The following is a 48,373-nucleotide window of genomic DNA, read 5'->3' as shown; positions in this document are numbered from 1 at the left end:
CCCTACGGCTAAGCCGCAGAAACCGGCTAAAGGGTGTTTTTTGGGGGCTCGGCTCAGCCCGTCAGGACGCCCTCCCCAAACGATCGAAGGCCCGGCCGTCAGTGGCCGGGCCTTCGGAGCACTCCCCTCGAGTACCTGGACGCATCCCCATACGTCCGTGATGTCCGCTCGATCCCCACCGAGCCGACGTGATCAAGCTTACATAAATAATAATTCCTCCGCATGCATATTTTCACGATACGGACATTATTTTTGGAAATTCGCCTTTTTCGCAGGCCAGACGGCTGTTCTTCAGGCCCTCTCATGCTTTCCACAGACCCGCGCACGTTTCCTGATAACAAGACCCGTGACCGTGTCAGTGCAAGCCGTTAGGGTGGACTCGTGCGAATTGTGAATTGGAATGTCAACTCGATCCGAGCCCGAACCGAGCGCATCGGGGCTTTTCTTGACCGCTCAGACGTCGACGTCTTGGCGATTCAAGAACTCAAGTGCCGCGACAGCCAGTTCCCGGAAGACATCTTCTCGTCCCGCGGCTACGAAGTCGCCTACCACGGCCTCAACCAGTGGAACGGCGTTGCCATCGCCAGCCGCGTTGGTCTCGACAATGTCGAAATCGGCTTTGCGGGCATGCCCGAATTCAACGACGCTCTCGAAGCCCGCGCACTGTCGGCCGACACCGGCGGGGTGCGCGTCTATTCGCTCTACGTGCCCAACGGGAGGGAACTCGACCACCCGCACTACCACTACAAGCTCGATTGGCTGGGCCACCTGCGCGATGTCGCAGCGAACCGGCTTGCCGCAGACCCCGACGACCGCTTCGTCATGGTCGGCGACTTCAACGTCGCCCCGCTCGACGAAGACGTCTGGGACATGGAGGCATTTGACGGCCTGACGCACGTGTCCGAACCCGAACGCGAAGCGTTCCGCAGCCTCACCGACGCGGGCCTGCAGGAAACCACCCGGCAGTTCACCCCCGGCCCCGGCGTCTACACCTACTGGGACTACCAGCGCCTGCGCTTCCCCAAGAGGGAGGGCATGCGCATCGACTTCCAACTGGCCTCACCGGCCCTTGCCGCCACCGCTGTCGACGCCCACATCGACCGCGAAGAACGCAAGGGCAAAGGAGCATCTGACCACGCGCCCGTTTGGGTGGACTACCGCATCTGACAGGGAGTTCTCATGCCAGCACAGCCGCCGACCAACCCGCCCCCAGGACCCTACGGACATAGGCCGCAGCCTCCACAACACGGTGGTGGCGGGCAGCCCCCGCAGTACGGCGGCAACCAGCAGTCCCCATACCAGAGCGGCAGTGGGCAGCCGCAGCACCAGAGCGGCGCCCCGCAGGCGTCACCCTACGGTGACGGGCAACCCCCGCAGTACGGCGGCGGCCAGCAGCCTCCCTACCCCGGCGGACCACAGCCTTCGCCCTTCGGGGCCCCTCCACCTCCGCCTAAAAAGAAGAACACGGGGCTGATCATCGGGCTCGTCGGCGGTGGATTGGTCCTGGTGCTCATCATCGTCGGCGCGCTGGGGCTCGGCCTCTTCGGCTTCTTCGCCTTCAAGAAGGACCCGGTAGCAGAACCCGCACCCGGCACCTCGTCACCTGACAGCAAACCGGCACCTCTGCCGGAGAACACAGGAGACCCCAACGACCCGGGATCGCAGGACGATGGTGACGCGCCTCCCCCGGGCAGCGATATCGCAACCAGCCTGGGAAAGCTCAAAGCCGGTGACTGCGTAATCAACCTTTCCACTGCCGGCCCACCAGCCACCGTGCCCTGCAGTGAACCCCACGTTCACCAGATCTTCTCGGTCGGCCGAACCTCCGACCAGTCGGATACCTATCCCGGCTACAGCACACTGAGCAAGGACGGCGAAAGCTACTGCAAGTCCGCGCGCTTCGAACTCGACACCGATCGCGCTGTCGCGGACGACCTCAAAATGGTCTTCTTCACCCCCAATGCAACGGGCTGGAAGGACCCCGACAACAGGCACATCGTCTGTGCGGTCCAGCGCAAGGACGGCTCAAAGATGTCCGAGGACTACAGCAAGACCGCCTAAGCAGCTTCTGAAACACAGGAAACGAGGGGCGCGGAGAATTTCTCCGCGCCCCTCGCGTGTGAACAGCCCGCGTCAGTCGGCGTGCTCAACCGGAACGATCGACAGACCACCAGATTCGGCGGTGTCGACGCGCACGGTGTCGCCATCGCGCACTTCGCCGGCCAGGATCTCCTTGGCCAGGCCATCGCCGATCGTGCGCTGCACCAGACGGCGCAGCGGGCGAGCGCCGAACGCCGGATCGTAGCCTTCCTGCGCCAAGTAGTCCGAAGCAGCCGGCGTGATGTCCAGAACAATGCGGCGGTCGCTCAGACGCTTCTGCATCGCATCGATCTGCAGATCCACAATCCGAGCGAGGTCCTCGCGGCTGAGAGCGTCGAACATGACAACGTCATCCAGACGGTTGAGGAACTCCGGCTTGAACGCGGTGCGCACCACATCCATGACCGACTCTTCCTTCGTCTTGGCATCGAGAGTCTGGTCCACCATGAACTGGCTTCCCAGGTTCGACGTCAGGATGAGCACCGTATTGCGGAAGTCAACGGTTCGGCCCTGACCGTCGGTCAGCCGACCGTCGTCCAGCACCTGCAGCAGAATGTCGAAGACATCCGGGTGAGCCTTCTCGACCTCGTCAAGCAGGACCACCGAGTATGGCCGGCGGCGGACCGCCTCGGTCAGCTGACCACCCGTTTCGTAGCCGACATAGCCCGGAGGCGCACCGACCAGACGAGCCACCGAGTGCTTTTCGCCGTATTCGGACATGTCGATCCTGATCATGGCGCGCTCGTCATCGAACAGGAAGTCAGCCAGGGACTTGGCCAGTTCCGTCTTGCCGACACCGGTCGGACCCAAGAACAGGAACGAACCCGTGGGACGGTTGGGGTCGGAAACCCCGGCGCGCGCACGGCGGATAGCGTCCGACACGGTCTCAACGGCCTTCTTCTGGCCGATGAGCCGCTTGCCGATGTGCTCTTCGGCGTGCAGCAGCTTCTCGCGTTCACCTTCCAGCAGACGGCCGGCGGGAATGCCCGTCCACGACGACACGACTTCGGCGATGTCGTCGGCCGTAACCTGCTCGCCCACCATCTGCTTGGTCTGGCCGGCTGCCGATTCGGCTTCTTCTGCCGCTGCGATCTCCTTTTCGACCTGCGGGATTTCGCCGTACAGCAGGCGCGAAGCCGTTTCGAGGTCCGTGTCGCGGCGCGCGATCTCAGCCTGGCTGCGCAGATCGTCGAGTTTCTGCCGCAGTTCGCCCAGGCGGTTCAGACCCGCACGCTGTGATTCCCACGCAGCGGTCAGACCGGACAGGGTTTCCTGCTTGTCTGCAAGGTCTTCACGCAGAGCGGCCAGGCGCTCCTTCGAGGCTTCGTCGGTTTCGGCCGACAGGGCCATTTCCTCCATTTTGAGGCGGTCGACATCGCGCTGCAGCTGGTCGATCTCGACGGGTGCCGAATCGATTTCCATGCGCAGGCGGCTGGCGGCCTCGTCAACGAGGTCAATCGCCTTGTCCGGCAGCTGCCTGTCGGTGATGTAGCGGTTCGACAGCGAGGCGGCGGCCACGAGAGCCGAGTCTGCGATCGTCACCTTGTGGTGAGCTTCGTAGCGTTCCTTCAGACCGCGCAGAATCGCAATCGAGTCCTCAACGCTGGGCTCACCGACGAACACCTGCTGGAACCTGCGCTCCAAGGCAGGGTCCGTTTCGATGTTCTCGCGGTACTCATCGAGCGTCGTCGCACCCACCAGCCGCAGTTCGCCGCGGGCCAGCATGGGCTTGAGCATATTGCCCGCATCCATTGCGGAGTCCCCCGTGGCACCTGCGCCGACGAGCGTGTGGATTTCGTCGATGAAGGTCACAATCTGGCCTTCGGAGTTCTTGATCTCCTCAAGAACGGCCTTCATGCGCTCTTCGAACTCGCCGCGGTACTTGGCACCGGCGACCATGGCCGACAGGTCGAGGCTGACCAGCTGCTTGCCGCGCAGGCTTTCGGGGACGTCGCCTGCGACCATGCGCTGCGCAAGGCCTTCGACGACAGCCGTCTTGCCCACACCGGCTTCACCGATGAGCACCGGGTTGTTCTTGGTGCGGCGCGACAGCACCTGGATGACCCGACGGATCTCAGAGTCACGGCCGATGACGGGGTCGAGTTTGCCGTCGCGGGCCTGCTGGGTCAGATCAAGACCGTACTTTTCCAGCGCCTGGAAGGTGTCTTCCGGGTTTTCGCTGGTGACCTTGCGACCACCGCGAACCTCCGGAAGAGCGGCCAGCAGCGCATCGCGGGAAATGCCTTCGGCACTGAGCAGCCGACCGGCTTCACCGGAATCAGCTGCAATACCCAGAAGGAGGTGTTCGGTCGACACGTACTGGTCACCGAGTGCCTGCATTTCCTTTTCAGCACTGCTGATGACCGACAGGCCGGCGCGCGAAAGCTGCGGCTGGCTGACGGAGGATCCGCTGGCAGACGGCAGACCGGCGACGATGGCCTGGGCACGGCTGCGAATCTCCTGGGGGCGTCCACCCAGGTGAGTGATGAGGGCACCGGCAATGCTGTCGTCACCCTCGAGCAGAGCAGCGAGGAGGTGTGCAGGCTCAACCTGCGAGTTTCCGCGCTCCGCGGCGTCCTTGATCGCGGTGGAAAGAGCCACCTGCGACCGTGACGTGAATTTGGTGTCCATGGGGACACCTCCCTTCGTGCAAAACTACGTTCATACAGGTAACTTCAATAAGGTTGAGTCTATTCCACTCAACTCATAATTTCTGACATATTCTTTCCGCACCGGCACGGACTTTGGCAGACTGAACACATGTCTGAAGAACTGGTCACGCTCGAATACGACGGCCCCGTTGCCTTCGTAACCCTCAACAGCCCCGGAAACCGCAACTCCATGTCGCGGAAGATGATGCACGAACTCATCGACGCCTTCCGCACGGTCGGCAAGGACACCGACGTACGCGCCGTTGTGCTGGCATCCACTGGCAAGGTGTTCTCCGCCGGGCACGATCTGCGCGAAGTCCAGGGCAGCGACCACGCAACACAGCAGAACATCTTCGACACCTGCACCCTGCTCATGCGCATCATCCAGTCGATTCCCCAGCCTGTCATCGCCGAAGTGCAGGGCCTGGCCACCGCTGCGGGCTGTCAGCTGGTGGCCACGTGCGACCTCGCGGTGGCTTCCGAAAGCGCCTCCTTCGCCACACCCGGTGTGACCATCGGCCTGTTCTGTTCGACCCCGATGGTGGCGCTGTCACGCGCGGTCAACCGCAAGACGGCCATGCGAATGCTCCTGACCGGCGAGCCGATCAAAGCAGAAGAGGCATTCCAGCGCGGCCTTGTTTCGCACACCGCACCGGCCTACGCCCTGCGCGAGCGCACACTCGAGGTGGCCCGCGCGGTCGCCCAGTCCTCATCGACCACGGTCTCGATCGGCAAGCGCGCCTTCTACGAGCAGATCTCACTGAGCGCAACCGAGGCCTATTCGCGCATGGGCCGGGTTATGGCGGACAACGCCGTCCTCAATGACGCCCAGGAGGGCATCACCGCTTTTCTCGAAAAGCGGTCCCCCGAATGGAGCCACGACCATTCCGAGGCCGAGGGGCTCGTCAGCAAGAACATCGACCGCAACTAGGCGACACTCGCGGCTTCCCGGCCAAAGCGGTCTAAGCGCGTTAACCTACGCGTATGACCGTTCTTGTCACCGGCGCTTCCGGATGCATTGGGCGCGCCGTCATCTCCGCACTGCGCGAAGCCGGCTACACCACGGTGAGCGCTGGGACGTCTGCACCGCTCGATGATTCCGTCGAGCACGTCGAATGGGACATCCGCGTGCCCGCTGATAACCGTTTCGCCGGGCGTGACTTCACCGCTGTCGTCCACGCTGCCGGAGTGAGCGGCGCCCACCTGTCGAGGGACGATGCCCACGGCGCCAATGTCACGGGGACCCGCAATGTTCTCGATGCCTTCCCCAAGGCGCGTTTCATCTACCTGTCATGCGCCGATGTCTACGATCCCCGCCGCGGCTACAAGGACCTGTACGAAGAGCGCGGCCCCGCGGAACTCGACTGCTTCACCACCGAGTACGAACGCTCCAAGGTCGAAGCCGAAAACGTCGTCACCCGCCTGCGCCCGGACGCCCTCATTCTGCGCCCCGCCCCCGTCTACGGACCCGGCGACAGGCGCAATTTCCCCTTCATTCAGTCGCTTGCCAGCAAGAAGGGACTCGTCGAACTTCCGGGAGGCGGCCGCCAGAAAACAGCGCTGGCCAGTTCAGACAATGTGGCCGCCGCCGTGCTCGCAGGTCTCAAGCACCCCGAGGCCTACGGCCCGATCAATGTGGCCGACCCCGAACCCTATGTTCTGCGTGACGCCATCAACACGTTCATGGCACGCGCGGGGCTCGTGCCGTTCCGCTTTGACGAGCGCGCCGCCGACCTCGCCCTGACAACCGCGTGGATGCGCGAAAAGACCGGCCGCAAGCCAAAAGACGGACTCGACCGCTTTGCCGTGCGCAAGATCTCCCAGTCCCGCTCGCTGAACCTGGGGAGGCTGCGCAGACTCCTGGGAGTTGAGCCGGTTCAGGGGCTTGCCCGCAGGGACAGCTGAATCGCACCCAGCCACAGCCCACCCACCGCACCAGCCCAGCCCTCAGAACAAACCCGGGCAGGCACCTCGTGCCCTGCCACCTCGTGCCCGGTGCTTCAAACCCCCACCCGGGGCACATTGATGCAGGTCACACCGCACGTCGTATCATGAGGCGAACCAATCGTCTGGCGCTGCGGCCGTAAGAGCCCGGCGCTCTTCCCCGGAAGGACATCGTGGCTGAACTCAAAAAGTCGCTCGGTCTTTTCCAGCTTCTGGCGTTCGGCGTAGCCGGCGTCATCGGAACAAGCTGGATCTACACCAACTCGAAACTCATGGACGCCTACGGCGCCGGCGGTATGGTCTTCGGCCTGCTGCTCGGCGTTCTGCTGGCCTCCTTTGTTGCTCTGGCATATTCAGAGCTGACATCCGCATTCCCCCGCGCCGGCGGTGAGGTCGTCTTCTCCTACACCACGATGGGCCGCGGGCCGGCCTTCTTCACCGGCTGGATGCTGTTGGGTGCCTACGTGTCGTCCCTGGCGTTCTACGTCACCGCCTTCGGTTTCCTGCTGAGCAACTTCGTGCCGGCAATGAAGACGATGCCGCTTTACACCATCAACGGCGAAACCGTGTACCTGCCGGTTCTGGCGGTCGGCGTCATCCTCACCCTTCTCATGTTTGCGCTCAACTGGTTCGGCGTTGAGATCGGCGGGCGCGTGCAGATGTTCATGTTCGCAGCGATTGTGCTGATCGGCGCAGCACTGATCGTTGTGGGCTTCGCCAGCGGCTCGCCGTCGAACTTCTTCCCTGCCTACGCCGAAGGTGCTGCCCCGGTTTCTGACACTCTGCGCTTCATCATTCCGGGTATGACCTTCCTGGCGGGCTTCGGCCTTGTTGCCGTCCTTGCCGAAGACGCAAAGATCTCACCCAAGCGGGTGGGCCGTGCGGTGGTCCTCACCGTCATCACCGCGGGCCTGTTCTACACCGCGGTTCTTGCCGCAACCGCGTGGGTTATGCCGTGGCAGGACGTCGCGAAGATGGACCTGGGCACCGTGTCGGCGTTCACTGAGGCCGGCTTCCCCGTTCTGGGCACCGGTGCCTACGCAATCGCGTTCCTGGGCCTGCTCACCAGCTTCCTCGGCCTGTTCGTAGCCAGTTCGCGCATCATCGTGGCCATGGCCCGCGGCCAGCTGCTCCCGCCGAGCCTCGCCGTCATCAACCCCAAGCGGCAGACTCCCGGCCGCGCTCTCATCGTGACGACCGTTGTCACTCTGGCTCTGGGCTGGCTTGGTCCGGGCGCCGTCGTGTGGTTCCTCGACACTGGCGGCGTGTACCTGGGTGTTGTGTGGTTCATGGTGGTGATCGCCAAGTACCTGCTGCCGCGCAAGTACCCGAATGCGGTTCGCCGTTCCAAGCTGTCGTTCCTGCCCGCGCTCGGTGGTCTGGGCGCTATCGGCGTCATCGTGTGGGCGCTGGTTCCCGGAACATCGTCGTCGCTGGTGTGGCCGGCGGAGTACATCATTCTGGGCGCGTGGATGCTCCTGGGCATTGTCATGTACGTCTTTGCCGCCAACCGTCGCACGATCGGCTACGACGAAGGCCTGCACGAAATCCTCGGTGATTCCTATGCCAACCTCCACATTGACGACGCATCGACCGAAACCGCGAAGAAGGAGCTGTGAAAGTGCTGTCGCAGACCGCACGCGAAGCCATTGTCGACACCATCCGCCAGGAGACCACCCGGGTGCCGGAAACGGCGTTCGGGATCATTTCAGACGGTCAGCTTCACGAGGTGGAGGGCCGGGACCGGATCTTCCGGGTCGCCTCGATCACGAAGTCGTTCACGGCGGCTGCCCTGACCGGTTTGGTCAGGGGTCTCATTCCGGGAAAGCCGGTGAGGATGGACGATCCTGTTCTCGACTGGGTGCCTGAACTCGCCGAGGCGGGGTGGGCTGAGGACGTCGTCATTGACGATCTGCTGCGCATGTCATCGGGTCTGCCGACGGACGATCCCTGGGCAGACCGCCAGGAATCGATGTCTCAAGAGGATTTCCTGCGGCTGCTCGGGGAACCAGTCATCCGCGACTTCCCGGCGGGCACGGCCTACCGCTATGCCAACCTGGGCTATGCGGTCGCCGGACTCATCATCGAGCGCGCCGCGCAGAAGCCGTTCGCACAGCTCATCGACGAGGTCTTCCTCACTCCCCTGGGCATGACGTCCTCAGGTTTCGATGTTCGCAAACTCGATGCGGATCGGCTGGTCACGGGATACCGGCGCAACCGCGATGGCGAGCTCGAACCGCAGGACATTTCTCTGCCCGGCGCGTTTTCGGCCATCGGCGGACTCGCTTCGACCGTGGGCGACCTCGCCGTGTGGGTGCAGGCGCAGATCGACGCTGTCAGCCCTGGTGGCGACGATTCGGCTTTCCGTGCAATAGCGGCAGCCACGGGCGAAGACACTCCCCGGCGGGTGCGCCTGTGGCGGCGAGTGCTGGCCGACCAGCAGCAGCCGGTGCGGGCCATGGAAATCACGCACGGGACATCTGACGCCGCCCACGGTGGCCCTGAGCTCTTCGCGGTCAGCGGCGGCTACGGACTGGGCCTGCGCTGCTATTTCGACACCCGGTTCGGCAGCTTCGCCGGGCATTCCGGCGGCTACCCCGGTTTCGGTCTGCACATGCGGTGGCACGCGGCCACCCGCACGGGAGTCATCCTGTTCACCGCGCTGACCGGCTACCCTACGGAAGCCGTCACAGCCAAGGCTCTCGAAGCCGGGCTCGCAGTTCAGCGCCACGAGGGCCCCTCCAGCCCCGTGTGGCCGCGCGCAGAGGCACCAACCGCGACCCCCACGAGGCCGGGAGCAGGGATGGTTTTCCCCGTTCGCTCTGTCAGCGCATTCGGCCCCAGCGATCGCGCTCTGGAGCTGGTCCGCATTGCTGAGAACATGATCCGCACCGGCGACGACAGTGCGGCTGACGGGGTTTTCTCCATGAATGTCGACCTCGACCAGCCGCGCCAGGAGCGCCTGGCCGCGTGGGCTGCCGCCCGCGAGCACACGGGAGAAGTCGAAAAGGAGCCCAACGAGCCTCACTTCACAGGCGCCTCGTCGGCGAAGTGGACCGTGACCGGAACGCTCGGAAGCCGCACCGTGACGATGACGCTCAACCCCTACGAGCAGATCCAGGGGCTGAGCATCAAGCTGCACTGACAGACCGGCTTCAGACCGGAGGGAGCACACAGAAAGGGGCCGCGGGAAAACTCCCGCGGCCCCTTTCCGTCGCTTCTGACAGCGAGTGTCTTACTGAACGTTCGGCAGGATGAGGCCGTCCCACTTTTCGTTGATGAAGTCAGCCATGTCCTGCGAGGTCAGGATCTTGTGGAGCTTCTGAATGCGCTCGTCATCCTTGAGCTCGGGACGAGTGGCAAGCACGTTGTAGTACTTCGAACCCTCTTCCTCGGTCGCGATGATGGTGTCCTTCGTCAGCTTCGCCGGGATGGCGTAGGACGAGGTGACAAAGGCGGCGTCATCGTCTACAAGCGTGCGCGGAAGGCTCGCGTTGTCGACTTCCTGGAACTTGAAGTTCTTCTTGTTCTCGGTGATGCCGTCGGGCTTGGTTGCTCCGTCCTCAATCTTGATCGCGCCGGCTTCCTGCAGCAGTTCAAGGGCGCGGCCTTCGTTCGTCGGGTCGTTCGGGATCGACACGACAGCACCATCAGGGAGTTCGTCGAGCGACTTGTACTTCTTCGAGTGGAAGGCAGCCGCCGGCAGGTAGATTTCGCCAACCGATTCGAGGTCACCGCCGGCTTCCTCGTTGTAGGTGTCGAGGAAGTCCTGGTGCTGGAACAGGTTCGCATCAATCGAACCGTCCGACAGCGCCGGGTTGGGGGTGTTGTAGTCGTTGAACTCAACGAACTCGACGTTGATGCCTTCCTTTTCGGCGAGTTCGTCAGCCACGTGGGTGAGCATTTCACCGGCCGGGACGGCCAGAGCGCCGACCTTCAGCGGGGTGTCCAGCGATGCGTCTTCTGACTTCTGTGCACCGCCGCCGCAGGCGGACAGTGTGAGGCTGAGAGCAGCGACTGCGGCGATGATGCCGCGGCGAGCCGATACCTTCATGTTTCTCCTTAGGTGGGTTTTTCTGTGTGTTTGTCTGCACGCCGTCAGATCTGACGGCTGAAGAAGCCGCGGTGGCGGGGCTTGGCCCGCCCGTACCGCTTGGCGATGAAGCTCAGGGCCGTCTGGATAATCTGCACCAGGACGAACAGGATGATGATGACTGCGACCATGTGAATCGGCGAGTACATCTGGTGTCCGTACGTGATCGCAACCTGGCCCAAACCACCGCCGCCCACGGTGCCGACCATCGCCGAGAAGTTGATGATCGAGGTCAGGGTCGTCGCTGTGCCCAGAATGATCGACGGTGTCGCTTCGGGCATGATGACGCGGCGAATCGTCAGCCACCGGGACGCGCCGAGGGATTCAGCAGCTTCCAACAGGCCGGGATCGACTTCGCGCACCGCGATTTCGACCATGCGGGCGAAGAACGGGATGGCCACCAGCGTCAGCGGAACCGTTGCAGCTTCCGTGCCGATGAACGTCGCCCGGCCGGTCAACACCTGCATGACGAAGCGCGTTGTGGGAATGAGCGCGATCATGAGCACGATGAACGGCACGGAGCGGCCGACGTTGACGACGAATCCGAGCACCCAGTTGATGATTGCGCCCAGCCAGCGCTGGCCGAACGGTGCAGCGAGGAAGCCGTCCTTTTCGGTTGCGACGAGCACAATGCCCAACGGCAGCCCCACCAGGAGGGTGAAGAACATTGCCACCGACCCCATGAACAGGGTTTCCTGGGTGCCCTTCCACAGAACGCTGAACAGCTGAGGCCAGAAGTCGGGGTTGTTGATGTCGGTCATGCCGCACCTCCCTGTTCCTGCGCACGCCAGGCCACGAGTCCGCGCGAACGGAAGTTCTCGACGACCGCCTGGGCCTGCCGAACATCACCGGGCACCGCCAGGCGGGTGCGGCCCACCTGCTTGCCGTCAACGGTTTCCAGCGCAGCGCCGAGGATCGATACGTCGATGTCGAGTTCACGAGCGAGTTTGACGACCGCGCCGTCGGTGGCTTCGCTTCCGAAGTAGGTTACGTCGACGATTTCGTGTCCCGGGACCGGCGCGTAGGCACCAACGGGGAACAGTTCGTCTGCGATCCGGCTGCCGGGCGAGCTGATGAGCTCCGGCAGAGTTCCGGTTTCCTGCACAGCACCGTCTTCCATGAGCGCAGCAGAATCGCAGATGCGCTTGACCACGTCCATCTGGTGGGTGATGAGGAGGACGGTCAGGTCGAGTTCGACGCTGAGCTTTTTGATGAGGTCGAGAATCGACCGGGTGGTTTCAGGGTCGAGCGCGCTGGTGGCCTCGTCGCTGAGCAGCACCTTGGGCTGAGCTGCCAGCGCCCGGGCGATGCCGACGCGCTGGCGCTGTCCGCCGGACAGCTGGCGTGGGTAGTGGTCTGCGCGGTGAGACAGGCCCACGAGCTCAAGGACCTCACCAACGCGCTGGCGACGCTTGGCGCGCGGCTGACCGACGGCTTCGAGCGCGAAGTCGACGTTGTCGGCCACGGTGCGGTTGCCCACGAGGTTGAAGTGCTGGAAGACCATCCCGATGTCGTGGCGTGCTTCCGAAAGCCTGCGCCCGCGCAGGGAGCTGATGGGGTGATCCCCGACTGTCACGGTCCCGCTGTCAGGACGTTCAAGCGCATTGACGCAGCGCAGAAGAGTGGACTTACCAGCGCCGGACTGGCCGACAACACCGAAAATGCTGCCCTGCTCAACGTGCAGGGAAACATCGCGCAGCGCGTGAACCGCGGATTCCCCGCTGCCATAGGTGCGACTGACACCGTCGATTGTGATCATGAAACCTCCGGCGACGATTGTGGGCCACCGGATGAGGCCTCATGAAATCATGTGACGGTTTAAGACAGCGCTGTGGCGGAGATTACACGCGCGTGTTTGGCCTGCTCAGCTGAGGTAGGAGCGGATTCCTTCAACCCACGCGTCAGCCGCCTCGAAGCAGTCTGCGGTCATTCGCGGATCCACCGGCTCGACCGAGGACTCCGCCGCTGGATAGGACCCAAGGAACTGCACACGCCTGGCAAGCCTGTGCACACCGGCGAGCGCCTCCGAAATCCGCGGTTCAGCCACGTGCCCCACGAGGTCGAGCGAGAACTGGTACAGGCCCAGCCCGTCGCCGGTCGGCCGCGATTCAATGCGGGCGAGGTTGACTCCGCGAGTAGAGAACTGTTCGAGCAGTTCAAGCAGCGACCCCGCACGGTCTGATGCCAGTGCTGCGACGATCGTGGTCTTGTCTGCCCCCGTGGCAGGAGGCATTGCGGCGGGTTTGCGCACCAGAACGAAACGAGTGACGGTGTCATGGCGATCGCCGATGTCATCGGCGAGGACCTCAAGCCCGTACCGCTGGGCGGCAAGAGCCGGGCATACGGCCGCCTGATAGTCACTGCCGTCTTCGGCGGCGGTCTGTGCGGCGGCAGCGGTGCTCGAAGCCGGCACGTAGGTTGCACCGGGCAGGTGCCCAGCCACCCAGCCGCGTGTCTGTGCTTCCGCGTGGGGGTGCGTGCCGAAGGCAGTGATGTCGCTCAGCTGCGTTCCGGGGCGCGCCGCGAGCACAAAGCGGACGTCGATGAGGGTTTCGGCAACAATCTGCAGCTCCCCGTGCCGGGTGAGCGCATCAAGCGTTGCGGGCACCCCGCCTTCGACCGAGTTCTCCATGGGCACAACTGCCCCCGAAAGGTCGCCGGCGGCCACCGCCGCGAGCGCTTCGTCCACACTGTGTGCGGGGATGCGCTGCGCGTCGGCAAAACCGCGATCGGCGATCAGGCGCAGGAGCGCGGCTTCCGTGAAGGTTGCCGCTGGGCCCAGGAACCCGAAGCGCAGGGTGTCTGTCATCGGATGGTCAGCTGTCGCGACACGACTCCGGCACGTGCACGGCGCTCATCAGCGCTGAGCGGTTCCGTGTTCTTCAGCGCCTGGGCCAGGATTTCGGCGAATTCGCCGAGGACAGCGTCGACGTCGTCGGCGGTAACATCGGCGCCGACTTCCCACACCGGGATGACGATGCCCTGGGTGCGGAAGGTGCCCAGGTAGCGGCCGATGCCGCCGAGGGTGTTCTTGCCGTCCGCGTGCAGGCGAGCCAGGGCGTCCATGACGGTGTCTTCGTTTTCGCCGATCGCCCAGCGGACGTAGCGGCCGTCACCCATTTCGGTCCAGTAGGCGCCCTCAGCTTCGACGAGCTTGTCAGTGGGGCTGATGAGGTTGTTGGCCTGTTCGATGGCCGCCTGGGTGTCTTCGTCACCGTCAAGCGAACCGTCCTGCGGAAGCCAGTAGTCGAAGGTTTCGTGGACGCGAACCTTGAACGGAGCGTCAAGGTCGAGAATGTCCTGCAGGCGCGGACCCTGGCCGGGACTGCTGGTCGCAGCAACGAAGCTGCCGGGTTCCATGTCTTTGACTTCCAGCAGTGCCGCTGCAAGGTCACGTGAGGGGTCGGGGCTGGACACTGCCACCTGGAGGCCGCCGAAGATGACACCGTCGTGGCGCTTGTGCGCCTGCCAGGCGGAAGGAAGGAGTGAGGCGATGACGACTTCGTCGCCGCCGAATTCGTCTTTCAGCTTGGCCGTGGCGGTTGCCGCCGGCACGAGCTCCTTGAGGCTGACGATGTCGACCTCAAACGGCAGACCCTCGTAGGGGCGGGGCACAAAGGCTGCGGCCTGGGCTTTTGCGAGGCGCTTGGCAATGACGTCTTTTGATGACTTCCTGGACTTCTTTCCCATGCCGCACAGTCTACGTGTGCACTGGCGCTGCTTATACCACTGGGCGCTCAGAACCTGAGGGGCAGGCCCCGCCTCAGTGCACGCGGCTCACGCCGTAATCTCGAAGCATGCTGTACCCCGGACTGCAGGCAGATAAGGTCGCCGCGCGACACCGCCGCTATGCGGAGGCGCTCATGGCGGCCAGCTTCACCTTCGAGCTGCTCACACCCGAACTCAGCGATGACGTCGAAGCACTCATCACGGGTCTTGCACCAACGCCCGACCCGGACTCGAAGACGCTCGTTCCGTTTCACGTGGGAGACCAGGACGCCGGTCTTGTAGCGCTCAACGAAGAAGGCGAAATCGTCGCCGCCCTCGTTGTCACAGCGGTTGACTTCAGCTCCGGCAACCAGCAGGAGCAGAGCCCCACAGCGCTTTTCATCCGCGGCCTGGCAACCGATCCGGACTTCCGGGGCAAAGGCCTGGGCACCGTTCTTCTGGGCATGGCCCCGCAGATCCTCAAACAGGCGGGCCTGCCCACCCGCTGCCGTCTGATCACGCAGATCCCGCAGGAGCGCGCCACGTTCTTCCACCGCGCCGGTTTCCAGGTGTGGGAGCACGGTACGGAAACCCCGCAGTCCGTGACCGACATGATGGAAACCCTCCTGCCGAAGGTCGCCGACGAACCCTGCCTGACCTTCCGTGAAGTAGCCTGAGCAGACCCGGGCAGCTGGCACCTCGTGATTTCCAGCAGACCCACCCGACCTGCACCCAGGAGGACGCATGACCGCGATCACCCCGTACCGCACTGAGATCAAGCAGGAATGGATCGACTACAACGGGCACCTGTCAGAGGCCTACTACGTGCTCATCTGCGGTTTTGCCACGGATCAGCTCATGATCGACATCGGGTTGGATGAGGAGTACCGCAAGAGCACCGGATGTTCGCTCTACACGGTTGAGACCCACCTGCGGTATCTGCGGGAAATCGGCTTGGGCGCGGAAGTCGAGGTACGTCCGCGCGTGGTCGGCGCCGCCGGCAAGAAGCTGCACATCGCCTACGAAATGTTCCACGGCGATGACCTCCTGTTCACAGAGGAAGTCATGTGCCTGCACGTCGACCAGAAGGCCGGACGCGCTGCCGACTTCCCCGACGAGGTGCTCGAGCGCCTGCAGCCGCTGATCGAAGAATCGCCCGCCTGGCTGGGCCGTTCAATCTCGATGTGAGGCTCCAGCGCTGATCTTTGATACGCACATCGCGCCTGAAAGCAGCGCCCGTCGGACGGAAACGGCCGGCGGGCGCTTTTCGTGCAGTGACTTCCGAATGGCCGGAAGCCTCACCCGCGAAGCCGCCTATCGTGTTACCGTGATTTTCGCCAAGGTAACTCAGATAATGTGAAAGCAGGCGAATGATGGCGACCAAAAACGGCACAGAGCTCTTTGGCCGTCGTATCAGCCGTCGCCGCCTACTCGGAACAGCAACAGCCGTCGGTGCGGCCGGCATGCTCAGTGCCTGCGGCGTGAATACGACTCCTGAGTTCGATCTGTCGAAACCCGTTAAGGGCGGCAGACTGCGGGTGGGGCTGACGGGAGGAACATCAGCCGACACCGTGGATGCACACATCTCTGTCAACACCACCGACATCTGCCGCCAGCAGAATATGTACGAGGGCCTCATCGCCCGCGGCCACGACTACGAAGTCGAATACCGCCTGGCCACATCGGTAGAGCCCAACGAAGACGCAACCGTGTGGACGGCCAAGCTGCGCGAGGGCGTGAAGTTCTCCGACGGTCGCGAAATGACTGCCGAAGACGTCATCGCCTCCTATGACCGCATTCGCGACCCCGACGACCCGAAGACGAACGCGGCCGTGCTCTCAACGCTCGACACAATGCACGCCAAGGGCAAATACGAAGTCGAGTTCCGCTTCAGCGCACCCAACAGCGTCTTCGACGACCCCATGTCGCACTACGCCACATCGATCGTCCCGGCCGACTACGACCCGAAGAAGCCCGTCGGCACGGGTCCGTTCATGCTCAAGTCCTTCGAACCGGCACTGTCGACCGTGCTGGAGCGGAATCCGCACTACTGGGACGGAACACCCCACCTGGACGAAATCGAACTGCTGAACTTCAACGACACTGACGCCGTCATCAACGCCCTGCTGTCCAACCAGGTGGACTGTGTGGCACAGATTCCCGTGTCGCTGGTCGAGGTCATCGAAGCTGACGAGCGCATGAAGATCCTCAACTCCGAGACCGGCATGTGGCTTCCCTTCACCATGCGGGTGGACAAGGCGCCGTTTGACGACAAGCGCGTTCGCCAAGCCTTCCGCTTGGCTATTGACCGCGAGCAGATGGTCAACCAGGTGCTCTCCGGCTACGGCCAGGTGGGCAACGACATGTTCGGCGTCTACGACCCCGACTACCCCAAGCAGTTCCCTCAGCGGCGCCGCGACGTCGAGAAGGCCAAGAAGCTGCTAGCTGAGGCCGGGCATCCCGACGGCCTCACGGTTGAGCTGGTCACCGCGCCCATCCAGTCCGGCACTGTCGAAGCCGCCCAGGTCTTCGCCCAACAGGCCCGCGACGCCGGCATTAACATCAAAATCCGCCGGGTGGACACCACCACGTTCTTCGGCGACAACTACCTGAAGTGGGATTTCGCGCAGTCGTTCTGGTACACCCGCAACTTCGCCCCGCAGGCGGATCAGTGCCTCATGGACAATTCCCCGTTCAACGAAACCAACTGGGCCAGCGAAAAGACAAACGACATCGTCAAGCGAATCCAAGCCGAAACCGATCCCGAAAAGCGCAAGAAGATCATCCAGGAGGGCCAGAAGCAGCAGTACGACGAAGGCGGATACATCATCTGGGGCTTCGCCAACCAGGTCGACGCCTACCAGAAATACGTCGGCGGCCTGAAGGAAGACGCCACCGGCATCCCGCTTTCCGGCTTCCGGTTCCGCGACGTGTGGATTGCGCAGGCATAGGCGACACCATGGCACAGCTCATCTTCAAACGACTGCTCATCAGCATTTTCGTGCTGCTGGCGATCTCCGTCATCATCTTCGCAGCCACCCTGCTCCTGCCGGGTGACCCCGCCCGGGCCATCCTCGGCCAGCAGGCCACACCGGAAAGGCTCGCCGCGCTGCGCGAGCAGATGGACCTCGACAAGCCGGCCGTCGTCCGGTACTTCCTGTGGCTGGGAGGCCTCTTCACCGGAGACTTCGGCACGTCAGCGGCCACCGGCGGTCCGGTTTCACAGCTGCTGGCTCCGCGCATCGGCAATTCGATCATCCTCATGCTGCTGGCAGCCGTCGTGTCCGTCCCGGTCGGCCTGTTCTTCGGCATTGTGTCGGCCATTCACCGCGGCAAGCGCCGCGATTCGGCCATCACGTGGGTCACGCTGATCCTCGCGGCCATGCCGGAGTTCGTTGTCGGTGTCGGCCTCATCACCATTTTTGCAACGACAGTCTTCCCCATTCTGCCGGCAGTGACGATGTCTCCACCGGGAACACCGGTCTGGAAGCTGCCGCTGCAGCTGATCCTGCCCACACTCACCCTGGCCCTGGTCGTCGCACCGTATATCGCCCGCATGATGCGAACGACGATGGCGGAGGTGCTCGACTCCGGCTACGTCGAAATGGCCAGGCTCAAGGGCGTTCCCGAACGCACCGTCATCCTGCGCCACGCAGTACCCCACGCCATCGGCCCAGTCGCGCAGGTCATCGCCATCCAACTGGCCTGGCTGGCCGGCGGCGTTGTGGTCGTCGAGTTCCTCTTCCGCTACCCCGGCATCGGACAGGCACTCATCGACGCGGTCACCTACCGCGACGTCCAAGTGGTTCAGGCCATCACCCTGCTCGTGGCAATCGTGTACATCGTGGTCAACCTGTTGGCTGACATCGTCGGCATCGTCACCAACCCGAAGCTGAGGAAGTGATCATGTCAGATCAGCAGAGCCTCACGCCGGCAGACGAAGGCGTCAAAGAATCCCTCAGCCGTCCCCCGCACGTCCTCAAGCGCATCTGGGCGCAGCGCGAGGGCAAGATCGGCGTGATCATCACCGTCACCGTCGTGGCGCTGGCACTCCTCGGACCGCTGCTGGCAGCGCCCATCACGGGCGTGACCCCGTACGAGTTCGTCGGCAAGCCCTTCTCGAACCACGGCCTGTTCGGCACTGACAACCTCGGCCGCTCGGTCGGATCGCGCTTCCTTGCGGGCGGCCTGCTGCTGCTCGTCTACTCCGTTCTGGCAACGGCGCTCGGCATGGTCGTCGGCGCCGTGTTCGGCATGCTCGCCGCCTACGCCGGCGGGGCCGTCGATTCGCTCATCATGCGCATCAACGACGTGTTCCTCGCCGTACCGCAGCTGGTCTTCGCCCTGCTGGCCGTGACGATCGCCGGGCCGAAGGGCTGGGTGCTCGTGCTCGTCATCGGCCTGACCCACGCTCCCCGCATCGCCCGTGTTGCCCGTTCGGCCACTCTGAGCGTCATCAGCGAGGACTACATTCGGGCGGCGGAAATGTACGCGGTGCCGCGCTGGAAGATCATCGGGCGCGAAATCCTGCCGAACATCACCGGTCCCATGTCCGTCGAAGCCGGTCTGCGCCTGACCTACTCGATCGGCGCAATCGCATCGCTGTCCTTCCTGGGGCTGGGCATGCAGCCGCCGCAGGCCGACTGGGGCCTGATGATCAACGAAAACCGGATCGCCCTGACCGTCCAGCCGTGGGGAGTTCTGCTCTCCGTCATTGCCATTGCGGTTCTGACGATCGGCACCAACCTGCTGGCGGACGCGATTGCCCGCGCCACGGCCTCGACGAATGTGGAGCAGTGATGACGAAACATCCCAATGTTCTCGAAATGCGCGGCCTGCGCGTCGAAGCCGTCGGCGGCAAGGAGATCCTCCACGGCATCGACCTGACGGTTCGCCGAGGTGAAATGCTCGGGCTGGTCGGCGAGTCCGGCTCGGGCAAAACCACCGCGGGCCTTGCTGCTATGGGGCATTTCCGGGCAGGTCTGCTGCAGACCGGCGGAACGTCCACGATCTACCCGAACACGCCCAGCGAAGGCCGCGAGAAGATCGTGGTCGAAGAGCTGAACGATGACGAAACCCGGTTCCTGCGCGGCGAGCGCATTGCCTACATTCCCCAGGACCCCGCGCTTTCGCTCAACCCCGCGATCCGCGTGGGTGACCAGATCCGGGAAGTGCTCGACATCCACGGCTACGGGGATTCCGAACGGGAGCGCGCTGCCCGTGTTGCTGAAGTGCTCGAAGACGTCGGCCTGCCTTCGGACCGGGAATACCAGAAACGATGGCCGCACCAGCTGTCCGGCGGTCAGCAGCAGCGCATCGGCATTGCGATGGCGTTCGCCATGTTCCCCGACGTCCTCATCCTCGATGAGCCGACCACCGGCTTGGATGTGTCCACGCAGGCTCACGTGCTCGACACGATTCAGCAGATGACCAAGCGACACGGGGTTGCCGGCATCTACATCACCCACGACCTCGCCGTCGTCGCCGATGTCACCGACCGCGTGGCCGTCATGCTGCGCGGCGACATCGTCGAGGAGGGCCCGGTCGAGCAGGTTCTGCACGACCCCCAGCACCCCTACACGCAGCGACTGCTGGCATCGGTTCCAGACCTTGCCGGCCGCAAGACAATCGGCGGGACAGATGCGAGCACCGCAAGCGGCGGCATCCCCACCGCGGCGGAAGCCGACGCTGCCGAGGTTCCAGCCCTCGAGGTTCGCGATCTCAAGCTCTCCTACGGTTCGAACATGGTGCTGCGCGGCATCAACATGGAGCTTCAGCCGGGGCGCTGCACCATGCTCCTGGGTGAATCGGGCTCCGGGAAGACCACGCTGTCGCGCTCAATTGCGGGCCTTATCGACCACTACACCGGCTCGGTGAGTCTAGACGGTGACGTCCTGCCGAACAGCACCCGCAAACGCTCCGTCAAACAGCTCCAGGGCCTGCAGTACGTGTTCCAGTCGCCGTATTCGTCGCTCAACCCGCGCCGCACAATCGGCGAATCGCTGACGGTTCCGCTTGAGATGAACCGCGACCTGACACCGGCGCAGCGTCGCGGCTTTGTCGAGGAGGCACTTGACGCGGTGCGGCTGGGCCGGACGTTCTACGACCGCCGGCCCGGCGACCTTTCCGGTGGTGAGCGTCAGCGCGCAGCCATTGCCCGGGCGCTCGTCAACGCGCCGAATGTGCTGGTGTGCGACGAGGTCACGAGCGCCCTCGACGTGTCGGTTCAGGCTTCGATCATCGGCCTGCTGCACCGGCTCAAGGTGGAACGCGGTCTGGCAATGCTGTTCGTCACCCACAACATCACACTCGCCCGGCACATTGCCGACGACATTGCGGTGCTCAACAAGGGCGAAATCGTCGACTTCGGTCCCGTCGACGAGGTGCTCCGCTCACCTTCGCACGCCTACACGAAGGCGCTCCTGGAAGACGTCCCCACCCTCTGAACCAAGCAGCCCGCAGCAGAATGGCCCAACGCGACTGTAAGGGGCGTCGTGCACTCGGCACGCCGCCCCTCGTTGTCCGCGCACTACTACTTCACGTTCTCCTTGCCGCTGATTCCGCCAGGACGGTGCGGCAGAATGACCTCTTCGTACACGGCTTCACCGAAGGGCACATAGTCCGTGTCGCGGTCGTACCACTCATCCATCGTGCCGAAGTCTCCCCCGTCGGAGTAGCCGAGCTCTTCGGCTTTCTTCTGCCACTTTTCGAGCACTTCGGCGAAGCGCTTCTCGGTTCCCTCTTCGAGCAGACCCGCCTCTTCCACGCCCCCGGCAAGCTCCCGGTTGAACGCTTTGAGCTTTGCCTGCAGCGGCTTTTCCAGCGGTTCGATCTTCCCGCCCTGGGCGTGAATCGTCTCGACGCCCAGGCGGTTGGCACCGATCGAACGGTTCATCTGCCCCTGGAAGGACCCGCTGTAGCTGTCGAAGATGATCTGCCTGTACGCCAGCGGCAGGGTGCCGAACCGCTGTCCGGCGATGACTGCACCAACTGCGCGGGGCGCCGAGGTGTCTGTCAGGTATCCCGTGTAGGGCGCCACATCGAACAGCCCGGCTTCTGCCGACGGCACCATCTGCCCCAGTGTGCAGTCGATTGTCTTGCGCTGCAGGGCTTCGTAGGTTTCCGTGTAGTCCAGGGACAGGGGTGTGCCGCCAAGAGCTTTCACGTAGCCGACCTGCGAACGCGCACCCACGCGGATCTGGCGGCCGCCGTAGTCGTCAGTTCCGAAGCCGTCCGTGTTGCACTGGCTGGAGTAGCTTCCCGAGGCGGAAACCGGGTTGAGCGGGTAGACGCCTTTCTTTTCGTACTGCTCCAGGACTTTCTGCGAGCCCCAGCCGATCTCGGTGGAGGCGGCATTGGCGACCATTTCGCCGACGAACGGCGACGGGTCGGCTTCCGACAGCAGATCGCCGACCGCTCCGGCAGCCGGGAATTCCTGCGGCAGATAGGCCGGCAGCGTGTACGCCAAATCGAGGCGGCCGTCCGCCAGTGCGTCGAACACTTCGCCGTAGCCGGCAATCGCCTGGCCGTAGACGATTTTGATTGTGATCTTGCCGCCGGAGCGTTCTCTGATCTCCTGCGCCCACTGAGGGGCGGACTCAATCTCTTTGAGCTTCGGGGAGGCTTCCGACGGCTGGTAGGTCAGTGTGACGGGAGGGAGGTCTGCAATCGTCTCGAGCACCTCGTCCTGGGAAGCCCCGTAGGCATAGCCGGTGCCCGAGCCCTCCCCTGACAGCGCGCCTCCGGCTACCGAACCGGCGCACCCGGTCAGGACCACAGCCCCAACGGTGCAGACCGCGGCGAGCATCCTCATCGTGCGAAAGCGTGTCATCATCGTCCTCCTGCGGACTCAAGCAGACCGGGCAGCCATTCGGCGACCTGCGGAAACGCGATCATGAAAACCAAGAACAGAAGCGGGATCGGCAAGAACCAGACGAGCGAGCGGAAAACATCGCCCAGGCTGATCTCAGTGCCGAGGTTGACGTCCGGCTTCTTCGCGATTGTGTGCACGATGTAGGACAGGATGCCCACCGGCGGGGTGATCATGCCGATTTCGCCGAGCAGCACCACGAACACACCGAACCACAGCGCGTTCACGCCCATCGCCTCGACAGCCGGAAGCAGAATCGGCACGGTCAGCAGCATCATCGCCAGAGTGTCGAAGAACATGCCCATCACCAGGTAGAGCAGGATGAGCACCATCAGGAATCCCACTCGTGACAGACCCAGACCGGTGACAAAGCCGGTGAGGATCTCCGCCAGGCCCGTAATCGCCAGCAGGCGGGTGAGCATTTCCGCCCCGATCATGATGAAGAAGATCGCGGCGGACGCGCTGACGGTGGCAAGCGCAGCCCTGCCAACACAGGCAAAGGGCTTGCTCCCACGCTGCTCGATGAGGGTGATGATGAGCGCCGTAAGTGCCGCTGCGGCACCGGCTTCCGTCGGGGTGAAAGCACCGGAGAACATTCCGCCGAACAGCACCACGAGGATGACGGGGAAGCCCCACACTTCACCGAGTGAACTGAGCCGCTGTGCCCATGTGGCGGAGGGACCACGATCGCCACCCCTGCCCACGAGCTTTGGCGACACGATGCCGAGCAGAAGGATGAACAGCGCGACGAACACCGCGACCAGCAGACCGGGCACCGCACCGGCCACCAGCTGTGGGCCCACCGGCACCGAGGCGATGCCGGCGTAGACCACCAGAAGGATGGACGGCGGAATGAGGTTGCCGGGCAGACCCGCAACGATGACCGAACCGAGCGCTACCCGCTTGTCGTAGCCGGCGCGCAGCATTTCCGGAATCGCGGCCCGTCCCAGGGCGTAGGTCATGCCGATAGTCGAACCTGACACTGACGACAGTCCAGCACCGGCCGCGGTTGCGCCGATGGCCAGACCGCCGGGCAGCCATGAGAACCAGCGGTCGGTAGCCCGGTAGATCTTCTGCGTCAGCCCCGATTGGGACAGGAGCATGCCCATGAAGATGAACAGCGGCAGCACCGAATAGGTCCACTTTGCGGTGGCCGTATACGGCGTCGTGGCGAGGATGTTGACGGTCGCGGGAATCCCGGAAAGACCGTAGACGCCGATGATCGACGGGATGGCAAGCGCTGCTGCCACGGGAACACCCAAGAACATGAGCACCAGCATCATTCCGATGCACCACGCGCCGGCAATCGGCGCGGTCGGCGACAGGAAGAAGCCGACGATCGTGCCTATCAGCAGCGCCGTGCCGACGAGCATGACTCCCATGCTGCGCGGCCTGAAGCGCGTGTTGCGCGGAAGGAACGAGGTGCCGGGACCGGCGCTGATGCGCGGTCGGCCGGCTTTTTCGGGTAGGGGTGTTGTCATGGTCATGACCGAACCTCCGTGCTGCGCTGCTCGGTCTCGCCGTGCTCAACCCCTTCGGCGTGCTCGACTTCCGCGATTTCCTTTTCGACTTCTGAAACGTAGACCTGTTCAGGTTCGTCTGACAGCACGGCACGGAAATAGGTGATGGCCTCAAGGACGCAGATGAGCGTCATCAGTCCGAACACAACGGGCAGGAGGAAGAACACCGGCCACGTAATGATCGTGGTCACCCCGGCTGTCGCCCCGAGCTCCATCTGCTCGACCGCGCGGTGCAGGCCGAACCACGCAAAGCCCGCACACACTGCCGCTGTGGCCAGACTCGCCAAGAGCATGCACCAGCCGGCGGCACGAGCACTCATGCGGTCCAGCAGAAGTGCCACGACAATGTGCTCGCGCTGCAGTTGAGCGACCGGTATGCCCAGAAGGGCAATGATCGGCAGATACCAGAATCCCGCGATCTCGTTTGTGCCGTAGATGGGTGTGGAGAAGAAAAAGCGCGAAAGCGCGTTGATGACGACGTGCAGCATCATGACGATGATGACGAGCGCAGTGATGACACTCAGCACTCTGCCGAGCAGCTTTGACAGCTGTTGCATGCGCAGACCCCTTCATTGCGGTCAACGGAAACTTGAGTCATCCTCTCAGACAATCTGGCCGAGCGGAACAGCTCTGCGAAAGATTCTTGGCACTCGATACACAACGGAGACAACAGCAAACCCGCAGATCAGGCGGGGTGCGCTTATAACGTTGCCGCAGAATTTCAAACGATCGTTCTACCCGGTGTCGCGCAGAGTGCCCCAGCCCTCTATTGTGGGGAGCGACACAGAACAGAACCCAAGGGGATTCATTGACCGACATCGTGATCTGCTCACCCGTCCGCTCCGCGGTCGGTGCTTTCGGCGGGCAGTTCAGGGACGTGCCCGTCGAAGACCTCGCCTCTGAGGTCATCGCGGGACTCATGAAGACTTCCGGTCTGCCCGGTGACGCCGTCGACGACGTCATCCTCGGCAATTGCTATCCCACGACGGAAGCCCCGGCGCTCGGCCGCGTGGCAGCACTCAACGCGGGACTGCCGCTGAACGCCGGCGGTTCGCAGGTTGACCGCCGCTGCGGCTCCGGGCTCTACTCGGTTCTCCTGGCGGCCGGCGAAATCGCCACGGGAGCAGCCACGGTCGTCATCGCCGGCGGCGCTGAATCCATGAGCCGCGCACCGTTCTACACCGAAGAGATCCGCTTCGGCGTGAAGACCCCCGGCATCAACCTCAAGGACGGACTCACGCGCGGCCGCACCACCGCCGGCGGCAAAAACCACCCCGTTCCCGGCGGCATGATCGAAACCGCCGAAAACCTCCGCGCCGACTACGGCATCGGCAGGGAAGAACAGGACGCCCTGGCCGTCGAATCCCACCGCCGGGCAGCAGCCGCCGTTGAGGGCGGGCGCTTTGCCGACGAAATCGTGCCGATCACAATTCCGGCGGACCGCAAGACCCCCGAACATCAGGTGACGGCCGACGAACACATCCGGCCCGGCACCTCGGCAGAAAAACTCGGAAAACTGCGTCCCATCATGGGCAGGCAGGACCCGAACGCGACCGTGACCGCCGGCAACGCATCCGGCCAGAACGACGGTGCGGCAGCTTGCATCGTCACCACCCTGGACAGGGCACACGAACTCGGTCTGACCCCCATGGTGCGCCTGGTGTCGTGGGCGCAGGCCGGGGTTGACCCCACCCGGATGGGCATCGGCCCCGTCTCCGCAACAGCATCGGCCCTCGAGCGGGCCGACCTCAGACTTGCCGATATCGACCTCATAGAACTCAACGAGGCCTTCGCCGCCCAGGCACTCGCGGTCACCCGCGAGTGGGGCTTTGGAGAGTTCCCCGCAGACGGCGAAATACCCGAATCCAGCGACTTCTCACGCATGAACGTCAACGGATCCGGAATTTCGCTCGGCCACCCGGTCGGTGCGACAGGAGGGCGGATTCTAGCAACCCTGGCGCACGAAATGCACCGTCGCGACGCCCAGTACGGGCTCGAAACCATGTGCATCGGCGGCGGACAGGGACTGGCCGCTGTGTTTGAGCGGATCTGAGGCGGCAGCCGGGGACCATGTGGAACACGCCACAGGATCTCGGCGCAGCCAAACCAGAGAAAACGGTAAGAAAAACCTTGTTTTTTGATTGATACGATCGAAGAACAGCACCTTCGAACAACCGAAGATCGCGGGAAACCGCGAATCCTCAGGAAGGATGACAACCCCATGCGGATTGTTACTTTTGTGAAGTACGTTCCGGACGCCGCCGGCGATCCCGAATTCCTCGATGACAACACCGTCGACCGCGAAAGCGACGGCCTGCTGTCGGAGCTCGACGAATACCCCGTCGAACTCGCACTGACCCTCGCCGAAGAAGCAGACGATGCCGAAGTCATCGCCCTGACCGTCGGTCCGGACGACGCTGTCGACGCTGTCCGCAAGGCCCTCCAGATGGGTGCAGACTCCGGTGTTCACATTGTCGACGACGCCATCGCAGGCTCGGACGCTCTGGCCACCGCGAAGGTTCTCGCCGCCGCAGTCAAGAAGGTCGAAGAAGAAGAGGGTCCGGTCGACATGATCCTCACCGGCTTCGCATCGACCGACGGCAACACCTCGGTTGTTCCGACCCAGGTTGCCGAACTGCTCGGCTTGCCCGCCGCCACGGTCGTTTCGGCCGCTGAGCTCGACGGCCAGACCATCAAGGCCCGCCGTGACGGCGACTCCTCATCGCGCACCATCGAAGTGCAGCTGCCGGCTCTGGTTTCGGTCACCGACCAGATCAACGACCCGCGCTACCCGTCCTTCAAGGGCATCATGGCCGCCAAGAAGAAGCCGCTGGAAGAGTACGATCTCTCCGAACTCGGCCTCGACGAAGGCGAAGTCGGCGCTGCCGGCTCCTACACCGAAGTTGTTGAGATCGCTGCCGCTCCGCCGCGCCAGGCCGGCGAAATCGTCACCGACGAAGGCGAAGGCGGAAACCAGCTCGTCGAGTGGCTCGCCTCGAAGAAGCTCGTCTGATCCCTGCCCATACCGAATCTCTAAGGAAGATTTATGTCTGAAGTACTCGTACTCGTTGACCACGTGGGCGGAACCGTTCAGAAGTCCACGTTCGAACTCCTCACCGCAGCAGCTCAGCTGGGCGAGCCCGTCGCCGTTTTCGTCGGCTCGGACGCTGACGCCCAGACCGCTGCCGCTGACCTCGGCAAGTACGGCGCAGCGAAGGTCCTCGTCGCATCTGACGCTTCGCTGACCGAATACCTCATCGCCCCGCAGGGTGAGCTCGTCGCTTCGCTCGTCGAGTCGCGTCAGCCGGCTGCCGTTCTCGCTTCGGCTTCGACCGACAACACGGAAGTCCTGGCCCGTTCGGCTGCGAAGACCGGCTCCGGTGTCATGGCCTACGCTTCGGACCTCGATGGTGAAGGCCAGGCCACCCAGTCGGTGTTCGCCGGTGCCTACACCGTCAAGTCGAAGGTCATCAAGGGTGTTCCGCACATCCTGCTCAAGCCCAACTCGGTCGAAGCTGTTGAAGCTGCCGGCGCGGGTGCGGTTGAAGCTGTTGACTTCGCCGCCTCGGACGCTGCCAAGACCGCCAAGATCACCGCTGTCGAAGAAAAGGCAGCCTCCGGCCGTCCCAGCCTGACCGAAGCAGCAGCTGTTGTTTCGGGTGGCCGCGGCACCGGTGGTGACTTCGGTCCGGTCGAACAGTTCGCTGACGCCATCGGCGCGGCCGTCGGTGCTTCGCGCGCCGCTGTTGACGCCGGCTGGTACCCGCACTCCTCGCAGGTGGGTCAGACCGGTAAGGTCGTCTCCCCGCAGCTGTACGTGGCAGCCGGCATTTCCGGTGCTATTCAGCACCGCGCAGGTATGCAGACCTCGAAGAACATCGTCGCCATCAACAAGGACGACGAAGCTCCCATCTTCGAACTGTCGGACTACGGCGTTGTCGGTGACCTCTTCACCGTTCTGCCGCAGGCTACGGAAGCAGTGAACGCACGCAAGTGATGTGACTGCTCCTCGCCGACGGGCGCCTCGTCTTCTCTGACGAGGCGCCCGTCGCCGTTTCTGTCCCCTTGCGGGGCGCGCGGGTAGAGTGGGGCGTGTGTCTGACCGCAGTGATCTGTTTCCCCGCCGCCCAAAGGCGAAGCTGACCCGCACCTCGTGGGCTTACGCCTGGGCGCGGACAATCCAGCGGTTCAGCGACGATCGGCGGATGGATTCGGCGGCGACGCTCAGCTACTACTTTCTTCTGTCTGTCATCCCGGCCCTCGGTGCCGGGATTTCCATGCTGACGGTGTTCGGTCAGGGGCCGACGACGGTCGAGGCGATCCTCAATGTGTTCGAGCAGGCCACCGGCTGGTCGCGTCTGCAGAGTCTGTACGATCCGCTCATGTCGATGGCGCGGTCGTCGGCGAACCTTCCTGTTTTCATCGGCGGCATCATTCTGTCCCTGTGGTCGGCTGGCCGCTATGTGCGCACTTTCGGGCTCATGGTCAACGAGGTGTTCGAGGTGGCCGAGGGCCGCACCTGGTGGGTGCTGCGGTTCCAGTCGTTCCTGGTGACCCTGTTGCTGATTCCGCTCATCATCGCGATTTTCGGTCTGCTGACGGGCCGGACGGACTGGCTTGAGTTCTTCAACCTGCCGGATTTCGCGCTGTTTACGTGGAAGATCGCCCGGTTTCCGCTGATCGTCCTGTTCATGTTCTTCACGATCGCGGTGCTCGGCGCGTGGACGTCCAATGTGAAGCGGCCGCAGCGCAATCCCCTCACGGTCGGCGCCGGTGTGGCTCTTGTCGCCTGGCTTCTGCTGACCGCGGGTGTGTACTTCTTCGTCATCACTGTCGGCTTCGCATCGGCCTACGGCGCGCTTTCGATTCCGTTTGTGCTGCTCACGTGGCTGTGGCTGACGAACCTGGCGCTTGTCTTCGGAATCCAATTCGACTGCGAGATGCTGCGGGCTCGTCGCCTGCAGTCGGGAATTCCCGCCGAATCTGACATCCTCCTGCCGCCGAAGGCCACCGGCAGGATCATCGGAGTGGAGCGGCGTGAATTCATGCTGTCCTACCTGGGCGCACAGCTGCGCCGCTCTGAAGGCCGGACCGTGGGCAAAGTCGAATACGCGTCGTTCCTGGCTGATCCAACTCTGCGCAGGCTCAAGAAGCTGCGCTTGCGCTTCGGCTCTGGGCGAAGCCGAGATTAGCCCTGGCGGCGGCCGGTTTCTGCCGTAGACTGGAAGTGATCACCCACCACTAAGGAGTGAAAATGAAGAAGCGCTACGTACTTCTGGCCGGCCTGGCTGTCGGATTCGTTCTCGGTTCCCGCAGCGGACGCCAGACCTACGACAAGCTCAAGTCCGAAGCCGAAAAGGTGTGGAACAGCCCCGACGTTCAGGCAGGCGTTCAGCAGGTCACGGAAACGGTCCGCGAACAGGGCCCGGAAGTTGCCGAAAAGATTCAGGAATCCGTACGCGAAGGCGTTGAGAAAGTCCGCAACAGCTGACCCTCTCCACCAGCGGGTGCGGAGTGCGGCCATCGGCCGCCTCCGGCCCGCTTTTCTGTGCCCGAACGCAGCCGAGCAGTCCAGCCCAGGCGAGCGGCGCCTCGTCAGTCTTCGAGGTGCTCGGCAGCCTGCACCACCGTGTTCACCGAGCCGAGAGTCGAAATGAGGGCGGGATCGAGGTTTTCGCCGGTGCCCGGATCAGCGGCATCGACCATGGCGATCACCAGCTGCGCCCCCACCCCGGACTTCGCCAGGGCGAGCGCGTCAGTGGTCATGCCGCCGCGGATTTTGAACTGGCCCAGTCCCACCGCGGTGCGGGTCTGTGCTTCGGCCAGGAAAGCATCGCGGTCGACCTCGCCTGATTCGATCTGCTGCTTCAGCAGGACAGGTTCGCGCAACCATACATCGGGATCGAGCACTCCCGCAGCGGGAAGCTCGTTGAAAAGGTCAAGGATCTGAGTGTCAGAACCTCCGGCGTCGTACCACTCTTCGAGCTTGCGCAGAGCGTCCAGCCCGGGACCGTTTTCAAAAGGCCCGCCGTGCACCGACGGGTCGAAGAAGTCATCGGGAGCTGCCTCGGCAAAGCGCGGGTGGCTGCCGGAACGGGTGGGAACGGGATTGCTGCCGGTGAAGAGCTCCATACTCGGACGATAGCGGTTTACAGCAGCGAAGAGGTCAACCGGCACACGTTTTCCATGTACTTAACACCCAGGGGACGCTGACGCCACACCTCGAGTTCAAGTTCTTCCGACGTCGATGCGTATTCAGCCTGTTCGAGTTCGTACATCCGCGACGCGAAGTCTTCCGACACGATGAGCACTGAGAGCTCCATGTTCATGGTGAAGGAGCGCTCGTCCATGTTCGATGATCCGATGACGGTGATGTCGTCATCGACGATGATGAACTTCGAGTGCAGAACCGTCGGCGCCGGATAGCGGAAAATCCGCACACCGGCCTCAATGAGTTCGTCGTAATAGGATTCCTGCGCTTTCTGCGCAATGTAGTGATTGGACTGTTCGGACACATAGATCCGCACGTCCACCCCGGAATGCCCAATCGAGACGAGCGCCTGTTTGAGGGACTCGTCCGGCACAAAGTACGGCGAGCAGATGACCAGCTGTTCGGCTGCGTTGTAGATGAGGTGGTTGAACAGCTTGAGGTTGTTCTCCAGTTCAAAGCCCGGGCCGCTGGGCACAACCTGGGCGGCAAGCCCACCGGATTCCGGCGCGTGCAGTTCGAGTGTGAGCTCTTCGGACAGGATGACACCGGTTTCGGCGTACCAGTCGGTTCCGAACACTGCGTCGAGTTCTCGCACCACGGGGCCGCGGCAGGCAATGAACTGGTCTTTCCACTGATAGCCCCGCCGCAGATTCGAGCGCTTGTTGTAGGAAGGGTCGATGATGTTGAGCGATCCCGTGAACCCGAGCGTGCCGTCGACAACCAGCAGTTTGCGGTGGTTGCGCAGGTCGGGCCGCTGGTATTCACCTCGCCACGGGCGGATGGGCAGGCTGCGGTGCCAGTCGATTCCGGCTTCATCGAGCATCTTCACAAGCTTCGAATAGCCGGGGAAGCCGAGCGAGCCGATGTGGTCGATGAGCACCCGCACCGTCACGCCTCGCTCGTGGGCGCGCACCAGGGCGTCGAACAGCGGTGCGGAGGTTTGGTCGTAGGCGACGATGTAGAACTCGAAGTGGACGTAGTGTTCGGCTTCGTCAACCGCCTGGGCCATCTGCTTGATCGCCTCACGGGTTTCCGGCATGAGGTCGATTTCGTTGCCGTACACCAGCGGCAGTGCGCCCAGCGAAGAGTTGAGCCGGGCGGCTGTCAGGTGCGCTCGGCGCAGGCCCTCTTCCGTGCCGATGATCGCCTGATTGTCGGTGGTTTCCCGGATGAGGTCGGACACTGTCTGCTGTCGGCGGCGTCTGCGCTTGGGAAATTTGGCGCGCCCCAGCATCAGGTAGACGGCAACGCCGATGTACGGGATGAGGTAGATGGCCAGCAACCACCCGAGCGCTGAGGACGGTTTGCGCCTGTACGGCACCCAGCCGAGCACCGCCAGGCGGATGATGAGGTCGGGGATGAGGACCAGCAGAATGCGCCACAGGGGCCACGACGAATCGATCGAGAACAGCCAGTCCATAGGGCCCGAGTATCACTTCCTGTGTGCGGTGCGTCGGGTCGACACAGCTGGTGCCGGCGTGGCCGCCGGCAGCGGCTGCACCAAGCCGAAGCGGGTCAGTCCGAAGCGGGTCAGTCCTCCGGGATCATGATGGTGACGGCCTCCGCGATGCAGGCGGGGCGCTCTTCACCTTCGATTTCGATCGTGTGGGTCATGACCACCTGGATGCCGGAGCTTTTGACGTTCACTTCGGTCAGTTCCACGGTATCGCGCAGGCGTGCGCCGACGCGGACCGGGCTGGGGAACCGCACTTTGTTGCACCCGTAGTTGATTTTCGCCTTCATGCCGGTGACGCTGACAGCTTCGGAGGACAGCAGCGGAATGAGTGACAGCGTCAGGAAGCCGTGGGCGATCGGTGCGCCGAAAGGGCCTGCCTCGGCGCGGTCGACGTCAACGTGGATCCACTGGTGGTCGCCGGTCGCATCGGCGAAGGCGTTGATGCGCTGTTGGTCGACTGTAATCCAGCCGCTTGATCCGAGAACCTTGCCGACGTTGTCCTGAAGGCCTTCCAGGCCGTGGATTTCGAGCACCGCTCCTCCTTCGTGTCCGTGCGTCACCCCTGTGTGGCGCACGTTCCCATCCTAGGACCGCGGGCGGCTGAGCGCACCGGCGAATTATGATCGAGTTTCAGCGACAAGGAGGTCTTATGGCTGGCACACCCGTGACTGGGACCGGTGGTCCCGTGCCGATTCGGCCCGCTGTGAGCGTGCTTGCGCTGCGCGGCCGCACTGCCGGTGGGGTTGAGGTGTTTGTTCAGCACCGCCGCACGAGCATGGACTTCGCTGCCGGGGTTGTCGCCTATCCGGGCGGCAGGGTTGATCCGATTGACTTTTCGCGAGGCGCCGCCGACTTCCGCTGCCCTGTTGCCGGGGAGCACGCGCGCCTGTGGGGTGACGCGGTGGATTTGAGTTTCGGTCCCGGTTCGGCGGGCCACCAGCCCGGGCAGGATGCGGCTGTGCCGGCGGCGGTTCTGCTGGCGGCCGCACTGCGAGAGCTCGAAGAGGAAACGGGTGCTGTGGCAGCGCCCGAGGCGTGTGTGCCGTGGGACGTGTGGACCACTCCCCCGGGTTATCCGCGTCGTTTTGACACGTTCTTCTATGCGCTCGACGCATCTGATCTGCACTTGGTGAACACAACGACGGAAGCCTCTGTTGGCCGGTGGGCCTACACGGGGGATCTTCTGGAGCAGTTCTACGCCGGTGACATCCGCCTGTGGCGGCCCACGTATTCGCTGCTGTGCTCAGTCCATGAGCTTGGTGATCCATCTGAGATCAGCGCGGGACGGGCAATCGTGCCGGACCGGCCGGACAACAGCGCCCCGGATGATGCACACCACCGGAAGTACGGACTGTAGGAGTTTGCGGTCTGCGTGCGCTGATGGCTGTGCGGCCGTCTGTGCGGCGAGGCTGTCGACTACAGCAGCACGACGCCGCGGACCACGGTGGCGAGCGCACCGAGGGTCACGAGCACGACGGCCACGCGGCGCATGCCGGCGGCCGACACTCGTCGGGCTGCCGCACTGCCTACGGCAACACCCGCAATGACGGCGGCAACGAGTGCGGTGAAGAACCACCATGGCGGCAGGCTGCCGACAATCCCGACTCCCGCAATGAGCTTCGTGGTGACCGACAGGATGGCCAGCGTCATGAAGGTTGGCTGCATGGTCGCTGCGAAGCTGCGCTGGGGCCAGCGGGACACCCGGGCGTAGATCACCATTGCGGGGGCGGAAACACCCGCCGTCGTGTTGAGGAAGCTGGCTGTGATTCCGGTGGCCGCGGTCAGCGCACTCGATGACACTTGGGGCAGGCGCGGCGCGCTGAAGGTTGTCATGAGCGCAATGAGCACGATGCCGCCGATGAAGATCGTGAGAATCGCCGGGTTGGCATCCCGGACCAGCAGCGCGGCCGGCCACGCTCCGAGCACGGCGAAGCCGGCCAGGAATCCGAAGCGCTTCCAGTCGACTTCGCTGAGAACCGCCAGGCCGATCAACAGTCCGGAGATGATCGTCGCCGTGTTCGTGACGAAGACTCCCAGCTGCGGGCCGGCCAGCAGGGTGAAGACGGGGGCAGCGACCAGGCCGACGCCGATTCCGGAGATCCTCTGAAGAACGGCTCCGCAGAAAACGGCGATGAGGCCGATGACGATCGCTGCCGTTGTCATCAGCCGCGGGTGGTCCTGCTGACCATGTCGGGGTTGAGGTCGCGCAGTGACTGTGCGCCCATGAGCTGCATCGACACGATGATCTCCTGGCGCAGCAGGTCGAGGACCTTGTTGACACCCGCCTCGCCGGCGGCCATGAGGCCGTACAGGTAGGCCCTGCCGATCAGCGTGAAGTCAGCGCCGAGCGCCAGGGCGGTCACAATGTCCGAACCGCGCATGACACCGGAGTCCAGGATGATGTCAACATCGTCACCGGCGGCTTCGCGCACCCGCGGGAGCGCATCCAGGCTGATGGGCGCCTTGTCCAGCTGCCTGCCGCCGTGGTTGGACACGACGAGGCCGTCAGCGCCGGCGTCGAGCGAACGACGCGCGTCGTCTTCTGTCAGGACGCCCTTGACGAACAGCTTGCCCGGCCACTGTTCGCGGATCCAGCGCAGGTCGTCCATCGACAGCGTGGGGTCGAACATCGAGTTGATGAGGCTGGGCAGGTCGCTGGTCTTGCCCGACAGGGTGGCAAAGGACAGCGGGTCGGACGTGAGGAAGTTGAACCACCATTCCGGACGGTAGGACGCGTCGAGAACCGTACCGGCTGTGAGCTTCGGCGGGACGGTCATACCGTTGCGGACATCGCGCAGACGCTGCCCGGCCACAGTTGTGTCGACGGTGACGAGCAGCGTGTCGAAGCCGTTGGCGGCCGCGCGCTTCAGCAGATCCTGGGACACCGCGCGGTCGGCGAACAGGTACAGCTGGAACCACTTGGCCGCTGCCGGCGCTGCCGCGGCAACGTCTTCGATTGAGCGCGTGCCCATGGTCGACAGGGTGAACGGAACGCCGAAGCGCTCCGCGGCCCGCACACCGGCGATTTCGCCCTCGGTGTGCATCATGCGGGTAAACCCAGTCGGCGCAATTCCGACGGGCAGGTCGAAAGTACGTCCGGCAACCTCCGCACTGAGATCGACATCAGCTGAACCAGCGAGGATTGCCGGTGTCAGTTCGATGTCGTCGAAAGCTTTGCGGTTGCCGTCGTAGGTCAGTTCGGCCTGCGCGGCTCCGTCAACGTAGTCGAAGGCGGCCGTGGGTGTGCGCCGCTTGGCGATCTTCCGCAGATCGTAGATGTCGCCAACGCGGGACAGGCGGGCCCGACGTCGATTGAATTCAACGTCGAACTGCAGGAGCGGAGCAAGGTCGGACCACCGGGGAATACGTCGCGTAACAGCCATAGTCGAATAGTACCCACGGCCCAACCGGCGCTTCGGGTGTGCTCCGGCGAACTCAGACCAGGGTCGAGTTTTCGTTGTCGCCCATCCGCCCGGACAGCAGGATTGCGACAGCCGAGATCAGTCCGCACAGCATGAGGTAGCCGACTGCCAGCCACAGACCGCCGCCGGCTGCGCTGATGAGCATGGCCACGATCATCGGCGAAAAGCCCGCAATCAACGCCCCGTTGAGTTCGCGCACAAAGGACATGCCGGACAGGCGGACGTGCGCGGGGAACAGGTTGGCAAGCAGGGCTCCCTGCCCGCCCGAGGTCCCGGTGATGATGAGTCCGTAGCCCAGGGCGATCGCCAGAGCGGACGGACCGAATTCGCCGGTCTTGAGCAGAAGGAAGATGGGCCAGCTGAGGACGACCATCATGAGGCTGGCCACCGCCATGACCTTCGATGCGCCGATCCTGTCGGCAAGCATCCCGCCGAACGGGGTGGTCACCACTGCGACCGCTGAGCCGATGACAACCGCCAGCAGCGCCTGGGGCCGGTCGAGTCCGCCTTCAATGCTGAGCATGAAGCCGAGCGAGAACGTGGCGAGCGTGTACTGCATGGCGTTGTGGCCGACGATCGACAGGAAGCCCACCACAATCTGCTTGGGGAAGTTCTTCAGAACGTACTTCAGCGGCATCGTGGTGTCGCGCTTCTTCTGTTCTGCCAGTTCCTGCGCGGCCACATACTCCGGGGTTTCCTCCAGGCGGCGGCGAATGTAGAACGCCACGAGGAACAGGACGGCGGAAACAAGGAACGGCACGCGCCAGCCCCAGCCGAACAGCTGCTCTTCGCTCAGTCCGCTGACGATGAAGAACGCGGCAGTCGCCAGGGAAATGCCGGCCGGCGGGGCGGCCAGGACAATGCCGGTGAAGAGTCCGCGCCTGCGCACCGGCACGTATTCAGCCACGAGCGTTACGGCACCGGACAGTTCGGCACCGGCGCCGAAGCCCTGCACAAAGCGCAGGAGGATCAGCAGGATCGGGGCGAGCATCCCAACCTGTGCCGCGGTGGGCAGCAGGCCCATGCCGACAGTCGCGCCGGCCATGAGCACGATCGTGAGGATCATGGCTGCTTTGCGGCCGCGCGTATCGCCCAAATGTCCGATGACGATTCCGCCCAGGGGGCGGGCGAGGAAGCCCACGCCAAAGGTTGCCAGGGCTGCGAAGGTTTCTGCGCTGCTGGCATCGGACGGGAAGAACAGCGGGCCGATGATCATGCCGGCGACCGCGCCGTAGAGCGCGTAGTCGTACCACTCGATGATGGTGCCGAGTACGGATGCTGTCACTGCCCTGCGGGCGCCGGGGGTCATCTTCTCCGGGGCCGAGGTGGAAATCGTCTGGGTCATGATCCTCTGTTCTTCTGTGTGTGGGCTGGGCGGCTGGCGCCCCGCCGGCGTGATTATGTCACAGCTCACGTTTAGACTCGGCACCATGGCACAGATCGTTCTCTTCCACTCAGCACTCGGCCTGAACGACGGCATGCACCGCATTGCCGGCGTGTTCTCCGAAGCCGGCCACACGGTGCACATGCCGGACTTCTACGACGGCAATGTCTTCGACAACGTTCCCGACGGCATCGCCTACCGCGACGAGATCGGCTTTCCGGCACTCGCCCAGCGGGCCTCCGGCGCGATCGACGAACTGGGGCTTGAAGGCCCCATCTACTTCGGCGGGTTCTCTCTCGGTGCTGCCATGGCGCAGTCCTTCGGCAAGCGCCACCCGCAGGCCGCCGGCGCATTTCTGTGCCACGCCGGCGGCGTACCGAAGCCCACGTCGTGGAACGGCGACTGCTGGCTGCAGATGCACTACACGGAAGGCGACGAATGGGTTGATGCCCAGCAGGCTGAGACGCTCATCGAGTCCGCCCGGGCCGCCGGTGCGCAGGCTTCCGCGCACGTCTACCCCGGCAGCGCGCACCTTTTCGGCGACCCAACCGCACCGGAATACAGTCCGGAACTGGCACAGAAGATGTGGAACACCATCCTGGCGGCCATCCGCTGACGCCCACTGTCGGATAGCGGACCCTGAATACACGCTCAGCAGCCACCCATTAGGATTGTTTGGGCACTATTCATTCATCCAACGGAGCCGCGCGCACTTATCGTCCGGTTCTGGGAACCAGGGACTGGACGCTGTTGAACGGAAACACGACACTTCGGCACGAGAACACATCGCTTCTGAGTGTCTCGGAAGTGACTGCACCCATCGAAGTGACGTCTGCTTTCTACGACGAACAGCTGAAGTCCACACTTGACCGCTTAGGGCTGCCCGAAGGTCTCCTGCAGCGGGTCGCGGGTGTCAATTCGCGTCGCAACTGGGCAGAGGACTCCGGCGGGTTCGTCGAAGGCGGCGTTGCGGCCGGCAAGAAGGCCCTCGCTGAAGCCGGCATCGAAGCCCAGCAGATCGGGCTGATGATCAACGCGTCGGTCACGCGTGCCAACCTCGAACCGTCTGTGGCGGTGTCCATTCACGACGGCATCGGACTTCCGTCGTCGGCCATGAACTTCGACATCGCCAATGCGTGCCTTGGCTTCGTCAACGCCATGGCAGTCGCCGCAACCATGATCGAATCCGGCGCCATCGAATACGCGCTCGTCGTGGCCTCCGAAGATGCCTCGAAAGTGCAGCGGGCCACCCTCAACCGCCTGCAGCGCGAAGGAATCACCCGCGCCGAATACCTCGAGGAATTCGCCTCCCTGACCCTGGGCTCCGGCGCTTCCGCCGCCGTTCTCGGACGTTCAGACAAGCACCCTGAGGGCCACCGGATCCTCGGCAGTGTGACGCGTGCGGCCACGTGGAATCACAAACTGTGCGTGGGCGACCACGACGGCATGTTCACCGACACCGCGGGCCTGCTGTCCAACGGCATGCAGCTGGTCACCTCGGCGTGGGAAGAAGCCCACGAAAACGGGTGGGACTGGACCGACATGGACCGCTACATCATGCACCAGGTGTCCGATGTCCACGTCAACGCGATCACGAAGGCCGCGAAGATCCCCATGGACCGGGTTCCGAAGACCTACCCCGAGCTGGGCAATGTGGGCCCCGCCTCTCTGCCGATCACACTTGCCCGCGAAGTCGAGTCGCTCAAGTCCGGTGACCGTGTTCTGGCAATGGGCGTGGGCTCAGGCCTCAACACGTCCATGACGGAGATCATCTGGTAAACACCACCGGCACACTAAGAGGAGAGAAGCTCATTGCCGACTGAAAACAGCCCTCTTCCAGCCGCTGCCGCGCAGCTGCCGCCGAATCTTCCCGAATGGGACCCCCGGTGGTCCCGCCTGGTCACGGTCGGCGAGCACACCTTCCACGTTCTCGACACCGCCGATGCACTCAGGGACATCGGTGCAGAACCCGCCGGCACGATCGTCGCCGTACACGGCAATCCCACGTGGTCCTACATGTGGCGCAGGCTCGCACAGGCATCCATCGATCTGACGCAGGCAGGCGGCACCGCGTGGCGGATCATCGCTCCCGACCACCTGGACATGGGCTATTCAGAGCGCGTCGCGCACCCGGTTCCCACACCGCACGGCACCGGCTATTTCCGTCTGGCCGACCGCATCAATCAGCTTGACGCGCTCATCTCTGAGCTTGTCGACGACAGCCTCCCGCTGGTCACACTCGGCCACGACTGGGGTGGGGTCATTTCGCTGGGTTGGGCAGCCCGCAACACCGACCGCATCAGCGCGGCCATGAGCCTCAACACCGCCGTGCACCAGCCGGAGGACGCATCCATCCCGGCACCTCTGCGGGCGGCGCTGGCAGGCCCCCTGCTGGCCGGTTCGACCGTGTACACCGACGCGTTCATCCGCACCACCCTGCGCTTGTCGAAGGAGATCTCGGACCCTGTGCGCCGCGCGTACCGCAGGCCCTACGCATCCGCGCAGCGCCGCGGCGGTGTGGGCGGCTTCGTCGCAGACATTCCGGTGGGTGAAAACCACCCGTCCTACGCTGAACTGCAGCGCGTCGGCGCTGACATCGCCCACATGCCCAATCCCGCGCTTCTCATGTGGGGTCCGAAAGACCCCGTCTTCTTGGAGCGCTATCTGCGCGACCTTCGCGAGCGCCTGCCGCAGGCGGACATCCACCGTTTTGAGAAGACCTCCCACCTGTTCGTCGAAGACGTCCCGTACTGGGAGACCATCTTCCAGTGGCTTGACGCCAACGTGAGCGGACAGACTGAAGCCCCCTCCGCCTCGGCAGAAGAAAGCGGTCCGGCCCAAGAAGAGGGCCCCGAACCAGACTTCGTGTTCTCAGCCCTCGACGCCAAGCGGCACGAACGCTCAATCGCCAGCGTCGACATGTCCGCCAAACCGGCCCAGGCCGTGTCCTGGGCGCAGCTGGCAGGTGTTGTCGACAACATTGCTGCAGGGCTGAAAGCCATGGGCCTGCGTAAGGGCGACCGCGTCAGCCTGCTGATCGAACCGGGCAACAACCTCACGGCGGCCGCCTACGCGGTCCTCAAGGTGGGCGGGGTTGTCGTCGTCGCCGACGCGGGCCTGGGGCCTGCCGGCATGACCCGCGCGGTCAAGGCCGCCGACCCGCAGTGGATCATCGGCGAAACTCCGGGGCTGACCCTGGCACGGGCCGGAGGGTGGCCCGGCCGCCGCATCTCCGTTCTGCCCCTGCCGAAGCTGCGCGCGCGAGCGCTGAAAGTCGAAACCTCAATAACGGCGCTGTCGCGGACCGTTGTGCGCGACCGCGACGCAATTGCCGTGCCGGCTCTCGATGACGACGCGGCGATTCTGTTCACCTCCGGTTCCACCGGCCCGGCCAAGGGTGTGCGCTACACCCACCGCGGTCTTGGTGAACTCATGCGCATCCTCGGCGCCGAATTCGATGTGCGCCCCGGCACTGGGCTGGTTGCCGGCTTCGCGCCGTTTGCTCTGCTGGGACCGGGCCTGGGCGCGGTGAGCGTCACGCCGAACATGTCGGTGACAAAGCCCGCCACGCTCACGGCTTCTGCTCTGGCCGATGCCATCATCGAGGCCGGCTGCACCATGGTGTTCGCATCACCGGCCGCCTACACGAACGTCGTCAAAACCGCCGGCGCTCTGAGTGATGAGCAGCGCGAAGCCTGCGCGGGCATTGAACTGGCGCTGTCTGCCGGAGCTCCCGTGCCGACCGCGCTCATGGAGCAGATCGCGGAAGTCTTCCCGAACGCGCAGATCAATTCGCCCTACGGCATGACGGAGAGTCTGCTGCTGACCAACATCGACTTCCCCGGCGCCGTCGAGGCCGAGGCGGATGCGGCTGACCCCGAATCCTCCGTTGTCGGCGGGGTCTGCGTGGGCAAGCCGATCGGCCCGGTCGACTTCAAGCTCGCCCCGCTCGATGCCGAGGGCAAACCCAGCGAACACACGATTGCCCTGGAGGACGGCATCGGCGTGCTCAGCGAGTTCGTCGTGTCCGCCGCTCACCTCAAGGACGGCTACGACCGTCTGTGGAAGACCGACGCGGATGCTCGCCGCGACGAGCACGGCGGTGCGAAGGCATGGCACCGCACGGGCGATATCGGCCGTTTTGACGCCAAGGGCCGCCTGTGGCTGGAAGGGCGCGTCCAGCACGTCATCGCCGGCCCCACCGGCCCCATCGGACCGGGTGCCGTGGAGTCCATTGCCGAACGCACCGACGGGGTGACCCGCTGCGCGGCCGTCGGCGTGGGCCCGGTGGGCACACAGGCTCTCGTCGTGGTGCTTGAACCGGGTGGTCCGCAGGACCTGCAGCCGGGCCTGGCCCCGCAGCCGATCATCGATGACATCCGCGCGGCTGTTCTTGACCGTATGGGCCTCGATGTTGCGGCGGTTCTCGTCGCACCCGAATTCCCCACTGATATTCGCCACAATTCCAAAGTCGGCCGCACAGCGTTGGGAGCGTGGGCATCCCGCGTGCTTTCCGGTGCGCCGGTGGGAAGGAGCGTCTGATGAAGGTTCTCATCACCGGTGCATCCGGTCTTCTGGGCAGTTCTACGGCGCGTGCACTTATTGCGCAGGGCCACGAAGTCACCACTCTGCAGCGCCGCCCCTCCGGGGTCGAGGGCGCTCGTGACATTCAGGGCTCCGTCACGGACATTGAGACTGTTGACCGTGCTGTTGCCGGGCAGGATGCTCTCATCCACATGGCCGCGAAAGTGTCGATGGTCGGAGCTCCCGAAGAGTTCGAAAAGGTCAACATCGAAGGCACCGCGAACATTGTGGCCCGCGCCCAGCAGGCCGGCATCGGCCGCATGGTGCACATTTCATCGCCGTCGGTTGCCCACTCGGGTGATTCCCTTGTCGGCGACGGTGCGGGTCCCGCCGATCCCGAGGCCGCCCGCGGCGAGTACGCCCGCACAAAGGCCGCCGGCGAACGTGTGGCCCTTGCTGCATCGCACGATGAGTTTCGGGTGCTTGCCCTGCGCCCCCACCTCATGTGGGGTCCGGGTGAACCGCAGCTGACCGAGCGGATCATCGACCGCGCCGCCCAGGGCAGGCTGCCGCTGCTGGGCTCGGGCCTGGCAATGGTCGACACCCTCTACATTGACAACGCGGTCGATGCGATCGTCGCCGCGCTGTCTGCCGTCCAGCACACGCACGGGATGGCTCTCGTGGTGACGAACGGCCAGCCGCGCCCGATTGGCGAACTCATGCGCCGGATTGCCGTTGCCGGAGGTTCGGCCGAACCGACCCTGAGGGTCCCCGTGGGGGCTGCGAAGGTCGCCGGCAAGGTCATTGAGAAGGTGTGGACGGCCGGTGATTTCGACGACGAACCGCCGATCACCGAGTTCCTCGCCGAACAGCTGTCCACTGCGCACTGGTTTGATCAGCGGACCACGCACAGTGTTCTGAACTGGACGCCCGCGGTATCGATTGAAGAGGGCCTGAGCAGGGTCGCCGCCCACTACGGCGGAACCGCGTAGATCCTGTCTGCGCGGAGGGGCTCGGCACTTATGCCGGGCCCCTTTTCCATGCCCGGACACGAGGTGGAGAACGGGACTGCGCGGCACACGGCACCGCCCTGCCTCACCAAACTTCACACATCCGGGATTTCGGAACTTTGCGCAGGGTAATTTTGGGCGCCGAACTACATGAGTGTGTTTCAGCAGGTCACAGAGTTACTTACATAGATGTAACGCTTCTTATTTTTCGGCGTGTGAAACTTGACAGATTTTTCGCTACAGTTTCGGGAGCTCGAGTCTTCCACTTCCCGAAACGAGGATCATGCGAATCATCTACACGACCGCCACCGCACTCGGCTGCGCAGCGGCAAGCTCCCTCCTCTTTGCAGGACCGGCCAGCGCTCTCAGCGGCAATGTCATTGACCACAACGCCCCGCAGGCCGGCAGCAGCACCCAGAGCGGCACCTCGGAAGACAGCGGCGAGTACACCTCGGTCGGCGGCCCGGCCACCCAGCACGTGACCCCGGAAGAAGCCGACAAGGCACGCAAGGCCCAGCAGAAGAGCACCCCGAAGCCTGCACCCAAGCCGGCCGAAAAGAAGGCTCCCGCCAAGAAGGCGGCGAAGCCCGGCCCGCAGCCGAAGGGAATCGACCGCGACCAGGCCGAGAACGCCCGCATCATCATCGGCGTCGGCAAAGGCGCGGGCATGAGCGACGACGCCATCATCATCGCGCTGATGACCGCCAAGCAGGAATCAGACCTGTACAACATCAACTACGGCGACAAGGACTCCATCGGCCTGTTCCAGCAGCGCCCCAAGTACGCGTGGGGATCGAAGTCGCAGATCATGGACCGCGTGTACTCCGCAAAAGCCTTCTACGGCGTCAACCCGAAGGTGAAGAACCCCGGGCTCAAGCAGATCTCCGGCTGGCAGAAGATGAGCAAGAACGACGCCGCCCAGGCTGTCCAGCGCTCCGGCTACCCGCACCGCTACGCGCAGTGGGAAGGCCTGGCCACCGCACTGCTGAAGGCCAACAAGGACGCACCGGCAATCAGCTGACACGTGCGCTGGGCACTGGCCGTCGCTTGGGGAAGCAGTTCGGCAAGTGGTGCCCAAACGCCTAAAGTGAGGGCGTGACACGCAGAAAGACAGGACGCAGACGGCCATCTGGCCGTAAGGTTCGGCGCCGCACAGGGGAAGGGCGCCGACACCTCCGCAGCACTGTCATGGGCGTGGCAGCCGGACTTTTCGCTCTGGGGCTCTTTGCCGCGGGCACCGCCATCACGGGGACGCTCACCGACCCCGACCAGCGGCAGGCAGCCAAAGAGAAGGTGTCAGAGAAACTGGCCCCCACCTCGGCCTCGGCCCTGGATTCCGGCCAGATGGAGATCGCGCAGACCATCATCGACATCGGGCGCGAACATTCGATACCCGACGCGGGGATCGAGATCGCACTCATGACCGCAATGCAGGAATCGTCATTGCGCAACCTGCCCTACGGGGACCGAGACTCGCTCGGGGTTTTCCAGCAGCGCCCATCCCAGGGTTGGGGAACCGACAGTCAGGTGCTCAGCGTCCACCACGCCACGACCGCGTTCTACGGCGTCAACCCGAAGGTGAAGAACGCCGGACTCACACAGATCTCCGGCTGGCAGAAGATGAGCAAAAACGATGCCGCCCAGGCGGTGCAGCGCTCCGCCCACCCTGAGGCCTACGCGAAGTGGGAGCCGCTGGCCGCCGACCTCCTCGCGGCCGCGCCGAACAGTCGCTGAAGGAAGGCCTGGAATACACTGGTGCGCATGGCACGTGACGCATACCCGCACCTGAAGTTCGATGACGACGGCGAACTCCGCATTCCAGACGACCTGACGGACGCTCAGGCCATTGAGCTCACGGCCGATATCTTCAAAGTCCTCGCCACTCCGTCGCGCCTGCGGATCCTGCTTGCGCTGTCCCGCTCTCCGCTGACGGTGTCGGAACTCGTGCTGCTGACCAACCTGTCGCAGCCGCTGGTGTCACAGCACCTGCGCACGCTGCGCAATCAGCGCCTGGTCAGCGTCAAGCGCTCCGGCCGCGAAGCCCACTACGAAGTGACCGACCACCACGTCGCGCACATCATTCAGGACGCCCTGGCCCACTCGGCCGAACTCTGCGACTGACTGCCCCTCTCCACTGGTCTGCCCAGCCGGAGGCACGGTCCGAAAACCTCAGGAGTATGGTGGTCTGCATCACCGCACTCAACGTGAGGCGCACCACACACAGGGGGCATCATGACCACCGCACACACAGAAAACGCCTACGAAACCGCCGCGCGCCGCGCAGTGGAGGACCGCGAAGCCTTTTGGCTCGAAGCGGCAGAGGGAATCGACTGGGACACCAAGCCCACCCGCGCGCTCGACGATTCGCGCGCACCGCTGTACCGCTGGTTCCCCGACGGCGAACTCAACGTCTGCTACAACGCGCTTGACCGCCACGTCGAAGCCGGCCGGGGTGAGGACACCGCACTCATCTACGACTCCCCCGTCACCGACTCCAAACAGAAGATCAGCTACCGCGAACTGACGGACACCACGGCCCGGTTCGCCAAAGTGCTGCAGGACAAGGGCGTCGAAAAGGGCGACCGCGTCATCATCTACATGCCGATGATCCCGCAGGCGGTTGTCGCAATGCTCGCCTGTGCGCGCATTGGTGCGGTCCACTCGGTTGTCTTCGGCGGGTTCTCCGCCCGCGAACTCGCAGTGCGCATCAACGACCTCAAGCCGAAGGCCATCGTGTCGGCTTCCGGCGGCATCGAACCGTCGCGGAAGGTCGAATACAAGCCCATGGTCGATGCCGCCCTTGACGAAGTCGAGCACGTTCCGGCACTCAGCATCGTCTACCAGCGCGACCTGATCCCAGCCGAGGTCAAGGGCGAAAACGCGACCACCGCCTCGGGAGCCCAGTACAGCGAATACTCCTTTGATGAGCTCATGGAGCAGACCCCCACCGGTGCGGCACCCGTGGCCATCAAAGCGACGGACGAACTGTACGTGCTCTACACGTCCGGCACCACGGGCAAGCCGAAGGGCATTGTGCGCGACGCCGGCGGCTACGCAGTGGCGCTCACGTGGTCGATGAAGAACCTCTACGACCTGCACCCCGGCCACACGATCTTCTGTGCATCCGATGTCGGCTGGGTGGTCGGCCACTCCTACATCGTGTACGCGCCGCTGCTGTCAGGTGTCACCACCATCGTGTTCGAAGGCAAGCCCGTCGGAGTGCCGGATGCCGGCACGTTCTTCCGGGTGGTCGACGAATACGACGTGCGCCTGTTCTACGGCGCCCCGACCGCCATGCGCGTCATCCGCAAGGAAGACCCCGAAGGCGAACTCATGGCCAAGTACCCCATGCGCCACCTGCGCGCGTGGATCCAAGCCGGAGAGCGCCTCGACCCCGAAACCTACAAGTGGACGACCGAAAAGCTCGCCCAGGCCACCGGGCGGGACATTCCGGTGTTCGACAACTGGTGGCAGACCGAAACCGGGTGGCCGATTGCGGCCAACCCCATCGGCCTGCACGAATACCCCATCAAACCGGGCTCACCCGCCATGGCGGTTCCCGGCTACGACGTGCGGGTTGTCGACGCTGCCGGCAACGAAATGGAACCGGGTGAAGAAGGCCTCATCATCGTCAGCCTGCCGCTTCCGCCCGGAACGCTCGCAACCGTGTGGGGTGACGACGAACGCTACGTCGATTCGTACCTGTCGTCGATTGAGGGCGCCTACCTCACCGGTGACGGCGGTTGCGTCGACGAAGACGGCTACGTCTACGTCATGGGCCGCACCGACGACGTCATCAACGTTGCCGGCCATCGTTTGTCCGCGGGCGCTCTGGAAGCAGCTGTGGCATCCCACCCGGCGGTTGCCGAATGTGCTGTCATCGGCCTGTCCGACCCGGTGAAGGGCCAGATTCCACGAGCCCTGGTGGTGCTCAAGGCAGGGCACGAAGACGTTGATCACGCAGCACTGGAAAAGGAGCTTGTCGCTCAGGTGCGCGTTGAAGTCGGGCCGGTGGCGGCATTGAAGTCGGCGACTGTCGTCGAGGCTCTGCCGAAGACCCGCTCCGGCAAGATCCTGCGCAAGACAATGCGCGAAATCGCCGAGGGCAAAGCAGACGCGGCTGTCCCTTCGACGATTGAGGACATGGCGGTTCTCGACGCAATCCGCCCCTCGCTGCGCCAGGACTGAACGCTGAACCGGTTCTGGTGACCCCAGAACCGGCACGAAAAAGGACGAGGTGGAGTTCCACCTCGTCCTTTTTCTCACCTGGTCTGGGCTGCGGTCAGGCCCCGTGGCGGGCCTGGAAGCGCTTGATGCGCTCGAGGGCTTCGACGACGGCCTCGTGACCCGCGGCGAGTGAGATGCGCACGGCCTGGTCGCCGTGGACGCTGTCGAAGTCGCTGCCGGGAGACACGGCCACGCCCTCTTCTTCCAGAAGTGCTGCGCACCAGTCGATCGCATTGGCGAATTCACCGAGCACCGGGGTGATCGTCGCGTACATGTAGAACGCCCCGTCAGCCGGAGCCAGCCCCGTCCAGCCGAGTTCGTCAACGGCATCGAGCACGGCCTGGCGGGCGGCAGCGAAGCCCTCAACGGCCTTAGCACCCTCTTCGTAGGCTGACTCTGAGAAAGCTTCAACAGCAGCGAACTGGGAGGGCACGGGTGCGCACAGGGTGAGGTTGCCAGCGAGTGCCTTGATGGGTTCCACGAGTTCTTCCGGAACGATCATCCAGCCCAGACGCCAGCCCGTCATGCCCCAGTACTTCGAGAACGAGCTGATGACAATCGCCTGGTCAGAGCATTCGACCGCTGTTGTGCCGACGGAATCGCCGAATGTGATGCCGTGGTAGATCTCATCCGAGATCAGGCGCACACCTTCACGATCGCACCAGTCGGCGAGTTCCGACATGTGCTCGGCGTCGATCATGGTGCCGGTCGGGTTGGCCGGTGAAGCCACCATGACGCCGGACAGGGGCGCTTTTTCGTGTTCTTCTTCCAGCATTTCGACAGTTGGCTGGAAGCGGACTTCTTCACCGCAGTCGAGCTCGACCACGTCGATGCCAAGTGCCTTGAGAATGTTTTTGTAGGCGGCGTAGCCGGGGCGGGCAAGTGCAACCCTGTCGCCCACGTCGAAGCAGGTGAGGAACGACAGCTGGAAGGCGCCGGAAGAGCCTGCCGTGACAATGAACCGGCTGGGGTCAATGTCGATGTCGTACCAGCGTTTGTAGTGGCCGGCCAGCGCTTCGCGCAGGGGTGCGATGCCTTCAACCGGCGAATAACCCAGGTCGGTGCCGTCGAGGACAGCATCGGCGGCGCGCTTGCGGACGGCACTCGGAGCGCCCTGACCCGGTTCGCCCACACACAGCGAAATGACATCGCGCCCTTCAGCTCGCAGCTGGGCCACGCGACCCAAGATGTCGAGGACTCTGAATCGCTGCACTTTCGAGACGCGGGCCGAAACAGCTTCGCGTGGTTCTGCGCCTGGCGTGTCCTCCCCCAGCGGGTCGGAGGCAGCTACCACGTGAGACAGGGCGGATTTAGATGACGTCGTTGGCTTCATGCCTCTATAGTGCCAGGTCAGCCGAGAAGTTCATCCAAGACCCGCGGCACGGTCTCCTGCAGGTCACCGCGGACCACCTCTTCTGCGTACGCGTCGAATGGAGTTGGCTCAGCGTTGAGGATCATCCCGCGGGCGCCCGCTTCGATTGCCATGGGAAACATGTGCGCCACGGGAGTGACGGACAGCGACGTGCCTATGGCGATGATCCAGTCGCAGTTCTCTGCGGCTTCGAATGCTGCTTCTATGACATCGGCCTTCAGCATTTCTTCGAACAGGATCGTCGTCGCACGGGTGATGCCGCCGCAGTGCGGGCAGGCGGGGTCGGGTTCGCCGTCTTTGACTCGGCGAATCATGTCCTCCATGGGGCCGGTGGCATCGCAGCCTTCGCATTGCCAGGTACGTGCGCTTCCGTGGACTTCAAGAACCTTGTCGGGGCTGGAGCCTGCCAAAGTGTGCAGACCGTCGGTGTTCTGGGTGACGACTGCTTTGACGTCGGCCTGTTCTTCAGCTTTGGCGATGCGGTGGTGAGCTTCTGTTGGCGCTGCCGCCCAGATACCGGACTCAAGGCGCATCTGCCAGGCGCGTTCACGCACTTCGGGACTTTTCAGGTACCAGGACAGGGTCGACATGCGCTCTGCAAGAGGATCGCGCGTCCACACACCCTGTGGGCCGCGAAAGTCGGGTATGCCGGCAGCTGTGCTCAGACCGGCTCCGGTTAGAAAGGTGATGCGCACTGTTTCTCTCCTCACGTCGCACCTTCCAGCCTACTGCGGCGAATAAGACACGGGTGAGGGTCATGTGAGCGTGCAGACAAAAACACCCCAAGCACGCTGGGATACTCGGGGCGCAAAAGGAAGAGGCGCCAGCTGCGCTCATGAAAAAGTGTCTGTAAATGGGTGAAGGCCCTGCAGGTGCCCCGG

Annotated in this window: 43 protein-coding genes; 26 read left to right on the top strand and 17 right to left on the bottom strand. The window is 63.9% G+C overall.

What is annotated here, in order from left to right; translation table 11 throughout:
• Positions 1-381 precede the first annotated feature (381 nt).
• Complete coding sequence (locus tag HMPREF3087_RS06160) at positions 382-1,167, top strand: exodeoxyribonuclease III (RefSeq protein WP_070428476.1); 786 nt, start codon at positions 382-384, stop codon at positions 1,165-1,167.
• Between the two features lie 12 nt (positions 1,168-1,179).
• Positions 1,180-2,061 (top strand): hypothetical protein, encoded by an 882-nt coding sequence (locus tag HMPREF3087_RS10525; protein WP_141738892.1) that lies wholly within the window; start codon positions 1,180-1,182, stop codon positions 2,059-2,061.
• A 72-nt stretch (positions 2,062-2,133) separates the two neighbouring features.
• Here the strand turns inward: HMPREF3087_RS10525 and clpB are convergent, their stop codons facing one another.
• Complete coding sequence (gene clpB, locus HMPREF3087_RS06150; protein ID WP_070428474.1) at positions 2,134-4,731, bottom strand: ATP-dependent chaperone ClpB; 2,598 nt, start codon at positions 4,729-4,731, stop codon at positions 2,134-2,136.
• Between the two features lie 129 nt (positions 4,732-4,860).
• Between clpB and HMPREF3087_RS06145 the strand changes: the two genes are divergently transcribed.
• From HMPREF3087_RS06145 to HMPREF3087_RS06130, 4 genes are all read left to right on the top strand, one after another.
• A complete protein-coding gene (locus tag HMPREF3087_RS06145) occupies positions 4,861-5,682 on the top strand; it encodes an enoyl-CoA hydratase (RefSeq protein WP_070428473.1) in 822 nt (273 codons plus the stop codon).
• A gap of 53 nt (positions 5,683-5,735) precedes the next feature.
• Positions 5,736-6,656, top strand: coding sequence for an NAD-dependent epimerase/dehydratase family protein (locus HMPREF3087_RS06140; protein ID WP_070428472.1), 921 nt, complete (start codon positions 5,736-5,738; stop codon positions 6,654-6,656).
• 212 nt (positions 6,657-6,868) lie between these two features.
• The gene (locus tag HMPREF3087_RS06135; RefSeq protein ID WP_070428471.1) at positions 6,869-8,314 is read left to right on the top strand and encodes an APC family permease; all 1,446 of its coding nucleotides are present in this window, start codon (positions 6,869-6,871) and stop codon (positions 8,312-8,314) included.
• The gene (locus tag HMPREF3087_RS06130) at positions 8,311-9,840 is read left to right on the top strand and encodes a serine hydrolase domain-containing protein (RefSeq protein ID WP_070428470.1); all 1,530 of its coding nucleotides are present in this window, start codon (positions 8,311-8,313) and stop codon (positions 9,838-9,840) included. The genes HMPREF3087_RS06135 and HMPREF3087_RS06130 overlap by 4 nt, the downstream gene beginning before the upstream one ends.
• Before the next feature lie 90 nt (positions 9,841-9,930).
• Here HMPREF3087_RS06130 and HMPREF3087_RS06125 read toward each other — a convergent pair whose 3' ends face one another.
• From HMPREF3087_RS06125 to HMPREF3087_RS06105, 5 genes are all read right to left on the bottom strand, one after another.
• Positions 9,931-10,749 (bottom strand): MetQ/NlpA family ABC transporter substrate-binding protein, encoded by an 819-nt coding sequence (locus tag HMPREF3087_RS06125; RefSeq protein ID WP_070428469.1) that lies wholly within the window; start codon positions 10,747-10,749, stop codon positions 9,931-9,933.
• 44 nt (positions 10,750-10,793) lie between these two features.
• Entirely contained in the window at positions 10,794-11,549 is a 756-nt protein-coding gene (locus tag HMPREF3087_RS06120; protein ID WP_061941505.1) for a methionine ABC transporter permease, read from the bottom strand.
• On the bottom strand, positions 11,546-12,547 hold the full coding sequence (locus HMPREF3087_RS06115; protein ID WP_070428468.1) for a methionine ABC transporter ATP-binding protein: 1,002 nt from the start codon (positions 12,545-12,547) through the stop codon (positions 11,546-11,548). Before HMPREF3087_RS06115 ends, HMPREF3087_RS06120 begins: the two co-directional genes overlap by 4 nt.
• Before the next feature lie 105 nt (positions 12,548-12,652).
• Positions 12,653-13,597, bottom strand: a complete 945-nt coding sequence (gene pheA, locus HMPREF3087_RS06110) for a prephenate dehydratase (RefSeq protein ID WP_062022599.1) — start codon at positions 13,595-13,597, stop codon at positions 12,653-12,655.
• Positions 13,594-14,478, bottom strand: coding sequence for a DUF5926 family protein (locus HMPREF3087_RS06105; protein ID WP_070428467.1), 885 nt, complete (start codon positions 14,476-14,478; stop codon positions 13,594-13,596). The genes pheA and HMPREF3087_RS06105 overlap by 4 nt, the downstream gene beginning before the upstream one ends.
• A 107-nt stretch (positions 14,479-14,585) precedes the next feature.
• On the opposite strand from HMPREF3087_RS06105, the gene HMPREF3087_RS06100 reads away from it, so the two are divergent.
• The 6 genes from HMPREF3087_RS06100 to HMPREF3087_RS06075 all read left to right on the top strand — a co-directional run bounded on the left by HMPREF3087_RS06100 (position 14,586) and on the right by HMPREF3087_RS06075 (position 20,942).
• Positions 14,586-15,173: a GNAT family N-acetyltransferase gene (locus HMPREF3087_RS06100; protein ID WP_070428466.1), complete on the top strand. Its 588-nt coding sequence runs from the start codon at positions 14,586-14,588 to the stop codon at positions 15,171-15,173.
• 67 nt (positions 15,174-15,240) lie between these two features.
• A complete protein-coding gene (locus HMPREF3087_RS06095) occupies positions 15,241-15,684 on the top strand; it encodes a thioesterase family protein (RefSeq protein WP_070428465.1) in 444 nt (147 codons plus the stop codon).
• 182 nt (positions 15,685-15,866) lie between these two features.
• Positions 15,867-17,447, top strand: a complete 1,581-nt coding sequence (locus tag HMPREF3087_RS06090; protein WP_070428464.1) for an ABC transporter substrate-binding protein — start codon at positions 15,867-15,869, stop codon at positions 17,445-17,447.
• A gap of 8 nt (positions 17,448-17,455) precedes the next feature.
• A complete protein-coding gene (locus HMPREF3087_RS06085) occupies positions 17,456-18,400 on the top strand; it encodes an ABC transporter permease (RefSeq protein ID WP_061941491.1) in 945 nt (314 codons plus the stop codon).
• 2 nt (positions 18,401-18,402) lie between these two features.
• On the top strand, positions 18,403-19,296 hold the full coding sequence (locus HMPREF3087_RS06080; protein ID WP_231863975.1) for an ABC transporter permease: 894 nt from the start codon (positions 18,403-18,405) through the stop codon (positions 19,294-19,296).
• Entirely contained in the window at positions 19,296-20,942 is a 1,647-nt protein-coding gene (locus HMPREF3087_RS06075; RefSeq protein WP_070428463.1) for an ABC transporter ATP-binding protein, read from the top strand. The genes HMPREF3087_RS06080 and HMPREF3087_RS06075 overlap by 1 nt, the downstream gene beginning before the upstream one ends.
• An 86-nt stretch (positions 20,943-21,028) precedes the next feature.
• Here the strand turns inward: HMPREF3087_RS06075 and HMPREF3087_RS06070 are convergent, their stop codons facing one another.
• From HMPREF3087_RS06070 to HMPREF3087_RS06060, 3 genes are read right to left on the bottom strand one after another with little or no spacing between them, the layout of a single operon-like run.
• The gene (locus HMPREF3087_RS06070) at positions 21,029-22,330 is read right to left on the bottom strand and encodes a type 2 periplasmic-binding domain-containing protein (RefSeq protein ID WP_256173058.1); all 1,302 of its coding nucleotides are present in this window, start codon (positions 22,328-22,330) and stop codon (positions 21,029-21,031) included.
• The gene (locus HMPREF3087_RS06065) at positions 22,327-23,853 is read right to left on the bottom strand and encodes a TRAP transporter large permease (RefSeq protein ID WP_070428461.1); all 1,527 of its coding nucleotides are present in this window, start codon (positions 23,851-23,853) and stop codon (positions 22,327-22,329) included. The genes HMPREF3087_RS06070 and HMPREF3087_RS06065 overlap by 4 nt, the downstream gene beginning before the upstream one ends.
• Positions 23,850-24,443, bottom strand: coding sequence for a TRAP transporter small permease (locus tag HMPREF3087_RS06060; protein ID WP_070428460.1), 594 nt, complete (start codon positions 24,441-24,443; stop codon positions 23,850-23,852). The genes HMPREF3087_RS06065 and HMPREF3087_RS06060 overlap by 4 nt, the downstream gene beginning before the upstream one ends.
• A 251-nt stretch (positions 24,444-24,694) precedes the next feature.
• On the opposite strand from HMPREF3087_RS06060, the gene HMPREF3087_RS06055 reads away from it, so the two are divergent.
• From HMPREF3087_RS06055 to HMPREF3087_RS06035, 5 genes are all read left to right on the top strand, one after another.
• Positions 24,695-25,939 (top strand): acetyl-CoA C-acetyltransferase, encoded by a 1,245-nt coding sequence (locus HMPREF3087_RS06055; protein WP_061941481.1) that lies wholly within the window; start codon positions 24,695-24,697, stop codon positions 25,937-25,939.
• A gap of 168 nt (positions 25,940-26,107) precedes the next feature.
• Positions 26,108-26,899, top strand: coding sequence for an electron transfer flavoprotein subunit beta/FixA family protein (locus tag HMPREF3087_RS06050; protein ID WP_070428480.1), 792 nt, complete (start codon positions 26,108-26,110; stop codon positions 26,897-26,899).
• 33 nt (positions 26,900-26,932) lie between these two features.
• Positions 26,933-27,883, top strand: a complete 951-nt coding sequence (locus tag HMPREF3087_RS06045) for an electron transfer flavoprotein subunit alpha/FixB family protein (protein WP_019175941.1) — start codon at positions 26,933-26,935, stop codon at positions 27,881-27,883.
• A gap of 97 nt (positions 27,884-27,980) precedes the next feature.
• Positions 27,981-29,078: a YihY/virulence factor BrkB family protein gene (locus HMPREF3087_RS06040; RefSeq protein ID WP_070428459.1), complete on the top strand. Its 1,098-nt coding sequence runs from the start codon at positions 27,981-27,983 to the stop codon at positions 29,076-29,078.
• 62 nt (positions 29,079-29,140) lie between these two features.
• The gene (locus HMPREF3087_RS06035; protein ID WP_019175943.1) at positions 29,141-29,377 is read left to right on the top strand and encodes a YtxH domain-containing protein; all 237 of its coding nucleotides are present in this window, start codon (positions 29,141-29,143) and stop codon (positions 29,375-29,377) included.
• Between the two features lie 104 nt (positions 29,378-29,481).
• Here the strand turns inward: HMPREF3087_RS06035 and HMPREF3087_RS06030 are convergent, their stop codons facing one another.
• The 3 genes from HMPREF3087_RS06030 to HMPREF3087_RS06020 all read right to left on the bottom strand — a co-directional run bounded on the left by HMPREF3087_RS06030 (position 29,482) and on the right by HMPREF3087_RS06020 (position 32,086).
• Positions 29,482-30,018, bottom strand: a complete 537-nt coding sequence (locus HMPREF3087_RS06030; protein ID WP_141738891.1) for a hypothetical protein — start codon at positions 30,016-30,018, stop codon at positions 29,482-29,484.
• 17 nt (positions 30,019-30,035) lie between these two features.
• Positions 30,036-31,517, bottom strand: coding sequence for a cardiolipin synthase (gene cls, locus HMPREF3087_RS06025; protein WP_070428458.1), 1,482 nt, complete (start codon positions 31,515-31,517; stop codon positions 30,036-30,038).
• A 110-nt stretch (positions 31,518-31,627) separates the two neighbouring features.
• Positions 31,628-32,086, bottom strand: a complete 459-nt coding sequence (locus HMPREF3087_RS06020) for a MaoC family dehydratase (RefSeq protein ID WP_070428457.1) — start codon at positions 32,084-32,086, stop codon at positions 31,628-31,630.
• A 116-nt stretch (positions 32,087-32,202) separates the two neighbouring features.
• On the opposite strand from HMPREF3087_RS06020, the gene HMPREF3087_RS06015 reads away from it, so the two are divergent.
• Positions 32,203-32,910: an NUDIX hydrolase gene (locus HMPREF3087_RS06015; protein ID WP_070428456.1), complete on the top strand. Its 708-nt coding sequence runs from the start codon at positions 32,203-32,205 to the stop codon at positions 32,908-32,910.
• A 59-nt stretch (positions 32,911-32,969) separates the two neighbouring features.
• Here HMPREF3087_RS06015 and HMPREF3087_RS06010 read toward each other — a convergent pair whose 3' ends face one another.
• Genes HMPREF3087_RS06010 through HMPREF3087_RS06000 form a run of 3 tightly spaced genes read right to left on the bottom strand, consistent with a single transcriptional unit; the run spans position 32,970 to position 36,320 of the window.
• Positions 32,970-33,716, bottom strand: a complete 747-nt coding sequence (locus tag HMPREF3087_RS06010; RefSeq protein ID WP_070428455.1) for a TSUP family transporter — start codon at positions 33,714-33,716, stop codon at positions 32,970-32,972.
• The gene (locus HMPREF3087_RS06005) at positions 33,716-34,936 is read right to left on the bottom strand and encodes an alpha-hydroxy acid oxidase (RefSeq protein ID WP_070428454.1); all 1,221 of its coding nucleotides are present in this window, start codon (positions 34,934-34,936) and stop codon (positions 33,716-33,718) included. The genes HMPREF3087_RS06010 and HMPREF3087_RS06005 overlap by 1 nt, the downstream gene beginning before the upstream one ends.
• 52 nt (positions 34,937-34,988) lie before the next feature.
• Entirely contained in the window at positions 34,989-36,320 is a 1,332-nt protein-coding gene (locus HMPREF3087_RS06000; protein ID WP_070428453.1) for an MFS transporter, read from the bottom strand.
• A gap of 85 nt (positions 36,321-36,405) precedes the next feature.
• Between HMPREF3087_RS06000 and HMPREF3087_RS05995 the strand changes: the two genes are divergently transcribed.
• The 8 genes from HMPREF3087_RS05995 (at position 36,406) to HMPREF3087_RS05960 (ending at position 46,081) form a co-directional block, all read left to right on the top strand.
• Positions 36,406-36,975, top strand: a complete 570-nt coding sequence (locus tag HMPREF3087_RS05995) for a dienelactone hydrolase family protein (RefSeq protein WP_061941466.1) — start codon at positions 36,406-36,408, stop codon at positions 36,973-36,975.
• A gap of 134 nt (positions 36,976-37,109) precedes the next feature.
• A complete protein-coding gene (locus tag HMPREF3087_RS05990; protein ID WP_019175952.1) occupies positions 37,110-38,138 on the top strand; it encodes a 3-oxoacyl-ACP synthase III in 1,029 nt (342 codons plus the stop codon).
• Positions 38,139-38,171: 33 nt separating this feature from the next.
• Positions 38,172-40,901, top strand: a complete 2,730-nt coding sequence (locus tag HMPREF3087_RS05985; RefSeq protein ID WP_070428452.1) for an alpha/beta fold hydrolase — start codon at positions 38,172-38,174, stop codon at positions 40,899-40,901.
• On the top strand, positions 40,901-41,875 hold the full coding sequence (locus HMPREF3087_RS05980) for an NAD-dependent epimerase/dehydratase family protein (RefSeq protein WP_176745018.1): 975 nt from the start codon (positions 40,901-40,903) through the stop codon (positions 41,873-41,875). Before HMPREF3087_RS05985 ends, HMPREF3087_RS05980 begins: the two co-directional genes overlap by 1 nt.
• Positions 41,876-42,176: 301 nt before the next feature.
• A complete protein-coding gene (locus HMPREF3087_RS05975; protein ID WP_070428450.1) occupies positions 42,177-42,914 on the top strand; it encodes a hypothetical protein in 738 nt (245 codons plus the stop codon).
• Positions 42,915-43,081: 167 nt separating this feature from the next.
• Positions 43,082-43,627, top strand: coding sequence for a peptidoglycan-binding protein (locus HMPREF3087_RS05970; protein ID WP_370919324.1), 546 nt, complete (start codon positions 43,082-43,084; stop codon positions 43,625-43,627).
• A 21-nt stretch (positions 43,628-43,648) separates the two neighbouring features.
• Positions 43,649-44,014, top strand: coding sequence for an ArsR/SmtB family transcription factor (locus HMPREF3087_RS05965; protein ID WP_176745017.1), 366 nt, complete (start codon positions 43,649-43,651; stop codon positions 44,012-44,014).
• Positions 44,015-44,125: 111 nt separating this feature from the next.
• Positions 44,126-46,081, top strand: a complete 1,956-nt coding sequence (locus HMPREF3087_RS05960) for an acetate--CoA ligase (protein ID WP_070428449.1) — start codon at positions 44,126-44,128, stop codon at positions 46,079-46,081.
• Positions 46,082-46,175: 94 nt separating this feature from the next.
• On the opposite strand, the gene HMPREF3087_RS05955 is transcribed toward HMPREF3087_RS05960, so the two are convergent.
• Complete coding sequence (locus tag HMPREF3087_RS05955; RefSeq protein ID WP_256173057.1) at positions 46,176-47,453, bottom strand: pyridoxal phosphate-dependent aminotransferase; 1,278 nt, start codon at positions 47,451-47,453, stop codon at positions 46,176-46,178.
• 17 nt (positions 47,454-47,470) lie between these two features.
• Positions 47,471-48,187, bottom strand: a complete 717-nt coding sequence (locus tag HMPREF3087_RS05950; protein WP_070428448.1) for an SIR2 family NAD-dependent protein deacylase — start codon at positions 48,185-48,187, stop codon at positions 47,471-47,473.
• Positions 48,188-48,373 lie beyond the last annotated feature (186 nt).

The organism is Brevibacterium sp. HMSC22B09 (genome assembly GCF_001806795.1).
In the GTDB taxonomy this organism is placed as follows: domain Bacteria; phylum Actinomycetota; class Actinomycetes; order Actinomycetales; family Brevibacteriaceae; genus Brevibacterium; species Brevibacterium ravenspurgense.
This window is presented reverse-complemented; position numbering and strand designations above follow the sequence as displayed.

What these genes read in the sequence shown, in the direction of transcription:
- HMPREF3087_RS06050 (WP_070428480.1), top strand. Translation starts at nt 26,108, where the DNA reads ATGCGGATTGTTACTTTTGTGAAGTACGTTCCGGACGCCGCCGGCGAT.
- HMPREF3087_RS06005 (WP_070428454.1), bottom strand. Translation starts at nt 34,936, where the DNA reads ATGGCTGTTACGCGACGTATTCCCCGGTGGTCCGACCTTGCTCCGCTC.
- HMPREF3087_RS05970 (WP_370919324.1), top strand. Translation starts at nt 43,082, where the DNA reads ATGGGCGTGGCAGCCGGACTTTTCGCTCTGGGGCTCTTTGCCGCGGGC.
- HMPREF3087_RS05960 (WP_070428449.1), top strand. Translation starts at nt 44,126, where the DNA reads ATGACCACCGCACACACAGAAAACGCCTACGAAACCGCCGCGCGCCGC.
- HMPREF3087_RS06065 (WP_070428461.1), bottom strand. Translation starts at nt 23,853, where the DNA reads ATGACCATGACAACACCCCTACCCGAAAAAGCCGGCCGACCGCGCATC.
- clpB (WP_070428474.1), bottom strand. Translation starts at nt 4,731, where the DNA reads ATGGACACCAAATTCACGTCACGGTCGCAGGTGGCTCTTTCCACCGCG.
- HMPREF3087_RS05995 (WP_061941466.1), top strand. Translation starts at nt 36,406, where the DNA reads ATGGCACAGATCGTTCTCTTCCACTCAGCACTCGGCCTGAACGACGGC.
- HMPREF3087_RS06125 (WP_070428469.1), bottom strand. Translation starts at nt 10,749, where the DNA reads ATGAAGGTATCGGCTCGCCGCGGCATCATCGCCGCAGTCGCTGCTCTC.
- HMPREF3087_RS06145 (WP_070428473.1), top strand. Translation starts at nt 4,861, where the DNA reads ATGTCTGAAGAACTGGTCACGCTCGAATACGACGGCCCCGTTGCCTTC.
- HMPREF3087_RS06100 (WP_070428466.1), top strand. Translation starts at nt 14,586, where the DNA reads ATGCTGTACCCCGGACTGCAGGCAGATAAGGTCGCCGCGCGACACCGC.
- cls (WP_070428458.1), bottom strand. Translation starts at nt 31,517, where the DNA reads ATGGACTGGCTGTTCTCGATCGATTCGTCGTGGCCCCTGTGGCGCATT.
- HMPREF3087_RS06035 (WP_019175943.1), top strand. Translation starts at nt 29,141, where the DNA reads ATGAAGAAGCGCTACGTACTTCTGGCCGGCCTGGCTGTCGGATTCGTT.
- HMPREF3087_RS06000 (WP_070428453.1), bottom strand. Translation starts at nt 36,320, where the DNA reads ATGACCCAGACGATTTCCACCTCGGCCCCGGAGAAGATGACCCCCGGC.
- HMPREF3087_RS06070 (WP_256173058.1), bottom strand. Translation starts at nt 22,330, where the DNA reads ATGATGACACGCTTTCGCACGATGAGGATGCTCGCCGCGGTCTGCACC.
- HMPREF3087_RS06095 (WP_070428465.1), top strand. Translation starts at nt 15,241, where the DNA reads ATGACCGCGATCACCCCGTACCGCACTGAGATCAAGCAGGAATGGATC.
- HMPREF3087_RS06015 (WP_070428456.1), top strand. Translation starts at nt 32,203, where the DNA reads ATGGCTGGCACACCCGTGACTGGGACCGGTGGTCCCGTGCCGATTCGG.
- HMPREF3087_RS06085 (WP_061941491.1), top strand. Translation starts at nt 17,456, where the DNA reads ATGGCACAGCTCATCTTCAAACGACTGCTCATCAGCATTTTCGTGCTG.
- HMPREF3087_RS06045 (WP_019175941.1), top strand. Translation starts at nt 26,933, where the DNA reads ATGTCTGAAGTACTCGTACTCGTTGACCACGTGGGCGGAACCGTTCAG.
- HMPREF3087_RS06105 (WP_070428467.1), bottom strand. Translation starts at nt 14,478, where the DNA reads ATGGGAAAGAAGTCCAGGAAGTCATCAAAAGACGTCATTGCCAAGCGC.
- HMPREF3087_RS06060 (WP_070428460.1), bottom strand. Translation starts at nt 24,443, where the DNA reads ATGCAACAGCTGTCAAAGCTGCTCGGCAGAGTGCTGAGTGTCATCACT.
- HMPREF3087_RS06090 (WP_070428464.1), top strand. Translation starts at nt 15,867, where the DNA reads ATGATGGCGACCAAAAACGGCACAGAGCTCTTTGGCCGTCGTATCAGC.
- HMPREF3087_RS10525 (WP_141738892.1), top strand. Translation starts at nt 1,180, where the DNA reads ATGCCAGCACAGCCGCCGACCAACCCGCCCCCAGGACCCTACGGACAT.
- HMPREF3087_RS06080 (WP_231863975.1), top strand. Translation starts at nt 18,403, where the DNA reads ATGTCAGATCAGCAGAGCCTCACGCCGGCAGACGAAGGCGTCAAAGAA.
- HMPREF3087_RS06120 (WP_061941505.1), bottom strand. Translation starts at nt 11,549, where the DNA reads ATGACCGACATCAACAACCCCGACTTCTGGCCTCAGCTGTTCAGCGTT.
- HMPREF3087_RS06010 (WP_070428455.1), bottom strand. Translation starts at nt 33,716, where the DNA reads ATGACAACGGCAGCGATCGTCATCGGCCTCATCGCCGTTTTCTGCGGA.
- HMPREF3087_RS05980 (WP_176745018.1), top strand. Translation starts at nt 40,901, where the DNA reads ATGAAGGTTCTCATCACCGGTGCATCCGGTCTTCTGGGCAGTTCTACG.
- HMPREF3087_RS05975 (WP_070428450.1), top strand. Translation starts at nt 42,177, where the DNA reads ATGCGAATCATCTACACGACCGCCACCGCACTCGGCTGCGCAGCGGCA.
- pheA (WP_062022599.1), bottom strand. Translation starts at nt 13,597, where the DNA reads ATGACAGACACCCTGCGCTTCGGGTTCCTGGGCCCAGCGGCAACCTTC.
- HMPREF3087_RS06140 (WP_070428472.1), top strand. Translation starts at nt 5,736, where the DNA reads ATGACCGTTCTTGTCACCGGCGCTTCCGGATGCATTGGGCGCGCCGTC.
- HMPREF3087_RS06030 (WP_141738891.1), bottom strand. Translation starts at nt 30,018, where the DNA reads ATGGAGCTCTTCACCGGCAGCAATCCCGTTCCCACCCGTTCCGGCAGC.
- HMPREF3087_RS06115 (WP_070428468.1), bottom strand. Translation starts at nt 12,547, where the DNA reads ATGATCACAATCGACGGTGTCAGTCGCACCTATGGCAGCGGGGAATCC.
- HMPREF3087_RS05955 (WP_256173057.1), bottom strand. Translation starts at nt 47,453, where the DNA reads ATGAAGCCAACGACGTCATCTAAATCCGCCCTGTCTCACGTGGTAGCT.
- HMPREF3087_RS06075 (WP_070428463.1), top strand. Translation starts at nt 19,296, where the DNA reads ATGACGAAACATCCCAATGTTCTCGAAATGCGCGGCCTGCGCGTCGAA.